Below are 57,671 nucleotides of genomic sequence, written 5' to 3'. Positions count from 1 at the left end.
AAATCTCGTCCCTGTGCGAACTCATATCAACTTCAGCCAGTATGGGCTCTAAGATCGACTCTACTTCTTTTTCTGTAAAACCAAAGAGATTGTTATAATTGGCAGAGAGGCTAATCGGAGTTGAAATGTTGTAGGCACTCGACATGTCGGTAAGAGTTACCGGGGTTACACCGGTGACAAAGGTTCTATCTATGGCCCCGATATTACCCGACTTGATAACCTTGAAAAACGATTTCAACAGACCATCACCCGTAACAAGCCTTGCATAATCTGTGGTTCTATTGGTGCTGATTAACTCATTGGTGAAATTATCATATTCATCAATCAGAATGTAAAGTTTGTGCTCGGATAATTTAATCACACTGATTAAGGAATTCATGGAATCAATAGCATTCTCCCTCTCAAATGCGACCGGAAAGTCTGCTATACAATCCTTATATTTTATGAGAAATTCTCGAATCACAGTGGTAATATACCTATGAAAGCTATTTTCAATTTCTTTTATATCATTCGAAACCTGAATGGTAGAAAAATCAAGATGCAGGATGAGATAAGAATTTTGCCTGCCGGTTGGATTTTTCCCTATGTAAAGATGGCTGAAAAGCTTTTCGAACCGATCTTTTCTTTTGATGTCGTAGTAATTGGCCAGAGTATCAAGCCAGAGAGTTTTTCCCATACGCCGCGGACGCACACAGAAAAGAGTGCTGGCAGTATTCTCGCATTTTTCAATAAAAGCCGTTCTATCCTGGTAGAAATAGCCACCACTAATGATTTTTTCAAAATTCATAATGCCGTAGGGAAGTTTTATCATACTAAAACAGAATTAGTCGAAAACTCCCTGACGGTCAAGTAGAAATCCTAATAGCTGATATTGTCGATAAAGCAGGCATCCGGTGGTGTGGTTACACTTCCATCCTTATAATATCTCCATTCTACTGTGTGAGAACCATTTGAAATGGGGAAATTATACATCTGGTCGACCGCTGCAACCGGCTCGCCGCTTTGAACAACACCATCTATTTTAAATTCACACTTATCGCAGCAATCTTCTCCGGCGACTTTTCTGTGAAAACTTATAGCACTATTGGTAACCGTAATCGTAGCGGTGATACTTGTTGTCTGACTGTCGGTAATAACACCCGAACGTAAACAGGGTGCCTCCACTCCATTACTTGAACAATCAGTAGAAGTAATAAACCAGCTTGCATTTCCGGCAAATGACCAGCCAGGAGGTATTTGGCTATCAGCAAAGGTGTATCTTACGGTAGTTGCGGAAATCATTGTGTAGGCAGTCTTATTCCCGTTGGCATCGAGAGCGATTACATTGAAGTAATAGGTGTTATTAATAGTGAGTCCTGTAACGGCTTTTGAGATAATGTTACTGGTATAAGTGCCTATGGCTGTTCCATTGGCTTCCATATTGGCAATGGTAGCTATATTATTACTGGAAGATTGATACAGAAGATATTGCATGGAGCTTTGGGGAGTTCCGTCTGTAGCTGCCGTCCAATTGACGGTTAACGATGTGTCAGCCAGGGAGCTGATACTTAAATTTCCGCTGTTTCCCGCCACGGGAGCGAAGTTAAGAAGAACAGAGGGACTTGAATAAACCATAGTTCCGGCGAGTGCATACTGATCCACTGGAGTGACAGCAAATCGAATGTATTTCAAATCATCAGCTATAGTAAGTGTATATGTGATTCCGGTTGCACCGCTGATAGCCGAGCAGTTTGTAGGTGGAGCACTTGTGTTATCTGTACAGCGATACCACTGATACGTATGGGTTCCGGCGGTATGACCGTCAGGATCAGAATAACTAAAAGTCCCGGTAAGAGAAGAAGCAAGAGTTATACTTCCACTGAATGTAACACTGGATGCAACAGGAGCCTGATTTGCTGCTACAGTAGTCGTAACGGTATAGTTCTGTGTGCTTCCATCGACTGCGGTGACGGTGTACGTTAAGGGGTTCGTAAAATCGTTTGCAGTTGTTCCGCTCACCTGCACAGTCGTTCCGATTTTAACGGAAGCTCCTGTAGTAGTAAATCCTGCCACCAAATTAGTTATGGCATTCCCAAAAGGAATATTCAGAGCAATGTTTGTTCCTGTAATGATAGCTGTTGCCTGCGGAATAGACGGGATAGAAAAAGATGTGATTTCTTTCGCATTCGGAAGAGTATCAACAATGGCGACTGAGATTCCGGTAACCATCTCCCCTACTGCATTTTTTGTAAAGACGAGAAAGTGCGTGGCTCCTGCGGGTATAGCTGTATTAGTAGCCACATTATAAACGAGGTTCGCCCCGGTCTTGTTCAGTTCTGCTATCGGAGTGGTGCTGAGTCTGGTCGTTGCCGAATTACCCCAGTAAAGTACATAGGAATCAATATTGGATTCGTCTGAGGCTTTTGTTATACTCACCTGTCCAGCTATTGCGTTCTGGGTGTTATCTGTATCTGTGAATGAAATAGAAGCCGCAGTCAGACTCGGTGCAGTCGGAGGTTTCACATAGTCATTAATAAGAACCGAAGGTCCTGTAGACATCTCACCGGCCGTATTTTTACTTACAACCATTAGGTATTGACTTCCTTCGGGAATAGGTAGATTACCGGAAATCGTTACCTTGATATCGGAACCTGTTTTTGCAATAAATGCTAAGAGCCTCGCTTTAACAGTAGCAGACTGTGCAAAGTAAAGACCGTAGTGTGTGATATTCGATTCAGCACTGGCTTTGCCTATGAGAATTTCTCCTCCGAGCTGCAAGGCGTCAGGGTCCGTGTCCGTGAAACTGATAGTAGACGGAGGGACAGTGGGTTTGGTAACCGATTCGAGGGCTTTCACGTCTTCAGGGCTTAGCTGAGTAACTCCGGTGACAACGGCTGAAAATTCACTGGATGTAACTTCCGGGATGGGCTTCGCATCTACAGATTCTATCGATATAGAGATATCACCCAAATCTTTCCCGTCTTTCGACACACCTATCTTCGATTTACCCAGACCGAGTATAATAGTATAATTCCCGTTTTCGTCCGTACTGAAAGAAGGACCCGAATCCTTGAATTCCAGTGCTTCGAGAAGGGTTTCATTACCTGATTTGTCTACACTAAAGAAGGTGAACTTTTTGGCTCCCGTATAAATGGGAGTATTTTCTTTAAAAACATAGCTCGGGTCAGTGCCCGTCTTGTAGAAAGTAGCGATTTTCGAAAGGCTTATGTTATCGGCATTCGCCCAGTAGAGGGTATAGGATTTGATATCCGTTTCATCGCTTACTTTTTTAAGAAAGAGAACGCCTTCGATTTCTCCCCTGTCTACATCCACGTCTCCGAAACTTAAGTAGCCGGAAGTAGAACGAACAGAAAGAGAGGTTGTTAGACCTGCGGATTTGATATTAAGATTTGCGTATTCTATAGGAGTTCCATCCGGGTAGCTCAGCTTCCCCTGCACCGAAAGCTTCGTCTGTTTGTAGGCATCTCCACTATTGACTGTGGAAGGGTCATAGTTTAACGCGAGAACCCTTGCGCCGTTTCCTTCGCTTTTATTGCTTGCAACAAAGTTACAGCTGATAAGACCTAATAAAAATAGTATTGGTAGTATAGTATATCTTGTTTTCATGACAGCACCCTCATTAAAATGTGACGTTTTATTTACAGGATAAAAAACATCTAAATTGACTTTTATTTACCCATTTACAGAATAAGTCCATGAGATACATCATTTATTCTTTTTTATTATTATTCATCTTTTCCTGTTCCCTGGTAAAGAAAGAGGATAAGGATAATAGCGGAACTCTGGCCCTGCTGGCTCTTTTGGCGTCTTCATCTCAGGCAGCAGGTAGCACTTTAACCACCCTGCCTGCTCAAAAATCAAGAGATACAGTTCTTTCTGAGTATAACAGTCGTTATGTGGCCTCTAAGGTTGAAAGTTTTACCTGGAATGGAAGCACTTCTTCCTGTACTGCAGGTACTGTTCCTTCGGATGTTCAAACAAAAGTACAAGTCCGAATAAATTATTTTAGAGGAGCAGTAGGCTTACCTGATATTAGTCTTGACTCAAGTCTGAGTGCAAAGGCTCAGGAAGCAGCTCTTATGATGGAAGCCAATAATTCATTAAACCATAACCCACCTACAAGCTGGACCTGCTATACGACTACAGGTAAAGATGCAGCAGGAGCGTCCAATTTGGCTTTAGGAGCAGCCAATAGCTCTGCTATAGACCTGTATATACAGGATCCCGGTAGTAGTAATTATGCAGCAGGTCACAGGCGCTGGGTTCTCTATTCGAAGGCTAAATTATTCGGGAGCGGGTCGACTTCAAAAGCGAATGCTTTATATGTAATCGGTAATTCTTTGACTTCTTATCCTGAGACTATGCCGGATTTTATCTCCTGGCCTCCTCAGGGATATGTAGTACAAAGCCTGGTTTATGACCGCTGGTCTTTTGCGATTCCTGAAGCAGACTTTAGCTCGGTATCTGTAAACATGAGTAGTTCAGATGGTACATCAATTAGCCTGACAAAAGAAACTTTAGCAAAAGGTTATGGAGATAATACCCTGGTCTGGGTTCCTTCCGGAATTAATAAAACTTCCAGTACTGATTTGACGTATAAGGTGACAATTTCCGGAGTTAAATTAAAAGATGGAACTTCAAAAGATTACTCTTACTCGGTAACCCTGATAAAACCCTGAATATGTTAGAAAAAAGTATTAGTATAAGTCTCTTTCTTTGCTTTTATGCAATATTGAATGTTGGCAAATCATTTTTTCTTATCCGTGCATTCCGCAGGGAAGGAGACTTTAAAGATGCTTTCTTTTCTTTTCTTCTAATTCTTGCTTTAGCTTTTGTTAATCTTGATATAGCTTCTAACAACAATATCGTCTCTTTAATTGCTTTGGTTATAGTTTTTCCAATTACCCTCTCCCTATATTATGAAAATCAAATTTTGCCTGAGCTCGATGAGAGATTGTTGCATCTAATTTCAATCATATACCTTTATAATCTCTTTGTCTTTACATCAGGCGGAAGTTTATATTTTCTCTTACTTCTATCGACTTTTCCTGTTTACTTAATCTTTGTGATTAATCTAATTGATTACTATCACTCAGATGCGATGAAATCCCTTCTGTATTTTTTCTTTCTCTTGATGTTGGTTCTCATAGAATTATTTCATTTAAAGGGTCTCTGGTTGGATTATAAAGACGATGGGAATATTGATACTAAACGGTATTTAAGTTTATTTTTTTTGACGGGTGGCTACTTCTATATTATAGTATACGGAACACATCTTTATCTGATCCTTAACGATGATAAGCAGAAACGTCGTCGAAGCATTATACTGTCTCGAAATCGTGAAACCCAATTAAAACTATTTGTAGAGAAAGTTCGTGACGAGCAGTCTTCCTGGAAAGTAACGATTTTGATTAGCCTTTTATCCTTCATTAGTCTTGGCTTGAATTATTTTTATCATATAATTTCTCATGACTTGATTACCGAATTATGGATGAGCTATGTATTTGTGATTCACATCAGACGACAGAAACTGATTGAATTAATTAAAACCCTATAAAATATCTGTTTGTAGGGAGTTGGAATCCTATGAGTATAAAACACAAATTAATATTCTTATTTCAGGGGCTTTATCTTCTTGAGCCTGTAATTTATATTACCTTTTTCTTAGATCTTGTAGGCTTTAATGTACTTCTTGATGTTCTGAAAACGGTATCTCTTCTTATTATTATAATAGTTGGGATTTCAACTTACCTGTTTAATATAGAAACGAAAAAACTAATAGAAAATCTGGATTCTTTAAAATCTGAAGAGGATATAGATAAACTAAGCTTTATCAGACTGTATGCAAGGCGTATTTCTCTGCTTTTAGCTTTAGGAAATTATCTCGGGCCTATTATTTTTAATTTATACCTGTATTTCTCTACAGATGCATATAATTCCATTACACAGTTTATTTATTTCTTACTCATAGGTTTTATAGAAGGGAGTCTTTTTGGACTTCTACTATATCTCTTAACTCGCAGAATTTTGCATAGTGAAACCAGAAAGAAAGGTTTATATCTTCTTAACTTTAATGATACCCTGATTCTTCCGGTGCTTGCGGCTACTACAACGATTATTACAGTACTTCTAACATTTTTTTATTCACACTTCAGCAAAATATATTTGGATTCAATTCGAAATAATGCCCGTCAACTTGCAATTTCAGCTTCGTATAAAACTCAGGCATTTTTCAAGGTTCCCCTTGATGAAGCCAGAGCCCTGGCAAAAATCTACAGAGCCAGCGTAGTAGATAAAAGTTTCTCTCTTAACCGTGAGGAATCCATACAACTTTTAAAAAGTTTTATGCAAAAAAGTACATCGGGAAACTTTTTAGGAGTCTGGGTTATATTTGAACCCGGACGCTTTGATGGAAAAGATGAGAAGTATAAAAATAAACCTTATCACGATGAAACCGGAAGACATATTGCCTATTGGGTTAAAAATGCAAAAGGAGAATTGATTTATGAACCTCCAAGAGATTATGAAGACGGAAAAGGAGAAGGATACTATACCCTTCCCAAAAAAACAAAAAAAGAAGAGATCATCGAACCCTATCGGTACAATGTTGGTGGTGTGAGTATAATTATGACTTCTCTTGTAGTACCCATTATGGGAAAGGAAAATGAGGTACTGGGAGTTGTCGGAATCGATGTAAGTATCCATGATTTTATAGAAGCTACGAAGAATGAAAGTGATAAAGAAAGTTACATTACTCTTCTATCCGAGAAAAGAACTATCATATCTACATTTAATAAAGATTTGGTGGGTAAAAATCTTGTAGAAATCTACAAAGATAAGCCCGAAATAGCTGCTCAAGTAAAGGCAGCAGGTGAATATTATTTTACGGCTCATTCTAAACTTTCCAATCAGAAGATCTATAATATTGGTGTTCCAATTTATTTTGGAAATACAGGCAGAGAATGGAAAAGTGCTATCAGCATTGCTTCAACCCGTATGCAAAAACCTATCGATACATTTACCTGGATTTTTATTTTGATAGGAGGAGTTGCTGTATTTCTTATTTTTCTACTTTCATTTTATATGATTAAACCCGTAACCCGTTCTATTAATAGTTTTATTGAATCTTCATCAGAACTTTTTAATGGAAATTTAAATGTACAGTGTGATGTATCAAAAGCCACTAACTTTGAACTCATAAGCCTGTTCACAAATTTCAATAAAATAGTGATGAAGCTAAAAGTCATAATGGGTACAGTAAAAGAATCCTCCCTGAATATCAGTCACAGAATGCAACTTTTTAATTCGGTGAGTACAGACCTGAACCGCTTTACCTCGGAGTTGGCCACATCTATGAATGAGGCAGGAAATTCGGTTCAGGAACTTCATCATCATAGTAATACAATCACAGGAAATGCGGGGGAGCAATCCAAATTATATCGTTTAACTTATAGTGTATTACAGGAATTAAAAGAACAGATACAATTGAGCGTAGAACAGGGAAAGGAAGCTTTACTTTTAAATCAAACCGCTTCGGAAATTGCCGGAAAAAGTAATCAACTCATGGATAATACAATTTCCGGTATGAACCGTATTGATGAAAGCACAAAGAAGATTTCGGAAATTGTAAAGATCATTACAGATATTTCCGATCAGGTAAATCTTCTTTCCCTGAATGCTTCTATTGAAGCCGCAAGAGCCGGTGAAAATGGAAGGGGCTTTGCTATCGTAGCCCAGGAAATCGGGAAGCTTGCTGAAAAAACCGCTTCCAATGCAAAAAATATTTCATCCCTTGTTTTAAATGGGCTGACAGAGGTAAGGAAAGGGAAAGAATATGTGGATAATACTTCTCTATCTTTACAGGAAATCACTGAGATTATTAACCGTTTTCGGGAATACGTAGAAATAGCTGATAAACATTTAGTGGAACAGGATGAGAAAAGTGATCAGTTAACGGAATATAGCAAACAGGTGAAAAATTTATCTGAATCTATTTTTGAACTTACAGGAAAACAGGAAAAATCCGGGAATGAACTTCTCAAGATCAATCAATCCATCTCTTCTCTAAGTTCTAATCTTTTAGGAAAATCGAAAGAAGTGTATGAATCAGCCAGGGAAATCGAACTCAGGATTGAAGATCTTCAGAGACAGATAGAATTTTTCAAGTTATAGAAGGCAAGCCATCGGATATTTGCTGCCCTTAGCTTCCCGGGAAAATTTATTAATCGGGTTTATAGTTTCGAATAAAATCCATTTGTTTTTTTGATTCTATAGCCCGACCGGAACGAACTTCTCTCACCCGTTTTACCGCTTCTTCCACAGAAAGAGAAAAAAACTTAATTAGGTAACAGGCCACGATAGTTCCTGTCCGTCCGAGGCCCCCCACGCAATGTACCAAAATTTTTTCTCCCTTTTTTAGCTTTTCCTGCATCCAGCCCAGAATTTCTTCTAATTCATGATAGGAAGGAACTCCCTGATCGATGACCGGTAAGAAAAGAGTATCCAGCCCGGCTTCTCTGTATTTCATTTCCAGATTGTAAACACCATAGAATTCCAATTCGGCGGGTGTTACCATGGTTAAAACCGCTTTAACTCCGTTTTCTTTGATAATCTGTATATCTTCCTCAAGGTCTCGATCCCGGTCTTTTCTACCCGGTAAAATTGTCATGCCTATCTGAGAGGAAGAAGAATTCGGAAGTTTTAAGAAATTTATCCTGAGTTTTGTAGAGGATTGTAAAAATTCTTTTATTTTGGCTGAAGCCTGAGCTCCTGTATATAGTGCCAACTGTTTCTGGAATTCATTAGATTCATCAAAAGACATAGTGTGCATGGCATAGCGCATAATGGCCACATAATACTGGTAAGGAGAGCGATCTGTCTGTATTAATTCCGGATAAAAAGAACGGAGGATACAAATAGTTTGAAAAGCTTTCTGGATCTGCGGAAAGGTAAAATCCTCTTTTCTTGCGAAATTTTCAAGGGGAACACCGAGGTCTTCGAGGTTAAGAAGAACATTCAATAATTTTACAGCTTCATGAAATTCTTTTTTGGAGTGAATCTCCATGAAAATAAACAAAAGATCGTTCTCAAATTTGATCAGGTCTTTTAGAATATGTCCCCTGTGGGTATGAAAAAAATCAATCAACCAGACGTTTTTCTGCCCATCAATTAAAATATTCGCCCCGTTCAAATCCCCGTGTATATAGGACACATAATGGGGAGCCGGTACTGTTTCTTTAAGGTTTTTCAGATCTCTTTCATAAAAATAGCAGACATTGGGAAGGTTATGCCCGTGCAGGCTTAGACTTTCTCCTTCTGCTTTATGACCCGTTAAATGCTCTACTCTTTGCCTGATGCTTACAGCGTATTTATCCGTAAAATCATAGTACTGCATCAAATTCAGGGTTTCATGGTTAGCCGCTGAATACATTTTACCCAGTTGCTGGGTGAAGACAATGCGGAGAATATTTTCGATTTCCTGCAAATCGTCACTGAGAGCGTATAATTTTTGAAAGGTTCGGACTTCATTGTTATCGAGCATAGCCGCATAACGGTATTTGATAGCACCTCTATCTTCGAGTTCAGCAAAGTCCACCACGCTCGGTGCATTATTCCCTAAGACTTCCTGGATCCTTTCGAAATTGATCCGTTCCTTAGCAATGAGTTCCCTTTTTCCTATTTTAACAACTGAGGGAGACTGGCTGTGTCCGTAAATATCCTTAGCCCTGGCTTTTAAGACTACGTTGCCGGAAAAACCTCCGTCGAGACAGTGAAAATTTACTTCAGTAGTATCTCGAAAAAGATACTGTAATAAGATTTTATCGGTATCGCTTACGGTATAATTCGGTGGAGAAAAATTGAGTCTCGCATCCCCTACTCTGGAATTTTTGCGAATAGAAATAGCCGGTTGTGTTCCGGTTAAAAAATTTGTAAAATCGGCAATAGAGGAGACAATTTGTACACCCAGAATTTCTGCCATCTGTTCCAGAGCAATAAAATGCATGTTCCTTGAAGAACTGGCTGTAAGTGCAGTGCAAACCATGATTTCAAAGTCAGGATAACGGGTTTTTATGTCATAGGCTAAGAAAGTAATCTTGGCTTCTGTCCAGACACCCATCAGGCCTATCTTTGTTTTTTTATTTTTATGAACTGAAAGCAATTCATCTAGATTCGTATCAATAAAATCATTCAGCCCGCTTGCATTCAGGATGGTATGAGAGCGATCATATTTAATAAATTCTTTGAAAACAAAATCCGCACCGACACTGTTTTTAATGCAATGCTTGCCAAACTGAGAAAGATGTTCTTTTTGTTTGGGGTCAGTGTCATCATGCCAGTCCCGGATATGGATAATTTTAAGTTCATTCTCTTCCGTATGATAGGCCCAATCAATCACACGATTTACCGGGCTATCTTCTACCCTTTCCCCCAGTAGCCTTCTCGCTTCTTCGTAGCCAACATGCAAAGCATTGGGCATGGGTTCGTATCTATCGATAGGTTTGACAAAATCATTCTGAAGACACTGGGTGATAAGGATAGATTTTTCCATGACCTACTCTACCGATATAAGCTTTATAGCCCGGCAATAGTTATAGGTATGTCTGAAACCACCATCCGGTTGAGGCATATTCGGATCTGAAGGCTTGGAAGTTTTCGAAGTTGTTTTCTCTATAATCACTTTAACTTTGAAATCCTTTTTCAGGTTCTTTTTCCCGACTATTTTTAAGAGGTTGTCGGCAGGGAATACGTAGTAAGTATAGTGCTGGGTCATACGGCCCTGATCCGGACTGTATACATACGTATTGTCTTGTTTTTCTAACTTGTTTTGATTAATTGAAATTTCCATAACACGGCTCTGGGTTTTACGCTGAACGGGTCCTTTCTTTCCACCTTTAGATTGAGCAAAAGCGGAAACAGTAAACAAGAAACTAAGAATGAGTATCAAGAGTTTTTTCATAAACTCTTGATAAAGACTTTTCTAAAATTGTCAAATCCTTTCATCAGCCCTTCAGTTTTTTGTCCAGTAATACGGAGAAAAAAGCATCAGAACGGTAAAAAGTTCCAGACGACCCATGAGCATTAAAATAGATAAAAGCCATTTTCCTACGGCCGGAATCCCGGCAAAATTATCCATAGGTCCTACTTTCCCGAGACCCGGACCAACGTTTCCGAGACAGGTAGCCACGGCTCCCATAGAAGTAATCAGATCCACCCCTACGAAAGATAAAATAATAGAAGAAACCGCGAAAATCATAATGTAGATCATGACAAAAGCAATCACATTAAATACTATATCCTGAGAAACAGCTTTCCGGTTAAGTCTTACGGGTATAATCGCCCTAGGATGAATTTGTCTGCGAAATTCTAAAAAGCTATTTTTTAGAAGGATAATATGCCGAACCACTTTTATCCCCCCGGCGGTAGAGCCAGCAGAAGCTCCAAAAAACATCAGGATGAAAATACAGGTCAGGGCAAAATGATTCCAGGCTGTATAATCAGCCGAAACGTAACCGGTGGTAGTAATAATCGATACTACCTGGAAAAGTGCATCTCGAAAAGATTTCTCAGCTCCCAGATCTTTTATAAAGTAAATCGTCCCTCCTATAGCCAGAGTAAAAATGAGGATGGAAGCAAGATAATAGCGGAGTTCTTCATCTTCGAGAACTTTTTTAAACCTGCCTTTAAGAGCGAAATAGGTAAGAGTAAAATTAGAACCGGCAAGTATCATAAAGAAAATAATTACATATTGGATAAAAGGAGAAAAGTTTACCGCACTGTCCTGCTTGGTTGAAAATCCTCCCGAAGACATAGTCGTAAAACTGTGATTAATAGCATCATAAAGACTCATTCCACCTATCATCAAAAGGATGGTTTCAAGACCGGTAAGCCCGATGTAAATCAGCCAGAGCCGCTTGGCGGTTTCCGCAATACGGGGTTGTAGTTTGTCGGGTGAAATTCCGGGAGCTTCCGCCACAAAAAGCTGCATTCCCCCGATGCCCAGTAAGGGTAAAATAGCTACAGCGAGAACAATGATTCCCATTCCACCGAGCCACTGAGTCATGCTTCTCCAGAGAAGAATATCTTTGGGTAAAGATTCAATATTATTTAAAACCGAAGCACCGGTTGTGGAATAGCCGGAAATGGTTTCGAAAAATGCATCCGTAAAAGCCGGTATGGCCCCACTAAATAGGTAAGGCAAAGAACCGGAAGCTGACATAATCAACCAGCCAAACGTAACAATGATATAACCATCCCGGGTGTGCATTTCTTTATCAGTTTGTTTTTTCTTTGCTATAAGCCAGGTGAATCCGCCTAAAAAAGCCGAAATACTGGAAGAATAAAACAGTGCAATTAAATCGGTTTCATTATGGAGGTAATAGGCAACAGGAATGCAGGTCCCCATAAAAAAACCGTTCATTAAAAGTAAAAAGCCCAGTATCTGGCCGATAGCACTGAAATTAAACCTCATTAAAAAATTCCTCTATCGTGCGAATACATTCCGGTTTTGAAATTACGACAACCCTATCTCCCGGCTGAAACCTAAAATTCCCCATTACCGTATATCCATTATTATTCCGAATGACTCCTCCCACAATAGCCGATTTGGGAAAGTTTAGATCTTTTAGAGGAGCACTGGTAATCTTAGAATTTTCTTTAATTTCAAATTCTAAGATTTCTACATCTACTCCGGGAATACTTTTAAAAGTAACAACCGTTCCCTGCCGAATATAACGAAAAATAAAATTGGCAGCGAGGAGTTTCTTGTTTATCATGGTGTCAACCCCGATCATCTGGGATAGGTGAATATAGTTCATGTTCTCTACGAGGCAGATTGTTTTTTTGGCTCCGTGCTGTTTGGCCATAAGACAGGAAATGATATTCATTTCCGAGTTCCCGGTTACTGCGATAAAAGCATCGGTGTCCCCTACTCCCTCGGATTTTAATTCGTCAAAATTTCTTCCGTCCGTGTTTAGCACGAGAACATCATCGAGTTGACCGGCTAACTCAATACATTTATCCCGATTTTCCTCTATGAGTTTTACATTATAAATGGAACTGAGTTTTCTGGCTGCATTTTGTCCGATCTTTCCTCCGCCGAGGATCATTACATTTTTTACTTCAATTCGTTTTTTCCCTGAAAGGTTTAAAACTCTCTCCAGTCCTTCCGGCTCTGCGATAAAATAAACATGATCTCCCAATTCGAAAACTGTACTTCCCCTCGGAATCAGGGTTTTCTGCTCTCTTAGAATGGAGACTGTCAAAAAGTCGTTATTTGGGTTCAGATGGGAAGTTTCCGCCTGACTCTTACCTATCAGAATACTTCTCTCATCAAGGGTGATTCCGATAAGGGAGAGTTTTCCATTATCAAAGTCAATACTATCCGTAAGAACAATCTCTTTTAAAAGTCGCTTTATTTCCCGACTGGCAAGAGTTTCCGGAGATATGATTTCATCGATTCCTAATTTTTTTATATCAAATTGCTGTCGGGTAGAAATGAACTCCACATTGTTTACCCTTGCTATCGTTTTTTTTGCTCCCAATTGCTTGGCAATAATGGCTGTTGCTATATTTGTTTCTTCGGATGAGGTAACCGCAATAAATAGATCGGAATCGGATACGTTGGAGTCCTGTAAAGCTTTGTAAGAAATCGAATATCCTTTTACGGTTACTACATCAAGTTGATTGGAGGCTGTCTTTAGTTTTTCTTGATCAATATCAATTAGAACAATATCATGTTTTTCATTGGCAAGCAACTTGGCAAGGTGAAATCCAACCTCACCGGCTCCCGCTATTATGACTCTCATGAAATCCCTAGTTTCAAATATATACTTATTTGTCATTCTATTAAATTCGTTTATTTAAACGCTTGGAAAATTTAAAGAGAGGAATTCCATGGGGGCATGAAGTTTATAAAAACTGTTCTTATTGTTTGTCTGGTAATCTTCTCAACTTTTACTGCTTTTTCTTATACTCTTCCGGGAGAAATGAGTATAAGTTTAAAGAAGGAAATAAATTGTTCTGCATCTGAAGTTTTTGTTCTGATAAATTCCTTTAAAAATTGGCCCATCTGGTCTCCCTGGCAGGAAAAAGAACCTCATATTCAACTTCGGATAAGCGGTAAAGAGTCCGGTAAGGGTGCTATTTTTGAATGGAAAGGAAGGGATGGAAAAGGGAGAATGGAAATACTGGAAGCTATAGCAGATAAGTCTATACAGTATACGATGGAACTACGATTTAGAACAAAATTTAAAGGAAATTTTATTTTTACACCAAAAGAAAAAGAAAAAACCGAAGTCGCCTGGCAGCTTAATACGGTAAGAAAAAGCCTGAACCCCTTACAAAGACTGGGTTTTAAAATATTCAAACCTATGATGGAAAAAGATATGGAAAGAGGGCTGGAAAAATTAAATGAAGCCTGTTTGCCGGGACCATCTAAAAAGTCGCGTCGATACATCATCGAATACTGAATTGTAGTTGACGCTCCCTGAGAAGGTCGCCTCTACGGTTGGTGAGTCTATCGAACCACGCCCATCGGCGACCGTATTGAAGGGCCGCAAGCACGACCACTTTACAGGCCCATGTATAAACTCAATGATGATGTCCACCGGGGCCGTGTACATGGCCGTGTGAAATCTCCTCGGAAGTAGCTTCTCTTACTCCTTTTACGGTCACATCAAAATTTAAGTTCATTCCTGCCAGGGGATGGTTTGCATCCACAAGAATTTCGGATTCTCCGGCTTCGAGTACTGTAAGGATCTGAAACCCCTGTTCGGTTTGTGCCTGAAATTGCATACCCGGACGAATATCCTGAATATCTCCAAATTGTACTCTGGGGATGGAATGTTTCATAGCTTCATTGTATTCACCGTAGCCTTCAGTTGGAGAAACTTTTACCTGTAAAGAGTCACCTTCGACTTTTCCTTCTAAGGCATTTTCCAGACCGGGAATGATGCTGGAAGTTCCCTGTATATAGGCCAGTGGTTCTCTTCCGCTGGAAGAGTCCAGAATTTCCCCTTCATCACTTTTCAGGGTATAATCAATTGTTACTACTTTGTTCTTAGAAATTTGCATTCGTTCTTTTATAAAACTCCTGTTTTCCAGTTTTTAAAGAGGAGAATATATGGTAAGAAGTTTTTTGATAAGTTGAATGGAAATTGAAATTAATTTTCAAACCGTATTGCAATACTTAAAAATTATGTCTCTAATTGTAGAGAATACCCCCAGGATCGCCTCCCCTACCCTATTCTCCTTCTTTAATATTTTCAAGAATGAGTTCCTTTAAGAACTCGATAAAAGGAGGGTAGATTCCGAAGGCGGGTATGCGATAATATTCTTTTACTCCATTTTTCAGAGCAAGTTCTTTTAACTCCTCTCCTATTTCTATAAGGGTTTCCAGGTGATCACTCACAAAACTTATAGGAACAACAGCTACCCGCTTATGTCCCTTACTTCCTAAATTCTTTAAAGTATCAATGGTAGAAGGTTCTGTCCATTTTGCAGGCCCTACCCTACTCTGAAAAGATAAAAAAACTTCTCCCAAAAAGCCTTCCTGTCTGAGCTGAAAAAGGATTCTATTTGCATGTTCCTCGATATCCCTCTTATATGTATCTCCTTTTTGAATCAGTCGCATGGGAATTCCATGGGCAGAGAAAAGCAGGGTAATAGTTTTCCAGTTTTCAACAGGAAGAGAAAGATCCCGGTCAGGTGAAAGAAACTCAGTCTGCAGTTTGCCCTCAAAATAATCTTTTATAATTTGCTTACAGGCTAAAACATACTTGTTCCGGTGAGAAAATGGATTAATCCAACCCTTTTTATTTAATGGAGATTTCCCGGTAATGGATTCAATGATTTTTGCAGTACTTAAAGTTGTGGAGCGTGAATAATGTGGAAAAAGAGGCAAGATCACATTACTCGAAGAAGGGCTGAGTTCATCACGAGAGAATTCTCTCAAATCCGGAAATCCACAGGTCATCGCTACCCTGCCTTCCCATTCTTCAAGAGTTGAGCTTTTCAAAGAATCAACCAGGGCTTTGGCTTGCTTTTCAGTTTCCTGTACCAGCGGAGACCCACCTCCGAAATGCAACATTTCATAAACTTTTCTAACTTTTGGAGCCCGTTTTTTAGCAATAAAACTTCCAAGTTTATAACGAAAATTTTCCGGCAGAGGTAAGTCAAAAACAAGAGGATCACGAAAAAGATCCAATAAAAACTTTTCGATTTCATCCGAAGTTCTCGGACCGCCAAGATTGATTAATAGAATTTTTCTTTGCATTTTTAATGACTCATCCTGTGTAAAAATTGAAATCCCAAACTTACTTCTTTAGTGCTTACATAACTTCGAAAGGAACCGAGGAAATTTGAACTTATATCATTCACATTTAAGCCTCCGCTGGTTTTAAAATTACCATCTGAAAATTGTCGATGACCTTTGAAGTTAAATTTCAGAATGGAATTTTCAAAAACAAAATATCCAATATTTACCTGGTATTGGAAGCCGGAACCAAAATTATTTCCAATAAAATTAAGAGCTCTTTGAATGTGAAAATCACGAAAACGGTTATAAGCTAAGAGCAATTCAAAGGAAGGTTCTACAAAAAATGATGAATAATTAAAACTATATCCAAAGCCAAAGGGCAATTCCAGGCTGGAATAAGAATAAGTAAGTCCATTTCCTATAGGACCATAAAAAATGGGACGAGAGTTAATAAATTGCATTACATCATAGAGATAATACTTTGCATAATTATATTTCAAACCCAGCATTAAAAACCACTGGTCCTCTCGCCCGGGTTTGGGATTTGCACTATTTTCATATACCTGTAAATGAAAATCATATGCGTATTCGCTCATAGAAGTACGGGTATGTCCATCCGCAAAGTTTACCGTACCGGTAAAAGTATGTGCGGTATCAAAAACTTTTCCTCTTGCTAAATCCATTTTTGAACCTCTTTCTGTAGTAATCGTTCCCATTACAAAATCTTCATCTCTGGAATTTCCAGGATTGATTCTCCAGGGAACCCCGGAAAGATTGGCAGAAAAGGCGAATTTATCCTGAAGGTAGAGAGCTTCAAGGCCTATAAAATTAAAATCCCGGTTGTAAGTAATTCTCGAACCTCCCTGTATCCCTGAGAGATTGGGAAACTTATTTCCGGTTTCGAAAATATTATCCCCTCGATTCATATAGATTCCGGGACCAATTAACCAGTCTCCAGCAAAAAGTTCTACCGTAAAAAATAAAAGCAATGAAAGGAAAAGTTTATTCATTGCAGACAATCATCGGAAGGTAAAGTGGAAAGTAAAGTTATAAAATCTTAAATCAGTATTTCACTCAATAGGGGTGAAACCATTTCACCCCTTAACTCGTAAGGCATATCCTTACCCATAAGTTTTTAACCTATCCGTCTCAATCCCCCTTTCCTAATTCGCTATGTTTCGGTACGAGCCATTGCTCTACACATCGACTTAGGCTCAGTGCATCGCTCAGGGTCCGATGGTGTTCGAAGCGACTTTTTAATTAGATTCGAAAATTAGTTTACAAAAAAGAATTATGTCTGATACTTCCCTCAGGTATGAAAAAAAAGAAAGCAAAATCATTTACCGTATTAGAAATAGCGAAAAAATGCGGACTGACTGAAACCGAAATTCAAAAAACAATTCAAGCCAGTAAGCTTCCCTGCCTGGATGATCAATCATATAGTGAGGAAATTGTAGAAAAATTCTTCTCGAATCCTGGTGAAAAAGCAATATTTCAGGCTAAAATTCTTGCCATCTCCAATCAAAAAGGTGGAGAAGGAAAAACTACAATTTCCATATTCCTGGCCGAAGCTCTTTCTTATTCCTCAAAAACTCTACTCATTGATTGGGATCCGCAGGCAAATGCAACACGTATGCTTTCTTCCGAACCTCAACACTCCATATTTGAATCTCTTAGTTATAGAGGAAATGTTCCGGTTCCGGTTCATACAATTATAAAAAAAATTCAAACAAATCTGGATTTACTTCCCTCTTCGATTTCCTTAGCCAATCTAACCACTCCTTTTGGAATTGAAGACTTTGAACTCCTAAAAGATGCCTTAAAACCACTAAAGACCGAGTATGAATACATCATCATCGATTGTCCTCCCTCCCTTGGCCTGGGTCTTGAAAATGCCCTGATTGCAGCGGATTATGTATTAATCCCGATTCAGGCCCGTGCTTTTAGTGTGCAGGGCTTGCAAGACCTGCATAAGACAATTGAAAAAATAAAAACCAGAGCTAATTCCAAACTAAGACTACTGGGGGCTGTTTTGAATCAATACGAAGAATCGAGGGCACTTTCAGGACTTTCCAATGGAATAAAAAAATATTTCCCGGTTTTTGAAACAATTATCCACAGAAGAGAAAGCATCCCGCAGGCACAGGCAAAACGAAAAATGCTTTCCGCTTGCGATCCCAACTCTAAGAATGCTTTCAAGAATCTGGCCAGAGAGGTGAAATTAAAAACCAATGTCTAAAAAAAATGACTTTGCAACCCTGGATCTTTTATCCACTTATGAATCAAAAAAAGAACAAGCAGACAGGATTTCTCTATCCCTAATTCATCCCAGTTCGGAGCAACCCAGGATTTTCGGTAAAGAAAAGGTGGAAGATCTAACAGATTCCATGAAACGCCTGGGTCTTATTGAACCAATAGTGCTTAGACGTTCAGGGGATGAATACTATATCATTGCAGGCGAAAGACGCTTCCGAGCAGCGAAGGAATTGGGCTGGATTGATATTCCGGCGGTGATTTTTGATGTGAATGAAGATAGTTCTTTTGAAATGGCCCTGGCAGAAAATGACAAACGTAAGAATTTAAATCCTTATGAAGTAGGAAAAGCCATTCGATACCTCAGAGAAGGAAAGGGAAAAACAGCAGAACAGGTTGCAGGAATGCTGGGTTATTCAGAGAGATATATTAAGCAACTCAGTTCGATTGCCAGGTTAGAAGAAATTACGGTTTTTGAGTTCTTAGAAAAAGGTTTTGAGCCTTCCATAAAAAATCTCGAAAAATTATTAAAAAAGCAAGAGGGCAGGGGGGATGAAATGGTTTCACCCCTACCAAAAAAACAAAGCATACGTATCAATCTGGATAAGCTTGAAGAATCCAGAAGAGTTTCCTTCCTGGAAGAACTGAATTTACTTAAAGAAAAATATGGAATACAATAGGAGAATTTATGAATCGAGACTTACGCTTTCAAAACTTAAATGATGCACTGGAAGAGCTTGACAGGTTAGAAAATGCAAGGGTAAACACAACAGGACTCTGGTCCTTTTATCAAATTTTAAATCATTGTGCGGAACTAATAGAATTTTCCATGACTGAATATCCGTATGCCGGTTTTTTTGCGTTTCTTGTCCGTAAGCTTTATGGCAAAATAGCTCTTCAAAAAATGATAAAAAACGGATACATGAAGTCCGGATACCCCAATCCCTTTGCCCCGAAGCGAAGAGAGGAAGGAGATGTAAAACAGGCAGCTCGGCGTTTGAGAAATGCAATTTTTTCCTTTAGGGACTTTTCCGGAACATTTGCCGTTCATCCTATTTTTGACAGAATGGAAAAAGAAACCTGGGAAAAACTTCATGCCATGCACATCGCAAACCATTTCGGTTTTGTACATGTGGTAGAAACCCTGGAGAAAGATGAAAGAAGTCAGAAGGTAGATAAAATCAAAGAAGAGCTCTTAAAAAATATGAGTCACAAACTTCTGGATGAAGAAGAAAAAAGTCTTCCGAAAGAAGAAAATCAGGCAGTACCTGCAATGGAGCCAAAACCTGAAGAGTTAGAAAACAAAGAAACCGAAGTATCTTCTACAGAAGAAAAACCAGAATCAATAACGGAAGAGACAATAGAAAACGAGGAAAAAGAAGAAGTTCAAATAGAAAAGGTTGAAATGGAACCGCAAGAAGATGAAAGTATTTCCAGACCTTCCCTTGAACCAGAAGCAAAGAGACCCGTCCAGAAAAAAAAGACACAAACAAAGAAAAAAGCAACAATTTCCAAGAAAAAAACAATAAAGAAGAAGGTTCCAACAAAAAAGAAGGTAGCATCAAAGAAAAAAGTAGTTTCCAAGAAAAAGGCAACTAAAAAGAAAACGACATAAAAGCCATATCCGTTCTTTCTTTCCGGAAAGAAAGCGAGTCGGCATTTTTGAAGGGATATGAGAATAGGGGATTTATTCTCAAAGAAAATAAAAAATGTTGCTATATCCAGTTACCTACAGTATTCAGTTTATTTAGTAGGTATCATGGAGATAGCTTTAAACTGTAGGCGACGATGGCATCAATCATTAATTTAAAAGCAGGGAAATCAATTTTCAAAGAGGGTGATTTGGGTCGCTCCATGTATATTATGCTGGAGGGTAGAGTTGAGATCTATGTAGTAATTAATGGGCAGGAAGTAAAACTCGCTGAAATGAATCAGGGAGATTTCTTTGGAGAAATGGCCCTTTTCCGGCAGAAACCACGAAGTGCCTGTGCCAGGGTTCTGGATGATGTTCGGCTTGCGGTTATCGAAAGTCGCCCCCAGCTGGAAAAGTTTCTTATGGATAACCCCATGTTTGCAGCAAAAATGGTAACGATTATGGCTGCAAGACTTGCTAATACAAACGATCTTCTGGTTCAGAAAATTAATGAGTTATCTGCCAAGAAAATGGAGTATCAATAGACATTTCGAATGTCACTTATCTGGATGTTCTTCGGAGGAACCCTTGCCTGGGTAATTGCACTGGGACAGTTGGTTCGTCCTCCGCTCCCCAAAAACTATTTTTTATCCCTACTCCTTTTCTGTGTTGGTTTCTGGCAAAATTATCTCGCTCTTCTTTACTCTAACCAGATTTTAAACTACCCCTTCCTTTATAATGCAATGGGACCCTTTGTCTTTTTTACAGGCCCTTTGTTTTATTTATATATCACTCTTGTAATCGATGAATCGAGAATCATTCGAAAACGCTGGATCTGGCATTTTATTCCGGGAATTCTGGCCGGACTTTATCTGGCACCTATCACCTACCACCTGAATACAGATAAGTTTCAAACTTTTTTAGAACTCAGAAAAGAAAGTAGAGTAGGACCAATTAAGCAACTATTGGTTCTTGCTGTGTTTCTGGATATGGTATATGTATTGTATTTAGGTAGAAAAATACGAGGTCTTTTCAGCCGGGAATACCTTGTGAATCCCAAGATGCGTCATATTTTATTTTTTGTATTACAAACCATACTGGTTATCATTCTCTTCTTTTTAGCAATTGTTTTGGAAAATGAAACCCTCGGAAGGCTAAGCGGAGGTCTGGTCACTTTTGCTATGATCTATATTTATATGCTATCCCAGAGATATCCCGATCTCATTCATTATTTGAGCAGTGAAAAAAAGAAATACGAAAGAAGCCAGCTTGCCGGAATTGACATTGAAAAAGTCAGGCTCAGGCTAAAACAGCTCATGGAAGAAGAAAAAGTTTTTTGTGATGAGGACCTCGACCTGAAAACTCTTGCCGAAAATCTCGAAATTACTCCTCATCAATTATCCGAGTTTCTAAACCAGAAGTTGGATACAAATTTTAAATCCTTTTTAAAAACTTACAGGATCGAAGAAGCTAAAAAACTTTTATTCGAAGAAAAAGAGCGAACTACTCTTTCCATTGGTTATGCTGTGGGTTTTAACTCTAACTCGGCGTTTCATTCTGCCTTTCGACAGGCAACCGGTATGACTCCCGCAAAATACAGAAAAGGAGGGAGTAGGGGAGGGGACTCGCTTTCTAAGTAAACAGGTTTTCCTTTTTAGGAAAAGTGATATTCATCTTACCAGTTCAAAAACTGAATCTTAACTCCTGCCGGCATCTATATAAAAGAATAATAAGGTTATAAATCACTTCATTTATCGTAATAAAAAAATATAGAGAACTATTATCTTTCTTACAGAAAATATTTGGCTTTAAAGTGTATAATATTGATTTATATATTTACCGTCATTTATTACTTGTGAAAAATTAGCATCTTTCTAAAATATGGTAAGGGGAAAATAATGAAATTTTATATCTATTCAATCTTACTTGTTTTATCCATAGGATGTAATCCATTTGTTTCTACAGATAATTCCAGAGATAATGCAACACGAGTATTAGCTTCTATTAGTGGAGGGACTATACCTGCGGTAAAATTCAGCATCAAAGGAAAGTTATTAGACCCTTCCGGTAGTCCGGTTCAATCAGCAAACTTAAATGTAAGTGCAGGTTCACTCAGTACCTCAACCTCTATTCATAAGCAAACTATAGGAGGAACACAAATTGTTTCTGAAAAGCTGCCGGAAAAAATTCAATTTGTAGACATCGATCCAGGTAAAGGAAAATTTGGAGGTCCGGTCACACTCAATAAAGCCGGTGATGAAACAAATATCGATTATTACAACCTCTACTGGGCCAATATCTATAAAGAAAAGGTTCATAAAATTGCAAGATTCAAGAAGACAGGTGGTAATTTCACCTTTGTTTTTCCCCTCGGAGTAGTGCCTCCCGAGGGAAGCTCCTATTTATTAGCACTTCCGGAAAGCATAGAAACCGGTGAAGCTAAAGACGGAACAGAAAGATTGGTTGCCGACACACAGGCTAAATTTGCAACAGATGATAACGGAGAATATACCATGAGTCTGGAAGCAGGTAGTTTTAGAGTTATCATCACCAGCAAAGATGGAACGGAGTTAGGAGAAATTGCTTTAAGTATTGAACCAGATGCAGAAACAGCCCCCACACCCAGGCCCACTTCCGGGAATTATACACTGACCGTAACTTCTTTCGGTCCCGAAAATACTACCATTAGCAGCAAACCTCTCCTACCTCCGACAGAAAAAGCCTCATCTATCAGTTTTACCGATACCGATACAACAGAGGGCAAAATAGGGGGAATAATTAATATAGGAAAAGCTTCTGATGAATCAAATATCCTCTCTTACGTTTTGTATTACGGCAAAGATGCTAACACAAAATTAGGCACTGCTATAATCAGTTTCGATGCCGCCGGGAAAGACCTGAGTTATACAATACCCGCAGGAACTTCCATTCCAACAGGGGCCACACATATTCTCGTTTTTACTAAGAATGTGGCCGGAGAAATGGATACGGCATTGAATACTGCGCTTAATGATACTCTACCCAACACAAAAGAAATCACAACTTTTTCCATTCCTTCCCTTTCTGCAAACGGAGTGATATCCGGGACAAACATCACAGTAAATGTAGTATATGGAGCTTCAAAGACTTCTCTAGTGCCGAACTTTACCCACACCGGAAACAGTATCACGGTCGGAGGAGTAGGGCAGGTGAGCGGCACCACGGCAAATGATTTCACCAACCCGGTAAGCTATGTTGTCACAGCAAAAGATGGAAGTAGCACAAGCTATACTGTAACGGTTGCATATAATGCAAATAATGCACCGGTAGCTTCATCTATTTCTGTGAGTGGAACCTATCTCGAAGGCAATACCCTTACCGGTACTTACAGCTTCTCTGACTCAGATTCACACTCACAGACTGTGTGAAAAGTCTCGTTATTGAATATTTTTTGTTTGTCAGGAATGTAATGTATATAGAAAATTTCCTTATAACGATAAAGAGTTATAGGTGCAGCTATGAATTATATACAAGGAACTTCTCGAGAACAGATAGTATTATACAGTGAATGTTTGGATAACGTCATAAAAGAAGATAGTCCGGTAAGGGTTATTGATGCCTATGTTGATAATCTCGATCTTAAAAAATTGGGTTTTAAAATTCCAAAGTTAGAAACAGGTAAACCACCATATAATCCACATGATTTACTAAAAATATATTTATACGGATATATAGAACGAATCCGAAGTAGCAGAAAATTAGAGAAGGAATGTAATAGAAACCAGGAACTTAGGTGGTTAACAAAGAATCTCGCCCCGGATTTTAAGACAATAGCTGATTTTCGAAAAAATAATAAAGATGGAATAAAAAATATCTTCAAAGAGTTTTTATTCTTTTGCAAGAAAATGAATCTACTAACTCTTTCAATAGTTGGAATTGATGGAACGAAGCTAAGAGCACAGAACGGACAAAATAATGTATTTAAAAGAGAGCGTATTGAAAATATCGAGCAAAATATAAAATCCAAAATACAGGAATATTTGGAGGAATTAGAATTGAATGATATTTCCGAAGCAAATGAACTAAATCTTAAAGATGGAGATGAAGCCAGGGATGTATTAAATAAACTAAAAAGACTAACGAAATACAATGATAAAGTGAAAGGGATTCGGGAATTATTTGAAAACGACCCGGAACTACAGGTCTATTTTGCTAACGACACAGATTCAAGATTTCAAAGTGACAAAGGAAAAATTCGTCCTGGATATAATGCCCAAACTGCAGTGGATAATACAAATAAGTTGATTATTGCAAATGATGTATCGCAAAAGTCAAATGACCTGGAACAAATGACTCCTATGATTGAAAAAGTCCAGTCGATAAAAGAAGAACTTAAAATAGAAAATGAGACAAATGCAGTAATGGATTCCGGATATTTTAGTGAAAAAGAAATAATGAATAATAAAGATAAATCGGGGATAAATATTATAGTACCAGATACCAAATCTGCACTGGATAGTAATAATAAGCGTGAATGTAAAAGTAATCCTGATAAACTTCCTGCAAAAGGATATGAAATCCAGGATTTTGTTTATGATAAAGAGCGGGATATATACGTATGTCCGGCAGGAAAAGAATTAAATAGACAAAATGAAAATCCAAGACAGACGTCATACGGGATTTATGTAAATGAGTATAAATGTAAGGAATGTAAAGATTGTTTTCATAGAGCAAAATGTACCAATAGTAAAACTGGACGAACTATTCGGGTCTCGATAAACCGAGAGACAATGGATGATTTTAAAAAAGAGATGGGGAACGAGGAAAATAAAAAGCTAATTCGTAAACGTAAGGAGATTGTGGAACACCCATTTGGCACTATAAAGAGAAATTTGGGGTTCACTTACTTTATACAAAAAGGAATTAGAAGCGTTCAGGCCGAATTTAGTTTCATATGTTTTGCTTATAATTTTAAAAGAGTCATAAATATTCTGGGAATAAGGGCTTTTATAGATGCTGTAAATGCAAAATAGTAGGAATAATAGATTTTTATTTGATGGATAGCAATGAATTTTCTCTCTTTTATGACTTATAGTAAATTTATTTACTAAAAACCAATTTGGAATGATTGGTTTTTAGTTTTTTTAGTAAGAACCGAGTTCGTCAATATCTACAGGTTTTTTTTTGCTCACTTTTCACACAGTCTGTCAGAAGGAAGCAGCGTAAAGCAATGGCAACGCTGTATTTCCAGCAATACTACAACCTGTGTGGATATTGCAGGAGCTACTGCAAGCACCTATTCTATCGCTGCTGCTGACTACAATCAGTATCTGCGTTATTCGGTAACTCCACTGGATCAATACGGTCTTTCCGGAACAAGAGTTTACACCACCCCAACTTTTGTTGATGCAAATCCCAGGGTGGGTAATTCCGGCTTGATTACAAGTTCAGCCATGGTCGATACATCTACCGTAGTTTTAAATTGGACAAAGGGTACTGACCTTGTTACAGCCCAGACTGCTCTTACCTATAAAGTGTATCGTTCCTCTACAAACGATATCAGTACGGTTGCAGAAATGGATGCGAAAACTCCCAAAGCCACATTAACGAATGCGAACACCTATACGGATACAGGAGCCACAGCAGGAACAAATTTTTATTATAATCTGATGATAGTTGATGGACATGGAAATAAAATTGCCTACGGAGGTTTTCACAGGGTTGGAGTCTGGGTTGGAGACAGGTCACTGTTACCTGCGGGATGGACAGGGGACTGGGTAGTTTCTATTTTGCCTCATGGAAACTGTCCAATAGCTATCGAAGATGGTTCAGAGTGTATTCGTTCTACTACTACAAGTAATTCCTCATTGAGTTATACAGTAAACCTGAGCTACCCCGGTCAACTCTTCTTCGTCGGAGTAGGAATTGGGGGAACCGGTACCTGTATTTTTACACTGAGTAACTCTTCCGGTACAACCAATTATGACTTCTCTTTAGATAATATGGTTCATACATTGAACTTAAGTTCAGGTGCAAATACTTTTACCTGGAAATATACAGGTGCCGGAGGAGATAGGTGCCTTATCGACAGAATTCGTTACTAAAATACGTAAGGGAAACTATTTTTACAAAATAGATTTCCCTTTTTTTGTTTCCAGATATTTTTCTATCATCTCGAGATCATCGAGGCTCATATTGTAAAACTGGCAGCCAATGCGGTAATACTTTTCCAGAGAGCGAATATTTCGAATAGTAGCCCGGAAAGTTTGCTTACTTCCATCCGGAAAAAACATATCGAAAATAATAATATCTCCCAGATAAAATATTTTAGAAAAATGCACACTCTGAGAATGCAAGAAGCTTAAATCTGCCTGACTAATATCTATGATTTTACACTGTTCCTTGGACTCTTCATAGTTTTTGTATTTCTCAAATTCTTTTTGCACACTTAAAGCAACGAGATTCACCAGGTTATAGGAATTCGTATCCAATCTCGATTTATGTAAGGCCTGAACATAACCGAGAGTAGCATGTTGCCTGTAACGAATCGGAATACAAATTTCTGCTCTATAGTTTTTCGGCACCGGGTCACCGCTTAGCATTCTGAAATATTCAGTGATCGGCATAAACTCAGGAGGTATTGTAGAAGGATTAGTAAAGTCCGGTACAAAAATCGGAATATTATATGTATGCAATAAGCGCATCCTATTATCAAATCTCTCGTGAACGTGTATCTTAAACGAATCAAAAAAAACTTTTAAACGAATCGCATTTTCACTGACCACTTTCTTAATTTTATCATCATTTAAAAATTTTGCAATATCGTTTTGATTAATAATATTGCTGATAGTAAGATCCGTTACATGTAGTCTTTCCGTGAACCTCTTCTCATCATTAATAAGTAATTTTATGGGTTGGTAGACTTCAAAACCTTCCGCATCGACTTTAAGAAGTTTAACTTTACAGATAAAAATTTTCCTCTGGTTTCGAACAACTAAAGACCTGTAAATAGTTTGAATCTGGTGTTTTTCCGGTTTTACAAGAAGAGTTCCTGTACCAAGTTCCAGCAATTTCACCGGAATCGAATCCGATTCAGAAACCAGGTTAACGGGCAATTTCATATAAACAGAGTTAATTATTTTAAAAATACTTTTTATTTCCGATACTTCCATGCAAATCTCCGGCACAAAAACAGGATCGACCTATCCAATTACAATAAGATTCATTCCATAAAAATCAAGCTATATAAAAACAGAAAAAACCATAATAAAAGCCGGGAAGGGTAGGGTGGTTCTCCCGACTATCTCTCAGTATGGAAAAATTCTTTACTACCCAAAGGATTTTTTGTATATATCAATCATGCAAGAAAAAACCCAGGAAAAATCATCCACTTCAGTGGTAACCCGTTTTGGAGAGCTGTTTTTACCTATTATTATGCTAACTTACTCCATCGGAATGGGAATATTAGTTTTTTGGCCCTCTAATGAACCCGAACAAAGCAATGTTCAAAGTATATCGGATGAAAACTATAAACCTGCTCCGGGTTCAAACACTCCCTACACCCCCTCTAAAACTCCCAGAATACCGGGGAAAGGTGAATTTATAAATATTGGAGCTGTACCCGACTCCATAGGGAATATCTACTTTGTTGGACTTTTCAAAAACACCGGGGAAATAGCTATCCGAAAACCCAGAGTTGACCTATCCCTTTTAGATGAAGCCGGTAATGAAGTAGCCACCGCTTTCGGCTATGGTAGCTTTGATTATCTGAATCCCGGAGAAGAATGTCCTCTGCAAGTATTGGTTAGTAAAGCTCCTGCCTATAAAAAAATAAAAATTAAGACGAAACCCGAACCCAGGTACAACTTTGATACAAAAGTGCGTCCCAAAATTACCATTAAAGCCGGAAAAGTAACGAAGCGGCAGTATAGTGGCTATGAATTAAGTGGCCAGCTCACCAATGAAGACACTGAATCGGCAGTTTTCGTAAGCACCATAGCACTTTTACTCACAAAAGATGGTAAAACAGCCGGAATGGGCTATACTTATATCAAAGAAAAAGAACTGGGTGCCGGGCAAACGGCAAATTTCACAATTAATTTCTACTCTATGAACGGAACACCAGAGAAATATAAACTATATGTGAATGCTCAAAAAAAGTGATTACTCTTTTTCTTTATAAGTTTCGTAGTAATGATTTACTTTTTTTACGTAATTCCGGGTTTCGGAGTAGGGGGGGATCCCTTTATACTTTCTTACGGCTCCGGGACCTGCATTATACGCAGCCAGTGCTTTATCCTTATCTTTAAAGGTTTCCAGCATATCCTTCAGATAAGAAGTACCACCCTTAATATTCTGAACCGGATCGTAAGCGTTTTTAACACCTAAAATTTTTGCAGTAGAAGGCATAAGTTGCATGAGTCCCTGCGCCCCTACATGAGAAGTAGCTTTCGGCTTAAAATTAGATTCAACTTTTATAACCGCTTTTACAAGTGCCGGATCTAAACCCTGCTTTTTCGCCTCACGGTTTATCACATCTTCCAACTTGGGCTTATGTACCTTCTCCTGAGTTTCAGGTTTAATCATTTTTAACGGTAAAGGAGCTTTTTCAAGTACTTCAATCCTGTCTATAGATACCGGTTTTTTTACCTGACTTGAGTCACCTGGATCGTGTTTTTGAATCTCATTATCCAGCATTTTAGCGAAATCGGGTTTCTGCATTTCGGGAGCAGAACGTTTTTCAAGTGAAGAAATCTTCTGAGAAATCTCAGAAATCCTCTGCATGGTTTGTTCTAAAGATTCAAGACGGATCATACTACTGAATATATCGGATCCTTTCTAAATTAATCAAGCAAAAAGTGCTTTGACAAAGTTCTAAAAGAATTTTTCTATTGAAAAAAGAAAGATTATGAAAATTTGTGTCAGTCGAGATCCCGCTTCCTTCCTGTTTTTGGCAGCTAAAGAAAAGCTATTTTTTGAAAATCAAAACCTAAAAGTAGAGATACTGGAAAAGGATGCAGAAACCTCTTTTGTATTTCTAAAAAACCAGAGAGTGGATTGTGCAATTCTTCCTTTTAGCACTTTTTTAGAAGAATATTCTAAAAGTTTAAGTTTTGATATCTTACCCGGATTTCATGTCTGTAGCAGTCCTTTACACATCTTTCATCTCAACAAAGAAAATTTAATAAACCTTCATTCAGAAAATTCTTATATAGCAATTCCCTCAGAAAACTCTTTAGAAGAGCTTTATGCCCGTTCTATTTTAGAACTACTCTTTTCAAAAAATGAAGAATTTCCAGCAATTCGAGTAGCTCAGTTTGAGCCCGAGGAAGAACTACAACAAAAAGGTTGCATTGGTTATGCACTCAATCCTATTCAACATCCAATTTCAGGGAAATGGAAAATATTAGAACAGGAAATTTCCGGTCAAATATCAAAAAAAATGCCTGCGCTATCCAAATTTTATCCTTTATATTGTACTGCTTTTTCTGCTAATTTTCTTTCTCAAAATGCTGAAGAACTCAATCCTTTTATTTCTGCATTAAAAGATTGTTTAAAATTTTTAAGTAGTCTGGAGGAGGGAGCGATATTCTCTTTTATACAATCTTTAAAACAGAAGGATCACTTTGCTCATTTTAATTTTAGAGAATTAAAACATTGGTTCTCTGATAAAAATAAAGTATTTAAAAATCTACTCAATTTTCAAGCAGACAGAAGTCATTATAAGAACCTGACTCAGCTTCAAACTTCAAAAAATAATCTTAGTTCACATAAGAAAAATATAGAAAAACTATATGTAATTTTTAATGGTAATTACAGAGAACCCAACCTTATAAAAAAACAATTGGTCTCTTCAGGTAATAGAAATAAACTATCCAATAAAAAGAACCTACCCGAAAAACACGAATATATTCATGCACTTCTTGATCTTATAGAAGAAAAACCAATCGAATCATCGAAGGTAAATGCAGATTTTAAGCAATTATTAAAAGAACTCAGCCTTGATAAAAAAAATCAGATTCAAAAAGCAGAAAAATTATCCGCCAAGCTAACTGAACTAAAGAATAAGCTTTTTGAAAGAGACAAAAAACGTGTCAAAAAAAATACAGCTTTTCTCACTTTATTATCTTTATCATCTGAACCTCTACTTTTAATAGATGTAGAATATGATAAATTTATAATCTATAATTATAATTCCAAATTTGCAGAAGCTATAGGTTACTCGGAAACAGAATTATTAGGAAAACCTTTTCTGTATATTTTACGTAAACCTTTGCGTTTAAAAGAATTAAAAGATAGCATTCTCGATAGGGAAGGATTGTTCTTAGAAGAGGTTTCATTAAAACACCGTTCCTTTCCTTCTATAGAAGTAGATCTAAGCCTCAGACTTGTTAGTTTTGAGGGGAAAGACTTTCTCTTAGCAAAAGTCCATTTAAACTCAAAAGAAAAGGATCTACTAAAATTTAAACAACAGTTAGTTTCCAATATAAGTCACGACCTTCGTTCGCCTTTAACTAATATAAAAGGTTTTATGGAACTGCTCACAAGAGATGAAAAGTTAAATATCAGTAAAGAGCATATAGAAACATTTTCCGTGATTTTCAAAAATATACAAAAATTAGAAAAAAACATAAACCGACTCATGGAAACAACCACAAAGCAGGAAAAAGTAGATGAAATGTTTGATCCGGCACTTGTGATAGAAGAAGTTATTAAAGAAAATCGAAAAAATGCAGAGAATAAAAATTTAGATATTGATAGTAACTTAAGTTCCGGTCTGAGTATTCAGCTCAATAAGATGGACTTTTATAGAGCGATAAACAACCTTGTGGTAAACGCGATCAAGTATACAAAAGAGGGAAAAATCTCTGTCAGCATGGAAGAAGAAGTAAATCGTCTCTGCCTGATAAAAATTACCGACACGGGTATCGGGATAGATCCGCAGTATGCTGAATCTATTTTTGACAGGTTTTTCCGTGTACCGGATCATGTGCAAGAAGCCAGCGGAAAAGGTCTGGGTTTAAGTATTGCTCAACAAATTATATTCAATTCAGGAGGCCAAATACTCTTAGATTCAGAATATAAAAAAGGAACTCGTTTTCTTATTTATTTTCCACTTGTGCGGTCTTAGAACGTTTTTTACTGTTCTTCTTCTTTGCAGTTTTCTTTTTTGCAATCTTCTTCTTAAACGGTTTCTTTTTAGAAACAAGAAATTCTTTTGGCTTAGGGAATTTCATTTTACTTAAAAAATATGCTATTTCAAGCAATTTTTGTGGTCCGAATAGTTCTATCATATTCAGACAGGACTCAAAACCAATGTAGTCTAAAGTTAAAAGGACATTATCTATTCCCAAAGATTTTATAAAATAAGGAATCTCTGTAATTCCACGTTTGCGTATCCACTTTTTACACTGATTTAAACTTAAAAAACTTAAAAGCCTTAGAAGGATTTCTATAGGGATTTCCTCTGCCAGCTCTAATATTTTTTTTACACCCAAAACAGATGTAAGACCCACAACCTTTTCGGTTCCTACCTGATGCAAAACTTCAAGGGTTTTTTCTCTACCAAAAGCAGTGTTTAATAATCGAATATCGGCAGGGTGAACCGATGTGGAAAGAAGGCTAATGTCAGAAAGGGAAAGATGATTAATAAAATAAACAATATCTTCATCCGAATTTTCTTTCAAAATTTCGATAAAATATTTCTCCGGTATGGTAGAAATAATGGAAATCAACTTTTCATCGCTTATTTCCTTTGCAAGATAAATAAGTCGGTCTCTTTCAATTTTAGAAGAGAGATGCAGGACTTTTTCATAACCAAGTTGCTTTAATAGTTGTAAAGACTTACGAGGCCCTAGCTTATCAAGATACTCATAAACACTCTGTATATTTATAAAAACCTGTTTCAAAACAATCGACCTACTTCCAATATTTTCTTCAGAAAAGAACTTGATTCTTTTTCTTAGTACACGGTATCCTTTTTAGACAAAATTTAAAAGATGGATATTACCAGATGATTCAAAAGCCCGGAAAAATTCCAGTAAAATATCATGTGTTTCTATTCGTATTTCTTACCACTTTAATGTTAGTTAGTAATTTAAGGCCCTATAATTATAATTTCTCCTTTTTAATCGGGATCCAAAAGGAGTTTTACGAGCTGAATAAACCCTACTTTCCGAATAAATTTGTGATATTAGAAAAAAGTGGCTACGATGGACAATTCTTTTATCTCACAGCCAGATATCTCTACTCTGATCTATCAGCGCCGGTAATGGATACTTTTCGTCTCAGGTTTAATAGGCTGGGTCTACCTTTACTTACTGGCCTATTATCTTTTCCTACACATTTCAAACTATATCCGGAAATAACTTTTAGTTTATTATGTTTCTTTCATCTTCTATCATTTTACATATTATATAACTATTTACAAGAAAAACAAAAGCTTTACTCTTTATTCTATCTTTTTTCTCCCTTCACTATCAACTCAGATCTGCTTTTAGTTTCCGATTCCTTTTTTGCATCCATATTCATTCTGTGCTTCGTGCCAATTTTAAAAATGTATCAAGAGAAAAAAGACAATAGTTTCAGTATATTTCTGATTATAATCCTTCTCAGTTACTTTTCCTTAATAAGGGAAACAGCACTTTTTGTATCAGTACCTTTCAGCATATATCTGATTTATACAAAAAGAAGAAAATTATTTTTTTATTCTTTGATTCCAATATTAGTATATATTAGCTTTTTTGCATATACTTATTTCATTTTATCACAACACCCGGAGACCAACCCTCCACCATCTGTTTTTAAACTTTTAGACTTTCCATTTTTAGGTTTATTAAAAAGCTTATCTATGGATTTGTCTTCAAACCCAAAAATAATCGTAAAACAACTATCCAAACTCCCTATACCAATATATTTCATTCTCTTAATATTTAATATTTATAACATAACAAGTATTCAAAGATTTATACTATTTCTCCCTTTGTTAGCTATAATTGGTTTAGCTGCTATATCAGAAAAAGATTATTGGGATTCATTCGATAATATATCCAGAATGTTTACTCTTACAGGTCCAATTATTATATTATTCAAAAATAAAATGGAGAACTATAAGGATTTTTACGTCTTACATGCAGGTGCTTTAATCTACCTTCTGGTGCTAATTCGTTTTATAGCCATTAAACAGGGGATGACTTTTTTTCTTTCGAACATACATCTTCACTGATTACTATGCTTTGCAACCAAAATACATTCACAGGAAGTAAAAACAGAATTTTCTCCAAGGGGTTTACAACTTAAAACTTGAAGCTTATCGAGTTGCTCCTTTTTTGAAGGAAGTTCTTCTTTTGTAATAATTTTTCCTTCAAGAGAAGAGTGCATTTCCATAAAAAACTTTTCACGATTTTCTTTCATTGCATGTAAACCACAGGTATATTCCTGATAAGAAGGTGATTTTAATTCTATTGCTCTCTTACTCGGCTCAGACTTAACGGTTTTATAATACCAGATCTTTCCTGAGCCGGGAGAAATATTACCACTTGCTTTAACACTCTCCGGTTCTTTTCCCCAACCCTGAGTGATAGATTTTACAGCTTCATTTTTTTCTTCAAGAGGAGGAATATTTTTTTGCTCATCATCAGGTGCTTTCAGTATTTCCTTTTTGTCAGTCAACACCTCCTTTGATTCAACAGGACTCACAACGGGACGAGAAACCGTTTTGCAGGAGAAAACAGAGATCAAGAAAAGGCAAAAAAATTTAAACATAAATCACTCATCCCTGATAGAGTAAGTAGGGTAGGGCTTACACCCCGCTTAGAACTATCAGGATCTTCCCCCTGTCTTTTTTACATTCCGTTAAAGCTTTTCCAATGACCATTCCGGGTTTAAGTTTATTTACATCTGCCTTTATGGCATGTCCCCCGGTCAGTCCTGAAACAAGAAGGTCTCCCGGCTGAATTGCACCATAAGTTGCATCCACATTTACGGTTACTACACCGTAAAGTGCAATCAGGATAAAACTATCATCTTCTTTTTTACCAAATTCCAAAGAACCTTTTTCAACGGATACACCAATGATACCGGTTGAATAAGCATGTTTCGACCGAACAACTCTACCTTCTTTTTCTGAGATAACTAGTAAATCTCCGTAAGTAATCACATCGTTCTGTTGAACTTTGAAGTATCGGGCAATACAATCATTTTCTGAAGATTGAATCACTCGAAAAGACCCGTAATGCTCAGACTCGCCCCTGGCGAGAATAGCTTTTCCGGAACCTTCCAGCTCTCTTTCTTTCGAACCTTCTCCATCCGCAAGAATAGCAAAATTTCTTGCAGATGCAAATACACCACCAAATCCCTTTCGAGAATAGGCTTCGATACCACCGGTGATTTTTTCACTCAATCCGGAAGAATATGCCATAAGCCCGGTCTCTTCTCCATAGGCCATAACACCCGCATCTATCCCCAAACCTACAAGACCGGCTCCATCTTTAGCTTCATTTTTTGCATAAATAACTCCATAATTCTTGGGAGGAGCAATTACTGCTTTAAAAGGAGAAGAGGATTTGTCTGTTATCCGAATTAAGCCAATATGAGAACTAAATTCATGCTGGAGAGGTGCATACTCATGGGTATGGGGAAGTGCTTTTCTTGCATCAGAAAGTCTTGGATCATTTGCCTGAACAGCTTTCAAAGGAACATTCAGGCCAGACCTGGCAAACGATAAAATACCGGGTTCCTCTTCGGAAGCATATTTTAGTCTTTTATCATTTCCCTGTATAACCTTACCGGGCTTATCTTCACCGGATTGGGCTAACTCTACAATACCCGGTGTTTCGGTACCTGCCATCTTCAAGCGTTTATCATTCCCCTGCACAGCACTCAAAGCTGACTCTTCTCCATTTTTAGCAAACCTTAATATGCCTTCTGTTTCCGTGGTGGCTTTTTTTAAACGGGGATCATTTCCTTGCACAACCTTTTCCGGAAGTTCCTCACCAGCCTCTGCAAGAATTGCGAGGCCAAAGGATTTCGTAGTGGCTTTTCTCAAACGACTATCATTTCCCTGAACTACCACACCCGGTCGAGTTTCTCCATCTTCTGCAAGTTCAACTATACCAGGATAAGTCATAGTAGCATTCTTAAGCCTATCATCATTGCTCTGTACTACAAGAGTTTCTCTTGCTTCACCATTTCTGGCCAGACGGCAGAGACCGTATGTTGTTTCTGTAGCGTTCCTTAATCGCTTATCATTTCCCTGTACAACCACACCCGCCCTGTCTTCGCCATCTACAGCTAATTCTACAATTCCTTTGAACTCACTGGACGCATCCCTGAGACGTCTATCATTTCCCTGAACTGCTACTCCTGCACGGTTTTCTCCATCAACCGCCAGACGTACAAGTCCGGATCGAATAATACTGGAGTAGGGGGGAGTTTCAGCTATATTTTTCTTACGGGAAAGATCAAGCACATCCGGAGAAGCATAGAGTTCAATTTCTACAATTTGAGAATAAAATTTCTTATCCGGATTTGGAGTCTCATTTACACAAACTATTTTTAAAAACCTCATATTCGTTGGTAAAAACCGCCACTTATACCAGGTGTTGCGTTCGGAAAGAAAATTAAGCTCCTCGAATAATTGGAACCAGGATAAATCATCTTCACTGTAGTAAAAAAACAACTTATTAGGAAAATGCACATCCGCATGGTCTCTCGTCAGAAGACGTAATTCTTCTACTCGATTTACCGAACCAAGATCAAATTGTAAAGACTCTTCCTCCGGATTCTCTTTTTCTTTAGAAGACCAGCCGTAATCCGGTCTGGAATCGATTAAATTTTCTTTTACCCAGTATCTATCGTTCTCCGAACTGGCATCAATTTTTATAATTCCTGAAATACCTATATGCAAATTAGAGAAGCTTACTTTGTAAGAATCATCTCGCATTAATTGCTTTATTTTAATCAACAATTTGACTTTTTTTGCCCTTATGAGTGCAAAATTAGAAATAAACTCGTTACTATTTCTCGAAGAATAGGAGTGTTCCTGAATAATAGATTCCCAGCAATTACCATCCTGTGATATTTCAAACCTAAAGACATCAGGCATATATATCACTTCCCCCGGTTTGGCCTGGAAGGAAATCGTATTAAAGTACACCTCATTTTCAAAATGAAAGATGATAGAAGTGTTCCCGGGTTCTTTCTGAATTTCTTCGTATGAGATAAGTTCACCCTTGTGAAGTTCTACTTTTCCCGAACAATCAAGGCTTGCAAGCCTGTGCCACTCAGGATGACTGATTCGAATAGTTGGTTTTTGTTCTAACATACTTATTTTATCCGATTTTTCGGTATTCTCCTAATTCTACAAACTTGTGCTGTAGAGCAAAAACTTTTTCATAGATTTAATGAAAAAGTTCAGAGGCGGAAAAACTAAATCCTGGCTCCTTCATCTCTTTTTTGATTATATATAATCATCTTATTGGGCAATTTCTCTTTAAAATACTTATTAATGATCTGCTTCTGTATCTCGCTCAGATCTCCGTGAAGCATTACAATATCTCCATCTTCTTCAAAAGAGAGGTTATATAAAGAAATCATAGACCTTTCCGCAATCTTCGATTTTGCCCAGCTTAAAAATTCGTCCCAAAAGGTACCAAAGTTTTCGGAATCACGAATTCTGCTATCTTGAAAATCTCTGCTATATTGAACTTCGTGTTTAAATTTTTTTCTGCTCTCTCTCGCACCGGTATTATTTATATTCTTGTTTTCTATAGTTATATTTATATGGTTTGGGGGTATTGCCATATCCCTGTATGTAGGAGTTTCCTGTCCTCCAGGGAGGTGATTTCCGGCATCCCTGGGGCGTGCGTTTTTATACCCCAGGGGGGTAATTTTAGAGCCCTCATAATTAAAACAAAAGAAATACTTAGTGTTGGTTCTGCCCGTACCCGGAGAGATTTGTAACAAGCCAAACTTGACGAGTTCTTTCTTTGCTTCGTTAATAGACTTTTTGGTCTTAAAACCGGTTAATTTTAGTAATGTATCTGTTCCTGGCCAGACGTGTTTGAATGTATAGTCACTAAATTTAAGCAGTACGGGATAAAGTGTTCGTGCCGCCGGGGATAGCTTCGCCCAGATTCCCGAATCTATAATATCTACCATCAGCCTTATGTAGGGCTGGTTTTCATTCATCTAAAACTCCGAAAAATTTATACATTATCTAATAAAATTTTAATCAAAAAAAGTCGAAGTTTGTTGACGTAATTAGACAATAATAGTATTATGTCTCATCCAACAACATTCCTTCGGAAAGATCCGGCCCCCCGGTTACCCCTGGGGGATTTTTTTATATTTATACCGAAAAATTCTTGTACTAAACAAAAGTTTAATTATGTCACATTATACTCTGGAAATTTTTTTGTCAATAAGTTCTGAAAAACGTGTACTGTATTTTTGTTAATCTATACGTATGATAAGTTATTTTTTTTGATTGGGAAACTCTTTTTCTAAAATTCTTTGTAGAGCTTCATAGATATTCAATAATTTTTCAGGGTCTTTTACCTTAAGGTTGAGTCCATCTCCTGTTCTTTTTAAAACATAAGACTTCTCTTCTTTTTCATGTACTGAATTTTCTGTCGAAAGGGGTTTTTTCTTGTTAAATTCCTTAGCCTGTTTTACTGTATTCAGGCTTCCTTTTTTTATCATTTCGAGAAAGGTATGTAAATTATTGTTTTTAGCAGCTTTCACTGCTTGAATTAGCAAATTTTTAGTTTCTATGCCGGCTTCTTTACAGGAATTTAACTCTTCTTTGTTGAGACCGGAAATGCTCAGGAGTTCACTCATGTAGCTTCGGCTCTTTCCAAAAAGGTTTCCGAGGCTTTCATCAGTATATTTATGATGACTTTTTAGGATATGTAGGGCTTCAATTTCCTCGTAGGGTGATAAGTTTTCACGCTGTAAGTTTTCTATGACTGCAAGCCTGTAGACTTCTTTTGCATTTCTGTTTAGAATTTTACACTCAATGTCTCTCCAGCCCAGGGATTTAGCAGCATGATACCGTCTTTCTCCGGCTATGATTATGTAATTGCCCCCCTCACGGGTTACTACAATCGGTTGTAATAAGCCTTCTGCTTCAAGACTTTTAGCCAGCTCTTCAACACCTTTTAATCTTTCCAGTCGGGGCTGGATTTCAGCCGGTTTGATTTCCGATATATTTATTTTCCGGATTGTACCTTCTAATGTTTCGGTCTGGAAGATATCTGCCAGACCTCCAAGTCTTTTACTTTTTGAGCTCATTTAAAAATTCCTCCGTAAATGCCTCGTATTCCTTTGCCTGGCGACTTTTACTGTTGTAATTAAACACAGATTGTCTTGCCAGGTGGCTTTCTCCTATAGAAACTCCTTCTGAGATGGTAGAATTAAAAACCCGGAAGTATTTATTCAGAATTGGAGAAATAGTTTTTGTCAGGACCGTGTGGGCTTTTAGCTGGGTGATTAAGGCACCTAAAATTTCGAGTTTTGGGTTTATTCTCTTCTTTATGCTCCCTATAGTTTGTTGAAGTCCGACGATTCCATCTACAGAAAATTTTTCTGCCTGTAGAGGAATTATCACATAGTTAGAAGCTACCAGCGCATTAATTGTAAAAATGGATAAACTCGGGGGACAATCTATAATACAAAAATCAAATGAATTTAGGCCTTCAAGGGAGTCCTTTAAAATATAGGGAGCTTCTACTGAATTCGCGCTAATCGTTTCCATTTCTGCTAATTGAAGGATTGCAGGAGCTATAGAAAGGTTTTTGTGATAAGAAGGGAGGAGGATTTCTTTTATTTTTAACCTGTGTTTGAATACATCATAAACCGAATGGTTTATCTCCTGTCCGTTAAGATAAATGCTACTTGCGTTTGACTGAGGATCTATATCCAGAAGTATAGTTTTTTTTCCTCTTCTGGCAAGTCCATCAGCGAGGTTAATGGAAGTAGTGGTTTTTCCTTCTCCGCCTTTTTGGTTGGTAATCGATACTATAATCATAGAAAATCCCGTATTGAGAGAGGTGTTTTTTTGTTTAGTTCACTCCTGAATTATACGTTACATATATAGGAAGAGTGTCCTCAAGCTTTCAATTATTGGACAATTAAGATGATAGATAGTTTCCGTAAAGCTGTTTTTTTATTGATCCTTAGAACTTTATAGCTCGATGTCGGATGTCCGACATACGAGAAATTATTTGACATCTATCGAAAGCCTGAGATTTTAAAAAAATGGGGTCGGGCTTGTATAACCTGTTATTCAGTGAAAATATAGAACAGTTGAATATTGAAGAGGAAATTCGTGAGGCCTTTCCTTTAATTGCTCGATTAAGTGGTTCTAATTGTGGAGTGCTGATCCTTAAATCAAAAACTTCTGATTCTTTTATGGAGTATGCATCTTTTGGATACGGAGAGGAAGGATTTTTTTATAATTTTATGGCCAGGGGGAAAGGGGTTTTTGAAAAAGTTTCAGAAACAAATTTGCCTTCTGTTTTCCTTGCCAGAGACTATGAAATGTATCGGGATTATACTGATTATGCAGTAGTCAGTCGTATTGCTTCCGGGAAAGAAATCCTTGGTTTTTTATTAGTAGAATTTACAGGGGAATATAATGAGCTATTTCCGGTCTTTTTTGGTCTGGTTGCCAATCGAATTGCCAGCCTCTGGAAAACCGGTTTCGGAAATAAACCGGAAACCTATTATTTTGAAAATCAAGGAAATACTATATTTGAGATCCTTCTTGAGAGTTCTTTAGAATTTCAAAAGCAGTATGAGAAAAAAAAAGATAGGAATCTTCTTCTTATTAATGGGCATAGTGGAACCGGAAAAAAGAGTTTTGCGAGATTTTTGCATCGCAATAAAGGTTCGCAGGGAGACATTATTTTTTTAAATACAATTCCTGAACAACTGGTAAAGTTAGAGAAGTCTTTGCTCGATTGGTGTTCTATGGTGGGGCAGGGGCTTTTAGTTTTTGAAAATGTTGGCAATTTTCAGCTCGGACAACAAAGACTTTTTTTTGAGTTTTTACAGGAGAAAGAACTTGATTGTAGTTTATATTTTTTAAATACTCTATCTGAACCTGTCGAAGTGTATGGTCCTTTTTGGAGAATTTTAGGAGAAAATACTTTGACTATACCGGGCTTAAGTTCTGTGGATAAGGATCTTTTAAGGCGTATTATTTTACAAATGTTTAATGAAATTTGTGTTTCTAGGGGAAGGGGAAATTTGAATATATCAAATTCTGCTCTGGATTTTCTTTGTGAACATTATTATTCTGAGAACTTGAAAGAGTTGCGAAATATTCTGGAATATTCTATATTGAAAGTAAAAGGGGATAGTCTTCTGAAGGACGACCTGATCCCGGGACAGGACAAGGGTTCTATGCCGATTGGAACCCAGGATGCTGAAGATTTGAATTTAAGGCGTTGTGTGGATGCTCTGGAAAGGCAGAAAATATTACTGGCAAATAAACTTTTTGCTGGAAACCAGGTTCGAATGGCCAAAGCTCTTGGAATTTCCAGAGGTTCTTTGCAATATAAAATGAAACAGATGGAGTTATGAGAATGGAAGAAGAGGAACAGTTATACGAGGAAAGAAAAACTCCGAAAGGCTATCTTGTAAAAGTTCGTTTAAATAAGTTAACCTATGTGGTATTTACTCCAAGGGGACCGGAAGTACCTAAGGGAGCAAAAAATAACTCCATTATTGTTCCGGTACCCAGGGTTGTTTTTCTGGGAGATGATTTTAGCCTTTCTCATTTTCGTCTGGGAGAACTTAGTTTTGTGAATGTGAAAAATAGTAAGCTTGTAATTCCTTATCAACATGGCGGTACGAGGGATATTAAATATATTTATCTTAATTCCGGAAGTGAAAGTGATGTTTTACCTGTTATTATTTATCATTTTAACACAGTGAAAGAAATTATCAAATCCAGCGAAGAAGGAAACCTGTTTCATCATATAGTTTCAGATGAGGGCCTGCATCGAAATGATATGGTAACCTTGAAAATTCGCTATCCTTCTATCAATATTTTGATCCTGAAGAAAAAAATTGTCACCGTGCAGGAAACAAAACCTAAGCTACAGGCCATCGAGGATAAAGATGATTCGGCTGTAGTAGATGCGGATAAAGCCAGGGCAGCCGAAATGGCTACTGTTAATTCTAATCTAAACTTGCATTCTGAAAACCCGGTTTTTTTGGCGAGAATTCATCTTCGTGATATGGAGCTGGATAAGGTAAAACAATTGCTCTTTGATTTTGATTTAAAATCAGAAGACATTGCATTTATTCGCACCTTTTTATCTGTAATGTTAAAAAATGTGAATAATAAAGAAGAATTGGAAAGCAACAAGGATAGGGTAAGAACACTTGATGAAATTTTTCGCTTGGCTATATTAATTATTGATAGGAATGAAGACCAGTTTGAAAACGAACTTGAGAACGGTTTTTCAAGAGAAGTGGCGTACATGGTATATACCCTGTTGGAAAAATACCAGGAACAGGCTGTAAATATCGAAGAAGAAATTATGCTCTGGGAATGGAAATACCGGGCAAGGCGTTTAATGTAGGGAGGAGGGGATTTGGAAAAAGTAGTATTTCCTAAATTTATTGAAGTAATGAAACGTTTGAGCGTGGAAGTGAATGATCATGAGATCTGCAAACGCCTCGAAGCTTTAATGCATATTGGAAAAGAGGATTTGAATCTGGATTCTGTGAAAAATCTTTTAAAAAACCCATTAGAGTTTGATCCAAGAGAGATTCCGGAACCTTATACGATGTATGTAAAACATTTTATTTATATGGTGAAGCGTAACGAAAAAGGTGAGGGAAAAAAATATATCTATGATCCTACTTTACTGGGAGATAAGGGAAGTTCCCGTGGGTGAATGAAGCAAGCGAGCCACCGGTGGCTCGCCCGAGATTGAATAAAAATTCCCTGCTTTTTTAAAGGGATGTTGTTTATTTAAAACGATAGTCCTGGCTTAATTTTTTGTTTTCAGGATGAACTATGATGTTTAAAGCGTCTGATTTCCAGGAATCGAGTTTATTAAGGCAATGAACAAAGACTTCTTTGCATGCAAAACAATCATCAAGAGCTTCATGATAAGAATCTGAAAGATTGCTGCGGGAAAGTCGATGCGAAATTTGAAAGTGCTCCCTGAGAGCACTTAAGCGGTGTCTTTCCAGGTTTGGAAAGACTTTTCGAGAGAGGTGCAGACTACAAAAAACCGGACTTAAAGGAATATTCAGGTTTTTACGTTTACTTTCATAATCCAGAAAGGACATATCAAAGTCTGAGTTATGAAATACAAATTTTGAACCTGAACAAAATTCCCAGAGTGTTTTCAATGCTAAGTCTAAAGGAACTCCTTTTTCTTTTAGCATTTCTGCTGTTATTCCATTGATTTTTTGGGCCTCTAAATTTAAGTTTTTTTCCGGAAGGGTAAGTGTATTATAACTGCCTAGTTCGGAGTTTTTATTAAATTTTAAAGCGGCTATTTCAAGAATTTCGGATTCTCCCGGGTTCAGACCTGTAGTTTCCAGATCGATTGCACAAAATGTGCAATTTTCCAGTGCTTCTTGAAAAAATAGATGAGTCATTTCAACAAGCCTGTAGATAGATAAAATTCATTCAAACACATTAATCGGAATCAAGAAAAAAGGATTTTTTGTTATTTCCTCCTGTGCTAAGCACAGGAAAAAACAGTTAAAAAAGTTAGAAAATAGACCCTATAAATAACTATTTTTCGGCGAATACCCTGTTATGTGACGTAAAAATTTAGCATTTCCTTATGTTGCAGGGCAGGGGAGGTGTTTTTTTACTTCCTGATTTCTCTTTTTTAATTTTTAAATCGTCGCCTCCCACCTGTTAGTTTCAAGAAATTCTATATGTCGGGTAGAATTCATACCCGTACGTTATGCGATATATTGAATAAATTACCTTTTCTGCTGTTTACTCACCCGAAAAAGAGTTTTGCAGGCGTGCATTACGGATAAAAGGGGTTTTTTCTGACAATCTGTCATGCACATCAATCTTAGATTCTCATGACATTATGTCACTTTATGAATTTCTCGATTTCTGAAAATTGCTTGATAAATGCGGGTGTATCTTATACGCTTTAAGAATTATGGCTGAAGTATTAAAGGTAAAGGTCAGGTGTCATGCCTGTTCAAACCAGATAGAGGGAACCGCACGTTATGGAAAGGGTCATTATGTTCCTTCAGGAGTCGATTTTGAATTTGTTGCTATTGGAAAAGTCGAAACTTCCAAAGGTAGGACCGTAAAAGCAGAAATATACTGCACCTGTCCGCACTGCGGGGTAAGGTGTAAATTCAATGTTTAAGTCTTTTTATTCTGATTAAAATTAAGCATACCTATAAAAGATCTGTAATGATAAGGCAGCGATCATCCTGGTTGACGCTTTGATCCTGAAAGATGAGGAGTTTCTTCTTGATAGATTCAAGTGTATCGTTTCCGGATAATTGCCAGGATTCTTTTGAGTAGCGGATTAAGCCCCTTTCTCCTAACATTTTATACTCAGAATTAAAGGTTTCGGTGATTCCATCTGTAAAAAGAACGAGTCTTTGTTTGGGTTCATAATGAATCTCAACTTCCTCATAAGGAGTTTTTTCAAAAACACCGAGCACCCTACCCGTTTGCTTTAAGAATTTCATTTTTAGAGGCTTCCCTTTTTCTATTCCATGGATAAAACCTTTCGGATGGCCGGCATTGCTGTAGCGAATTTTTCTTTTTTTCAGGTTTATATAGATATAAATGGAGGTAATAAAAGAATCTCCGGTTTTTCCGTAGAGATCCTCATTCATACTTTTTAGAAGTTTTCCGGGTCTTTCGTAATATCTTTTAAATTTTTCAAAACTTAACCTGAGGGTATTTAAATAGATAGCGGCAGAAATTCCATGGCCGGCAATATCAGCTAGAAAAATCCCGTATTCATTCTCTTTTAACTTTAACAATCTGTAAAAGTCCCCTCCTATATCAATCAGGGGGGAAAACCAGAGATGAAACTCTATCTGTTCTGTGTTGGAGGGTATTTCTTTTTGAATTTGCTTATTGATGTGTTTTTCGGCTGTTTTTAACTCAGCTCCGAGGGACTCATGGAATCTTAATAAATCAGAACTAATGAGAACCTGGGTAGATTCGGATTCTTTCATTTTCAGGGCGTATTCGGAATGTAAAACCCTGATGAAGTTCTCCGAATACTTATTTACAAGTCGGTTCATATATAAAAATTTTAGTCTATCTACGGAAGAGAATTTTTTTGCCAGGGCTATTGTAATTTCATTCGTTAACTCGGTTTCGGCAAAATATATTTCTTCAAAATCCAATTCAAAATCTTTGGAATTGAGAAAAGCTCGAATAAAACTATGTATATTCGAATACTCGGAAGGGGCATTACTGGCAAAGGAATACATCCGATTTTTATACAAAACCATGTAGTTGAGTATTTTTTTCGTTCTGAGATTGCCACGATTGTAAAGCTTTGTAAGCCATCTGCGACTAATAGATGTATGGATTCGGTTGGAATTATTTCTTAAATAGCTTTGAAAGCTCATTTCCTGCAGGAGTTGGGTGATTTCCGGTTCTATTTCCTGCAAAGAGGGGAATCCTTCACAGACAATGGTTTCATCGCTGAGCACTTTCTGTAATAGATTGGTTATATCAGATTCCAGGAACTGAAAGAGCTCATAGCGTATAAAATATTTATCCATCCTGTTTCGATGGTTTATGGCAGTGCTTTCCTGAGAACGGGTAAAGCCCTCCAATCTTCCAATAAAAGACTCCATTTCAAATTGTAAATCGGCTTCATAGGATTCCGGGATTTTTCCCATGAGTTCACTTACTTTCTGAAGGAACTTATCAATCTCACTTTTTTCTATGTGTTTCCCCTTTTTCTATTGACTTTATATGTCCTGATTAATATTAATCAGCTTACACTTCGTGGTTTCGAATGAATTTTACCACTCCACTTTTTGTATTTTTTTTCTTTCTGGTTTTTACAATAAGATGGCTTTTGCCCTTTGGCAATTCCTTTTTTAAAAAGTATAGTTTTCTTCTTATTCTTATCTTTTTGATAATATCCAGCTATATTTTTTATATGAGTTGGAATCCTCGCTTTGCATTTTTAATTCTTTTTACCAGTTTTTCTGATTTTTATCTGGCTCGTAAAATTTATAGCTCGGTTGGGAAACGAGCAAGCTTTTTCCTGGGAATGTCTATACTGATTGATCTGGGTATACTTTCTTATTTCAAGTATTGTAATTTTTTTCTTTCGAGCCTAAAAAGCTTGTTGTATAGCCTTGGATTAAGTGCCGAAATTCCGTTACTGGAAATAACCCTGCCGGCCGGAATTTCTTTCTATACATTTCAATCTTTGAGTTATACGATTGATGTTTATAGGGGACTGATTCGACCTGAAAAAAATATATTGCGTTATGTGCTGTTTTTGTCCTTCTTTCCCCAACTTGTGGCCGGACCTATTGTTACTGCCAAGGAATTTTTACCTCAAATAAAAAAACTTGGCTTTCAGAAATTTAGGTCTATACCCCTAAAAGAAGCAATTTTCTATATATTTTCCGGTTTTATTAAAAAATCAATTATTGCTGACCAAATTTCTTTTATACCGGAACTGGTTTATAAGCAGCCCGGTGTTTTTGGGTTTAAATCTCTGTTAATCTGCCTGCTTGCTTATTCAATCCAGATATACGGTGATTTTAGTGGTTATACGGATATTGCCCGTGGGCTGGCACTTCTTTTAGGATTTAAGCTACCTGAGAATTTTAACATGCCTTATTTCTCCTCAAGTTTTAGGGAGTTCTGGAATCGCTGGCATATCTCTCTTTCGTCCTGGTTAAAGACTTATCTGTATGTTTCACTGGGGGGAAATCGGGTCGGTGCATTATTTACCTACCGAAACCTGTTTATTACGATGCTACTCGGGGGTATCTGGCATGGAGCAAATTGGACTTTTGTAGTCTGGGGAGCTTTTCACGGTCTCTTTCTGGCTATAGAACGTTTTATAATTTTTAATACAGAAAAAAGGAAGAATGTGGAGATGGTTGAAATTCGGGAACTGTCACTATGGCAGGAAGTTAAACGAAATATTACTTTGAAAATTATAAGTGTTCTTAAAGTGCTTTTTACTTTTTTCCTGGTTAGTGTTCTCTGGGTATTCTTTAGAGCTGAAAACTTTACTATTGCAGCCGAGTTTTTAGGCGGTATTTTTAGCTTCCGGAGAGGATTAGAATTGAGTTATTCTATGGAAAAGAAGTTTTACCTTATTTTCAGTTTTGTCTTCATTTCTCATATTATAGGTACTTTTTATAAAGAAGTTCTGGAGCGTATTCTTATTGAACCGCTCAAATTTCGGCACCTATTTTTTCTGGCAATTCTAACAATAGTTGTTGTACTTCTCAGCGATAGGGCGAAACCCTTTATTTATTTTGTGTTTTGAAAAATTTACTTAAAATTATATTCTTTTTTTTTGTAATATATGCTATTGATAATATAATTTTTGATTATGTTATCTGGCGCTTACCGAATGAATCTCCCTGGAATACCAATCACTTTTTTAATTTTATTTATGAATATAAACGCATAAAGAGAGTTAGAGAACAAAAACCTCTTATTCTTTTGGTAGGAAGTAGTATTGCTCATTTTTCTCTGGATAGAAAATTGCTGGAGGACTATATCTTTCGTAAAACCGGAAGGCAATATCGTATTGAATTTCTTTCCTATGCCGGTATGGTACCCATTGATAGTTACTTACTATTTTCGGAAATAAATGCCTTAAATCCGGAACTTATCCTGTATCCAATAAACTTTATTGATTATAAGTTACATAGAGCTTATCTTGTTGCACCCGGCTTGAATAATGAAACAGCTCCTTTTCCTTTGATGATACAGGATGCTCTTCGTTATGTGGAAGCTCCGCAGTCTAAATTTGCATTTCCCCTTAAAACTCTAACAGAATTTTATTCTATATTGGGAATGGAGGAAAATGCCCAATATCTGGCTTCAGGCTTATTTTCTTTTTATCGCTATCGTGAAATTTTCGCGAAAAATTTAATTCATCTTTATAATCATAGGTTTGGTAAAAATACAAGCTATCATGGGTATATGGGGGTTCAAATACCGGAACGGGTAGATTCTTTAGGATGGACAGGAAAAGTCTTTTCATTCTTACCAAAATCTTATATGTTTCGTGATGGCTTTTATATACAGGTAGTCCCGGAAATTCTTAAAAATGGAGCCTTGGAAATTTCCTTTGAAGGAAAAGAAGGTAATGTCTATAAGCTAAGGTTCACAAAGTCCGGATGGAAAAGGGTAGTTCTCCCGACCTCTTTAAAAAACCATACTTCTTATATTCGAGCAGAACTTTCCTCTACCTGGGTTCCGTATAAAGCCAGTGGCTCTCTTTTTGATTATAGCTATGATGAAATGGGGGTTCGGCTTCAGCAAACATTTGGAACTGAAATTGCGAGACGGGGGCTTCAGTATAAAAGAGAAGAGAGAAAAGAAGATCTAAGATATAAGAATATGACAGAAAATGAATATAAGAAATATTTTACATTTCGTTTGTTGAAAGATCCGGAAAGGAGACCCGGCATTGCATACCTGTACGATATTTATACTGCCAAAAAACGGTTAAATAAGGAGAAATTTAAACCCACCATTCATTTTCATTACTTGAAAGAATTTATAAAAAAAGCAAAAGGGAATAATCGTAATATGCTTCTTATTAATAATCCGGAAAACCCCGTGAGCCTGGAATGGTATGAATCATCAGATTGGTATAAAGGACATCTACAGTTTTTAGAAAGCTTAGAGGGGGATTCTGTGAGGTTCGTAGATTTTCACAGAAAACTTCCCATGCAAGCTTTTAGCGATTTTCATCATATAACCTATCCTGCACTGATAGAAATGAATCCTTTCTATGGAGATGAAATTATTCGATCTTTGAATCTTAAACCTCTGTCAGATTGACAGAAAAAAAATCAAAAATTGCAAAAATCTATTTGAAAAAAATATACTCTTCTATATGAGTTTATGAAGAGAAAATACCATGGATCAGGAAAAGATTGAAAATATAGGTCATCTGGAAAGGCTTTTGAAAACCTACGAAAAAGCTTCAATAAAAGAAATGGATGAGCTGGTAAGTGGGGAGAAAATCATACATGCTTTTGAGAAGATTGATCTTGTAACCCGTGAGGAACTTCTTGCATTACTGATTCAACTTCAGGAACTGAGAGAAAAGGAGAATCGAGTTAAAAACCAAATTCTTTCTATTCTGGATAAATATTCTACAGAACACGAGGATTTATCTATTCAGATAGAGAGCCTGATTCAAAAAAATAGAGAAGATTATTTCTCTGAAATGTTTAAACTATTATGCTCTTTGGAATTAAGTGCGGAAAAAGCAAAAGCATACTGGGAAGAAGTGATTCAGCATTCAAAAGAACTCAGTTCAAAACTGGGAAGAGAAGTTGAAATTCGGGTTGCTCTTATGGATCATATCATCCATAAGAGTAAACTAATTAAGAATCCAAAGATTATTGAATTAAATTTATATGAAGATATTATAAAGAATAACATAACAGATGAATTAACAGGAGTTTTTAACAGGCGTTATTTTAATATTATGATTTCAAGAGAAATTAAGCGTTCTCAAAGGTATTCACGACCTTTTAGTCTGTTAATGCTGGATGTAGATGATTTTAAAAAATTCAATGATATGTATGGACATGAAACCGGAGATATCGTATTAAAATTGGTAGGAGACGCTTTGAAAAGTTGCTTTCGAAGTGAAGATGTGGTGAGTCGTGTCGGTGGGGAAGAGTTTACTGTAATTTTACCTGAGGTTGATGGAGAGTCAGCTTTAATTCCAGCAAAGCGTTTTTTAAAATATTTAACAGATCATGCAAGTAACCAAATCGGAAAAAAAGTTACTGCCAGCGGAGGTATCGCTACCTATCCAATAGATGGAATGAGTTCTGATGCCATTTATTCGGCGGCAGATAAAGCCATGTATCGATCCAAACTGAATGGAAAAAATCAAATTACCCTGTCCACTGTTTGAAGAAAGCTTCCTGTAATCGTTTACTTCCTAAAGAAAGCTCCTGAAGTAAGCAAAGATTTTTTGTCTTTTTATATTGAGTTTTGATTTTAACTTCTCTTATTTTATCGTTGCGGCTGAGTAGTAGGTAAAGTTCCTTTTGTTCTTCAGCTTCCAGAATGGGTTTTATTTTATCAAGATCTGAAGCGGAACGTAGCCTGTATCCATTAATGGCTAAAAGTTCATCTCCTGCATATAGATCAGCTTTATCAAGTTTCTTTAAAAAGGTTTTTTGAATGAGGAGTTTTTCTTTTTCATCCTGCAAAGTAAAAGAGAGATCCAGTTTCTTGTCTTCTTCTTTTATTCCTACTCCAATATATTCCAGATAATTATAGACAGGGATAGGTATCTTTTTTGTAATATAATTTTCAAATTCTCTTTGTAAATTGATTCCGGTGACAGAACGGGCGGTTTTAAAAAATTCATCTCGCGTAAAACCTCTATTATATTTTAAATAATACTCTTTATAAATAGCTTTCATGACTGTACTTAAATCAATTTGAGAGCGACTTTCTTTACGAATTCGTATATCCATGCAGAGTGAAAGTATAGCTCCTTTCACGTAATAAGAAATCCCTGTATTATGAGAGTTTGCCTGTTGCTTATAAAACTTATTCCAGGCAGTGAAGGAAGATTCGCTAAGACTCATCCAATCTTCCCCCGAATTTTCCAGCCTCTCGATATCGGAGTATATTTCTTTCAGGTAATCTTCCGGGCTTAAAAAACCACATTTCATTATAATAAAGTTATCAAAGAAACTGGTAATTCCTTCTGCTATCCAGAGATTTTCAGTTAGATTTGGAGATTGATAATCAAAAGGACCGAGCTCAATCGGACGGATCCGTTTTATATTCCAGAGGTGAAAATATTCATGAGCAAGTAGGCCGAGTAGTCGATTGTAATCCTCTTTTTTGAAAAGTTTATAAGGACTATAAGCATTAACACTACTATTAGAATGTTCTAAACCTCCATAAGCATCCGGACGTAGGTGTAATATAAATAAATACTCTTTATTGGGATTTTCTCCCATTAACTCTGTTTCATATTCACAAATTATTTTAAGATCCTGTAATACTTCCTTTTTCTTAGAATCCGGAATTTCACCTTCAATGAGTAGCTGATGTTTGCAGGCACCGGCTATAAAAGAAGATGGTTTTTTATGACTGAGTTGAAAGGGAGAATCATACAATTCATCAAAAGTATTGGCGATAAAACTGAAATTTTTCTCTTTTTTTAATCCGCTATAGACAGCCGGAAAAATTTTCTCCGTATGGAACTCGATTTTAACTTTCCTGTTTAATTCATTATGCGGATAAAAGAAAAAACCACAGGGATTGATAAAGCCATACTCCGAACTGAGATAATTAGTACGGACAGAAAACTCAAAAGCATAAACAGTATATTCAATTTGAAAAGGTTTATGATTGGAATATACGCGAAAGCTATCGAGGGAAAGGTGCTCGAGGGGAATTTCATCATTATCTATAATGGCTTTCAGTCTGTGGATATGGCTGCTATAATCTCGGAGGGTATAAGAACCGGGTGTCCAGTTGGGAAGTTGGAATATAAAAAAATCTCTTTCTTCTGTAACTTTTAAGGTAATTTCAAAAAGGTGAGAGGCCGGATTTGGACATTTTACAATGTAGTGTAAGAGGGGATTGGATTTGCTTTTTCTGGTTTTCCCGTGCATGATTCAATTTCTGAAGATGCACGGGAAAAATCAAGAATTAACCTATGGATCTGACTTTAGCAGCTGAGGGTCCCTTTTTCCCCTGAACGATTTCGAATTCTACTCTTTCTCCATCTCTTAGCTCTTTGAAGCCATCCCTTTCAATTTCAGAGTAATGTACAAAAATATCATTTCCGCTATCCATGGAAATGAAGCCATAACCTTTCGTTTTATTAAACCATTTAACAGTTCCCTGTTCCAACTTTAAACTCCTATTGAAAATGAGGAAATATTAAATTTAATCAAGCTTGAGGGCTTTGGGACGAAACTACTGAAAAAGGATGGATTTCGCTATTTCTTTGTTCTCCCGGGATTAAACTGAACATTCCCGTAATTTGTCAAAAGATTACCGGGTAGGTAAAATTTGTAAATTAAAAAATATAGAATAATTTATTTACAAAACCAAGAAAATTTACCTGCCCCTTCTATGCGAATTTTTATTATTTTGCCTGAGCTTCTTTCCAGAAGTCCGGCTGAGCTGATTCTACTTCGGGATAGGAGAACAGGCTGTTTGCGAATAATAGAGCATTTTGCTTTTTGGGAGTATTCAGGATATAAATATTACCAAATGCAAGTTTATTCTCCAGGATAAAGCCTTTTTTCGCAGCCCATTGATAGCCATCTACACCCTGTTTTAAGAAAACGATTACTTTCCCGGTAGGAACCAGTTTCATTCCATCCCCGGAATTTTGACTGGAGAAAACGGGAAGGTAAGCATCTGAGTTTTCCCTGCTCAGGTTTACTTCCTCTTTATTTAACTTTTTTATTTTTATCCTTCCGGTAGTTGAATGACTTGAACGCAGGTTAGCTGAGTTCATTCCTGAATCTACTTCCGCTATATAATCAGGAAGGTGCCAGATAATTCTGAGAGTCTTTCCATCATGATAGGTATAAGCTTCTAAATTCGATGTATCTTTTCGAATATAGCTTTTTTCTTCTGCATAGATGGTCTGAAAAAAAAGTGTGAATAGTATAATAATTCGTAGCATTGTTTGCATCCTCTTATCTTCCGTAAAATTTTAGGCTCCAGGAAGTGAAAGTTCCCGTATCTCCTGAAGCCAGGTCTTTAATTGTGAGAGTCCAATTTCCGGTTGGAGTTTCACCTAAATGGACAATAGAGCCAAATCTCCAGGTATTTGATGGAAACGTAGAGCAGTCTACCTGATTCAGGCTTGAATCAAGACAGACGTGTTTTTCTGCAAGAATGGAAATCTGTCCGGAAGGTGACGTTAAGCGAATTTCTAAATCACCTACATAGACATGATTTGAACTCAGATTTATCTCCACAAATTCTATCTTACCCATTCCAACACCGGCACCGGTACTGACAGTAATCGTATTAGATATTCCACTTGTATTATTATCCGGAATGGCGGAACCGGGACTTGCAGTGAATAGGTTGGAAATCAGAAGACCTGCTGAACCGCCGACACTGGTCCAGGTTTTAGACATCGTCACAGCGGCTGCGGCATCAACCAAACCAAAACCATATTTGTGATTGAATTTATAATTTCCTGAAATTATTTTTGTAGCACCTGTATTCCAGCCGCTATCCGAGGTATCGATTTGCTTTGCTGTTTCAGCCAGTATAAGTTTTACATCTCTCCAGCTTAAATTTGGGTTTTCTTTTAACATAAGAGCAACTACCCCGGCTACAACGGGAGCGGCTGCGGAGGTTCCATTGAATGTATTGGTATAGTTTAGATTCGAGTAATTTAAGGAAGTGGATGTAGTCGAGGTATTATAACCATTTGTTGAAGAGTTATCCAGGGTTGTAATGGCTACTTTGGAACTTCCCTGGGAAGGAGCTACTACTAAAAGATTGGCTCCGTTTTCGGAGTAGGATGCTTTTTTCCCATCATCTCCTACAGCACCCACCGGTAGAACCCCGTAGTAATTTCCCTGTCCGTCATAATTTCCATTATCAACCGTGCTTCCTCCATTACCGATAGCCCAGACATAAATAGCACCTTTACCATTTCTTTGATTACTCAAGCCTGATTGAATGGCTGTTTTCCATACAGAGTCTGCGAAGCTATCATTGAAAAGGCCTCTATCATCCGGTGCTCCCCAGCTATTATTTGAAATATCAAAGCTTCCTCTTGTCATAGCATCCCCCACATTCGTAGAGGTAGGATTTTGGAGAAGATTGTAAGCAAAAATAGAAGAACGGGGAGAAACTCCTCGTGTTCCGATTCCGTTTAAATCTCTGGCTGCTATGATGCCGCCTATAGCTGTTCCATGGTTAGCATCGGAAGCACTCGGGTCGGTGCCGGAAGTAAGATAATTGTAACTGTCACCGGAGACCACGTTATCTTTTAAATCTTCGTGATGAATGTCCATACCGCTGTCTACAACTACAAGCCTTACGCCTTCCCCCTTGTTTCCATTACTCCAGACAGGACTTATATTGGCATCTATTCCCGAAGTTCCATTTAATTGACCGTAATTAAGTATATGCCATTGGTATTGGAATAGGGGATCAAATGCGGTGGTTGATGTTTCTGAACCTTTGGGAGTAAATGTGTAGATAGTTCCTTTTGCCGGAAAGTCAGCGTGTCTGTAGTTGACTACCCCTGTATTTGTAGAGCCGGTTTTTCCTTCTATAAAATCTCCTGCTTTGCCGGTGATTCCTAAAGTTCCTGTGCCACCGGAGATGCCGGCTGAACTTGTGGGAGTCGGAGAGCTAGTTCCATAGATAAACTCTATTTTTCCTGTTTTTTCGTAGAGCCGTATTTGGAAGTTATACCTTGAAGTTCCGCTTGTCGTATAGTAATATCTCACTTCTTTCCATTGTAGAACAAAGACCCTATCATCTCCGGAACCTATAGTCGTATACTGAATCGAGCCCGATGAATCATCTTTTAGATCATAAAGCCAGGCCGCAAGGATATTTACTTTGCTGCTATAGATGGAATTTAAACTGGTGGGAGAGTTATAGGAAGAAGAGGTATTTAGTGCTACATTTCCATCCGGATGAATTTTGATTTTTATAATATCGCTATCATCATAACGAAAGGTAAAGGGAAGATCTATAATCTCTGTACTTAAATCTGAATCTATGAGAATTTCAGTACCGGAAATTTCCGTATATGTTGTAGTTCCGATAGACCAGGAATATTCGCTTACTTTTCCCGTAATCAAAGAATTTACACTGCTACCAGTCCCCGTTCCTGTAGATGTTCCTGTTCCTGTAGATGTTCCTGTTCCGGTAGATGTTCCTGTTCCGGTACCTGTATTTCCAACAGTTGAAGAATTGGAAACTGCAAGGCCTAAAAGCAGGCCTGAGTCATCTTTTTTCTTTTCAGCACAGGAGAGGAAGAATCCTATTATAACCATTACAACTAAACTTTTCACATAATTACCCTTCTATTAAATTTCGCTGGAAATACAAAAAATTGCCGAATTAGCCATTGCGAAAGCAGTGGCTAATTGTCTATTGGTAAATCAGTCTTGTTCGTAAGCTCCCATAGACCAACCCGCAGCACCCGTATTTGTAGGAGAACCTCCGGTAGTGGTAGTTCTGGTTGTTCCGGAAAAGTCTGTTGTAAAAGTGGAAGATAAATCCAATCCACCCTGACGAACATTTACCCCTGTTCCTGACTGTAGCTTTAAGTTGTTATCGCTTATTGTACTTATATCATTATCAGAACCATCCAGATCAACAAAAGTTGGATCTAAATTAACATTGCCTTTGTAGTTTGTTGAATCTACAGCTTCCATGGTTGTGATATCGGTTTTGTTGGTGCTTGCCTCATCATAAAGAAAAGCGGTAGAGCATCCATAGAAGTTATTGTTTTTAATAACACTCGGATCAGCTGTAGTGGCAAGTTCTCCAATACAATATTTGTTGGTGCCGGTAGAAACATACAGGATATTGTTCTGTATATCTGGAGTAGAAGAGCCAGAGGCAACAATAGCAGTTGCATAGGTTTGAGCTGTTCTTGTTCCAGCAATAATCGTATTATTGTAAATTTTGGCAGTTACAACACTGGCAGAAGCGGGATTCACTCCCTGGGCATCGTTTCCATTTCCTCCGTAAATCAAATTATTCGCAATGAGAGTGCTTCCGGTAGAAGTAGTAGCAATCCCTTTCGATAGGTTGGTAGAAGAGTTTCCATTTCCATGAATGGTATTACCCGTAATAGTTGTAGTAGAATTGGAGTTAGTCATAGCAAGAGATAAGGCTTGAGTATCATACCCCTGTCCACCTGCACTGATGGTACTCCCTGTTACACTTAAGGTGTTAGATGTATAAGTTGATGACCAGAAAATACCCGAAGACACTCCTCCATTACTCGTCCCGGCATTTCCTGCCTGGATAGTACTTCCTGAAATACTTAAGGAGAGAGAGACATTTAAATACAAATAAATTCCATAAGAATCAGATGTGGTTCCTGTAGTATTTCCTCCTTTAATGGTTGTATTCGAAAAAGTCATATTCCAATAATCATACTTAGTATAAAATCCATAAGATGTACTGCTTGCAGGACCTGCATCTATAGATCCACCGGTGATAATAAATTTTGGAGTAGCTGTTGAGGATCCGGACGTAGTAATCTTAATACCATAGGCGCTGGTAGGAGTTGAAGTTCCGGAGTTGGCAATGGTATTATTTGTCAGGGTAATGGTACCGGATGGAGAAGATCCCTCAAAATCTATCCCGTATGCAGAATCACCACTCCCTCCGTTGATGGAATTTCCATCAATAGTAAGATTTGTATTTGAACTAAATCCCTCAACATAAATACCATGAGAACTGGAATTTGAGGCATTTTGTCTACCGGTTATTGTATTATTGCTAATTGTAGGGCTACATCCCGAGCAGTTGATTTTTATACCGACTTGTCCTTTTATTTTATTATTACTTATAGTAGGAGAGCCAGAGGAAACAGATATACCAGAAACGAAATAAAACGTATCTGAAGAATTAATATTAAATCCATCGATAGTCGAGGTAGAAGCACTATTATTAATATAAATAGCAGAAGATGAGCCTGTATATTCAATAGTTGTTACATTTGCAGTAGTGTCTCTGGAGCTAAAATCAGAAGAATAACCACCATACAGAGAAGCTGTTCCCGGACTTATAATTGAAGTAGTATTATAGGTTCCTCCTGCAACATTGACCCTTGTTACGCCGGACTTTGCTAAAGCAGCAGAAATAGTTAAGAGAGGAGCGGCTGCCGTACCGGCTGCTGAATCACTGCCTGAAGTGCTTACGTAATAGGTAGTAGTTGTCGTAGTTCCAGTTCCCGTAGATGTTCCAGTACCGGTTGCTGTACCTGTTCCGGTGCCCGTTCCAGTCCCGGTTCCTGAACCAACTCCCGTGCTTCCCGTTCTGGGGGTGGGTGCTAAGGCAAGACCTAAAAGCAGGCCTGAGTCATCCTCTTTCTTTTTTGCACAGGAAAAGAGGAAGCTGAGAATTACTATACCGATAAGTATCATGTTTTTTTGACGTATTTGCATTTTCCAAATCCTTAGTGATATGATTGATTTTATAAACTATATGGTAAGACACTATAAAAATATGTCAAATTAAAAATCATAAAAATGAACAAAAGAATTATTTTTTTATGGAAAGTATATGGCTCAGTGGGTGACTCGTTTGTGATTATTGAAAAACTTCCGATTTTCTGGATAGGATGTTGGATATAAGTATTTTGCCTGAAAACTATCTGTATAGAATCATGATAGGGTGATGGAGCTAAACCCAGATATTGGGAGTCACTTCGCTTATCATCTATCATAGAGAATAGATATACATGACAAGTTTCTTTTTTCCAGTCTTCCGGCAAAATACATTCGGCCTTTCCGGAAGCCGTTTGGGCTTCTGCATAAATTACTTTATGTTGAGCCTGGTTAAATATACAGATAATTGTTTTTTGCCCTGTAGCTACATCTTCCTCCACTTCCCAGGAAAGATGAATGGTTCTTCCTTTGCTATTAACCCGAACAAGAGAAAGTTTTTCCAGACTTCCCTCGCTTAAGCGAAGAGAACTACAATCAAGATATTCAAGAGTTTCTTCCTGTTTTAATGTCTGCAAATTCAGGCTAATAAACCTGCCTTTTCTTTTACTTCCATCTTTATAAGAAAAACCTAAATGAATGATATCTTTAAAAGCTTTTACTGTTTTTTGAAAACGACCGAACTTTGTTTCATTCCTTGTTTGGGCTGAAGTAGTAGGGGCTTTTCTTCGCATAATCTTTCGTCTAACATAAGTTTTACCGTTTCGCCGGTAAAACGTTACCATATCGATACTACCCCTTAAAGATGAAAAAATTGTATTTTCAAATAAAGCCATGTTTTCTCCTTTCTTAAACCGGAGGGTTAATCCTCCGGCTTGGAAAAGCAAAACTGATTCAAACCAAAAGAGCAAGCGATAAATCTATAACAGGAAACCAAAATATAAGAAAAATCGCAAAAAGTAGGGAAAATATCCACTTTTCTCTTCCCCAAGCCGGGCTTCGGGACTTCGATACGCTTCGCTTGCGGCTCCTGAGCGAATGAAATGAGTCGAAGGACAGTAAGCGGGTGAGGAAAAGTCGAAGATAAAAGCTTATAAAGTCGAAGATAGGAGCTTTTTATGAATTTAGACCGGTACTTCAGGGTCGGGGATAGGCCGGGTTGTTGGGCATATATTTTCTCTTGACAGGTGT

Annotated in this window: 48 protein-coding genes (1 of these 48 running past the window's edge); 22 read left to right on the top strand and 26 right to left on the bottom strand. The window is 37.4% G+C overall.

From position 1 onward, the window contains the following. Both H7A25_20510 and H7A25_20505 read right to left on the bottom strand, forming a co-directional pair. Positions 1-787: the 5' end (the start) of an AAA family ATPase gene (locus H7A25_20510; protein ID MCP5502290.1), read on the bottom strand. It extends 986 nt beyond the left edge of the window; 787 of the gene's 1,773 nt are visible here — the first part of the coding sequence; it begins with the start codon at positions 785-787; its stop codon lies off the left edge, out of view. Between the two features lie 71 nt (positions 788-858). Next, entirely contained in the window at positions 859-3,606 is a 2,748-nt protein-coding gene (locus H7A25_20505; GenBank protein ID MCP5502289.1) for a hypothetical protein, read from the bottom strand. Positions 3,607-3,695: 89 nt separating this feature from the next. Here H7A25_20505 and H7A25_20500 point away from each other — a divergent pair, with 89 nt between their 5' ends. Genes H7A25_20500 through H7A25_20490 form a run of 3 tightly spaced genes read left to right on the top strand, consistent with a single transcriptional unit; the run spans position 3,696 to position 8,172 of the window. Then, positions 3,696-4,679, top strand: a complete 984-nt coding sequence (locus H7A25_20500) for a CAP domain-containing protein (GenBank protein MCP5502288.1) — start codon at positions 3,696-3,698, stop codon at positions 4,677-4,679. A 2-nt stretch (positions 4,680-4,681) separates the two neighbouring features. Continuing rightward, a complete protein-coding gene (locus H7A25_20495; GenBank protein MCP5502287.1) occupies positions 4,682-5,557 on the top strand; it encodes a hypothetical protein in 876 nt (291 codons plus the stop codon). 29 nt (positions 5,558-5,586) lie between these two features. Beyond that, positions 5,587-8,172: a methyl-accepting chemotaxis protein gene (locus H7A25_20490; protein ID MCP5502286.1), complete on the top strand. Its 2,586-nt coding sequence runs from the start codon at positions 5,587-5,589 to the stop codon at positions 8,170-8,172. A gap of 49 nt (positions 8,173-8,221) precedes the next feature. Here the strand turns inward: H7A25_20490 and H7A25_20485 are convergent, their stop codons facing one another. Genes H7A25_20485 through trkA form a run of 4 tightly spaced genes read right to left on the bottom strand, consistent with a single transcriptional unit; the run spans position 8,222 to position 13,805 of the window. Beyond that, the gene (locus H7A25_20485; protein ID MCP5502285.1) at positions 8,222-10,549 is read right to left on the bottom strand and encodes an isochorismatase family protein; all 2,328 of its coding nucleotides are present in this window, start codon (positions 10,547-10,549) and stop codon (positions 8,222-8,224) included. 3 nt (positions 10,550-10,552) lie between these two features. Further along, positions 10,553-10,957 (bottom strand): hypothetical protein, encoded by a 405-nt coding sequence (locus H7A25_20480; protein MCP5502284.1) that lies wholly within the window; start codon positions 10,955-10,957, stop codon positions 10,553-10,555. Positions 10,958-11,008: 51 nt separating this feature from the next. After that, positions 11,009-12,469, bottom strand: a complete 1,461-nt coding sequence (locus H7A25_20475; protein ID MCP5502283.1) for a TrkH family potassium uptake protein — start codon at positions 12,467-12,469, stop codon at positions 11,009-11,011. Further along, positions 12,459-13,805, bottom strand: coding sequence for a Trk system potassium transporter TrkA (trkA, locus tag H7A25_20470; GenBank protein MCP5502282.1), 1,347 nt, complete (start codon positions 13,803-13,805; stop codon positions 12,459-12,461). The genes H7A25_20475 and trkA overlap by 11 nt, the downstream gene beginning before the upstream one ends. A 96-nt stretch (positions 13,806-13,901) precedes the next feature. On the opposite strand from trkA, the gene H7A25_20465 reads away from it, so the two are divergent. Beyond that, the gene (locus tag H7A25_20465) at positions 13,902-14,468 is read left to right on the top strand and encodes an SRPBCC family protein (GenBank protein ID MCP5502281.1); all 567 of its coding nucleotides are present in this window, start codon (positions 13,902-13,904) and stop codon (positions 14,466-14,468) included. A 121-nt stretch (positions 14,469-14,589) separates the two neighbouring features. Here H7A25_20465 and H7A25_20460 read toward each other — a convergent pair whose 3' ends face one another. The 3 genes from H7A25_20460 to H7A25_20450 form a co-directional block, all read right to left on the bottom strand. After that, entirely contained in the window at positions 14,590-15,072 is a 483-nt protein-coding gene (locus tag H7A25_20460) for a peptidylprolyl isomerase (GenBank protein ID MCP5502280.1), read from the bottom strand. A gap of 169 nt (positions 15,073-15,241) precedes the next feature. Continuing rightward, complete coding sequence (gene hemH, locus H7A25_20455; protein ID MCP5502279.1) at positions 15,242-16,273, bottom strand: ferrochelatase; 1,032 nt, start codon at positions 16,271-16,273, stop codon at positions 15,242-15,244. 2 nt (positions 16,274-16,275) lie between these two features. Beyond that, positions 16,276-17,265, bottom strand: a complete 990-nt coding sequence (locus H7A25_20450) for a putative porin (protein ID MCP5502278.1) — start codon at positions 17,263-17,265, stop codon at positions 16,276-16,278. A 305-nt stretch (positions 17,266-17,570) separates the two neighbouring features. Between H7A25_20450 and H7A25_20445 the strand changes: the two genes are divergently transcribed. From H7A25_20445 to H7A25_20410, 8 genes are all read left to right on the top strand, one after another. Further along, positions 17,571-18,494 carry a ParA family protein gene (locus H7A25_20445; protein ID MCP5502277.1) on the top strand — a complete coding sequence of 308 codons (924 nt, stop codon included), beginning with the start codon at positions 17,571-17,573 and terminating at the stop codon, positions 18,492-18,494. Next, positions 18,487-19,188 carry a ParB/RepB/Spo0J family partition protein gene (locus H7A25_20440; protein ID MCP5502276.1) on the top strand — a complete coding sequence of 234 codons (702 nt, stop codon included), beginning with the start codon at positions 18,487-18,489 and terminating at the stop codon, positions 19,186-19,188. Before H7A25_20445 ends, H7A25_20440 begins: the two co-directional genes overlap by 8 nt. Before the next feature lie 8 nt (positions 19,189-19,196). Further along, positions 19,197-20,123 (top strand): DUF1569 domain-containing protein, encoded by a 927-nt coding sequence (locus H7A25_20435; GenBank protein ID MCP5502275.1) that lies wholly within the window; start codon positions 19,197-19,199, stop codon positions 20,121-20,123. Positions 20,124-20,296: 173 nt separating this feature from the next. Further along, positions 20,297-20,686, top strand: coding sequence for a cyclic nucleotide-binding domain-containing protein (locus tag H7A25_20430; protein MCP5502274.1), 390 nt, complete (start codon positions 20,297-20,299; stop codon positions 20,684-20,686). A gap of 9 nt (positions 20,687-20,695) precedes the next feature. After that, positions 20,696-21,781: an AraC family transcriptional regulator gene (locus H7A25_20425; GenBank protein ID MCP5502273.1), complete on the top strand. Its 1,086-nt coding sequence runs from the start codon at positions 20,696-20,698 to the stop codon at positions 21,779-21,781. Between the two features lie 258 nt (positions 21,782-22,039). Then, positions 22,040-23,548, top strand: coding sequence for a hypothetical protein (locus tag H7A25_20420; protein ID MCP5502272.1), 1,509 nt, complete (start codon positions 22,040-22,042; stop codon positions 23,546-23,548). A gap of 90 nt (positions 23,549-23,638) precedes the next feature. After that, complete coding sequence (locus H7A25_20415) at positions 23,639-25,153, top strand: IS1182 family transposase (GenBank protein ID MCP5502271.1); 1,515 nt, start codon at positions 23,639-23,641, stop codon at positions 25,151-25,153. A 234-nt stretch (positions 25,154-25,387) separates the two neighbouring features. Further along, complete coding sequence (locus H7A25_20410; protein MCP5502270.1) at positions 25,388-26,224, top strand: hypothetical protein; 837 nt, start codon at positions 25,388-25,390, stop codon at positions 26,222-26,224. 21 nt (positions 26,225-26,245) lie between these two features. On the opposite strand, the gene H7A25_20405 is transcribed toward H7A25_20410, so the two are convergent. Next, a complete protein-coding gene (locus tag H7A25_20405; protein MCP5502269.1) occupies positions 26,246-27,292 on the bottom strand; it encodes a PilZ domain-containing protein in 1,047 nt (348 codons plus the stop codon). Between the two features lie 187 nt (positions 27,293-27,479). Here H7A25_20405 and H7A25_20400 point away from each other — a divergent pair, with 187 nt between their 5' ends. Next, entirely contained in the window at positions 27,480-28,283 is an 804-nt protein-coding gene (locus H7A25_20400) for a hypothetical protein (protein ID MCP5502268.1), read from the top strand. Here H7A25_20400 and H7A25_20395 read toward each other — a convergent pair whose 3' ends face one another. Then, the gene (locus tag H7A25_20395; protein ID MCP5502267.1) at positions 28,284-28,934 is read right to left on the bottom strand and encodes a lytic transglycosylase domain-containing protein; all 651 of its coding nucleotides are present in this window, start codon (positions 28,932-28,934) and stop codon (positions 28,284-28,286) included. A 94-nt stretch (positions 28,935-29,028) separates the two neighbouring features. On the opposite strand from H7A25_20395, the gene H7A25_20390 reads away from it, so the two are divergent. Next, complete coding sequence (locus H7A25_20390; GenBank protein MCP5502266.1) at positions 29,029-31,251, top strand: HAMP domain-containing histidine kinase; 2,223 nt, start codon at positions 29,029-29,031, stop codon at positions 31,249-31,251. On the opposite strand, the gene H7A25_20385 is transcribed toward H7A25_20390, so the two are convergent. Together H7A25_20385 and H7A25_20380 are read right to left on the bottom strand one after the other, a co-directional pair. Further along, positions 31,223-32,029 (bottom strand): hypothetical protein, encoded by an 807-nt coding sequence (locus tag H7A25_20385; GenBank protein MCP5502265.1) that lies wholly within the window; start codon positions 32,027-32,029, stop codon positions 31,223-31,225. The two genes, H7A25_20390 and H7A25_20385, sit on opposite strands and share 29 nt — an antisense overlap. An 844-nt stretch (positions 32,030-32,873) precedes the next feature. Continuing rightward, positions 32,874-33,041 carry a hypothetical protein gene (locus H7A25_20380; GenBank protein ID MCP5502264.1) on the bottom strand — a complete coding sequence of 56 codons (168 nt, stop codon included), beginning with the start codon at positions 33,039-33,041 and terminating at the stop codon, positions 32,874-32,876. 61 nt (positions 33,042-33,102) lie between these two features. Between H7A25_20380 and H7A25_20375 the strand changes: the two genes are divergently transcribed. After that, the gene (locus tag H7A25_20375) at positions 33,103-33,345 is read left to right on the top strand and encodes a hypothetical protein (protein MCP5502263.1); all 243 of its coding nucleotides are present in this window, start codon (positions 33,103-33,105) and stop codon (positions 33,343-33,345) included. Here H7A25_20375 and H7A25_20370 read toward each other — a convergent pair. The 5 genes from H7A25_20370 to H7A25_20350 all read right to left on the bottom strand — a co-directional run bounded on the left by H7A25_20370 (position 33,339) and on the right by H7A25_20350 (position 39,150). Further along, positions 33,339-33,791: a hypothetical protein gene (locus H7A25_20370; protein MCP5502262.1), complete on the bottom strand. Its 453-nt coding sequence runs from the start codon at positions 33,789-33,791 to the stop codon at positions 33,339-33,341. The genes H7A25_20375 and H7A25_20370 overlap by 7 nt on opposite strands. 130 nt (positions 33,792-33,921) lie before the next feature. Then, positions 33,922-36,444, bottom strand: coding sequence for a discoidin domain-containing protein (locus H7A25_20365; GenBank protein ID MCP5502261.1), 2,523 nt, complete (start codon positions 36,442-36,444; stop codon positions 33,922-33,924). Between the two features lie 104 nt (positions 36,445-36,548). After that, entirely contained in the window at positions 36,549-37,310 is a 762-nt protein-coding gene (locus H7A25_20360) for a helix-turn-helix domain-containing protein (protein ID MCP5502260.1), read from the bottom strand. A gap of 285 nt (positions 37,311-37,595) precedes the next feature. Continuing rightward, positions 37,596-38,414 (bottom strand): ParB/RepB/Spo0J family partition protein, encoded by an 819-nt coding sequence (locus H7A25_20355; protein ID MCP5502259.1) that lies wholly within the window; start codon positions 38,412-38,414, stop codon positions 37,596-37,598. Next, positions 38,398-39,150 carry a ParA family protein gene (locus H7A25_20350; GenBank protein MCP5502258.1) on the bottom strand — a complete coding sequence of 251 codons (753 nt, stop codon included), beginning with the start codon at positions 39,148-39,150 and terminating at the stop codon, positions 38,398-38,400. The genes H7A25_20355 and H7A25_20350 overlap by 17 nt, the downstream gene beginning before the upstream one ends. A gap of 242 nt (positions 39,151-39,392) precedes the next feature. Between H7A25_20350 and H7A25_20345 the strand changes: the two genes are divergently transcribed. Genes H7A25_20345 through H7A25_20335 form a run of 3 tightly spaced genes read left to right on the top strand, consistent with a single transcriptional unit; the run spans position 39,393 to position 42,034 of the window. Beyond that, complete coding sequence (locus H7A25_20345) at positions 39,393-40,709, top strand: hypothetical protein (protein ID MCP5502257.1); 1,317 nt, start codon at positions 39,393-39,395, stop codon at positions 40,707-40,709. Beyond that, entirely contained in the window at positions 40,706-41,716 is a 1,011-nt protein-coding gene (locus tag H7A25_20340; GenBank protein MCP5502256.1) for a hypothetical protein, read from the top strand. Before H7A25_20345 ends, H7A25_20340 begins: the two co-directional genes overlap by 4 nt. Before the next feature lie 12 nt (positions 41,717-41,728). Further along, positions 41,729-42,034: a hypothetical protein gene (locus tag H7A25_20335; protein ID MCP5502255.1), complete on the top strand. Its 306-nt coding sequence runs from the start codon at positions 41,729-41,731 to the stop codon at positions 42,032-42,034. A gap of 73 nt (positions 42,035-42,107) precedes the next feature. Here the strand turns inward: H7A25_20335 and H7A25_20330 are convergent, their stop codons facing one another. Continuing rightward, complete coding sequence (locus tag H7A25_20330; protein ID MCP5502254.1) at positions 42,108-42,749, bottom strand: 3'-5' exonuclease; 642 nt, start codon at positions 42,747-42,749, stop codon at positions 42,108-42,110. Positions 42,750-43,276: 527 nt separating this feature from the next. Here H7A25_20330 and H7A25_20325 point away from each other — a divergent pair. Beyond that, on the top strand, positions 43,277-43,492 hold the full coding sequence (locus H7A25_20325; protein ID MCP5502253.1) for a hypothetical protein: 216 nt from the start codon (positions 43,277-43,279) through the stop codon (positions 43,490-43,492). A gap of 31 nt (positions 43,493-43,523) precedes the next feature. Here H7A25_20325 and H7A25_20320 read toward each other — a convergent pair whose 3' ends face one another. After that, positions 43,524-44,999 carry a serine/threonine-protein phosphatase gene (locus H7A25_20320; GenBank protein MCP5502252.1) on the bottom strand — a complete coding sequence of 492 codons (1,476 nt, stop codon included), beginning with the start codon at positions 44,997-44,999 and terminating at the stop codon, positions 43,524-43,526. Positions 45,000-45,265: 266 nt separating this feature from the next. Here H7A25_20320 and H7A25_20315 point away from each other — a divergent pair, with 266 nt between their 5' ends. The 3 genes from H7A25_20315 (at position 45,266) to H7A25_20305 (ending at position 49,246) form a co-directional block, all read left to right on the top strand. Further along, positions 45,266-46,621 carry an MBOAT family protein gene (locus tag H7A25_20315; GenBank protein MCP5502251.1) on the top strand — a complete coding sequence of 452 codons (1,356 nt, stop codon included), beginning with the start codon at positions 45,266-45,268 and terminating at the stop codon, positions 46,619-46,621. Then, complete coding sequence (locus tag H7A25_20310) at positions 46,618-48,153, top strand: hypothetical protein (GenBank protein ID MCP5502250.1); 1,536 nt, start codon at positions 46,618-46,620, stop codon at positions 48,151-48,153. The genes H7A25_20315 and H7A25_20310 overlap by 4 nt, the downstream gene beginning before the upstream one ends. Positions 48,154-48,232: 79 nt before the next feature. Then, a complete protein-coding gene (locus H7A25_20305) occupies positions 48,233-49,246 on the top strand; it encodes a GGDEF domain-containing protein (protein ID MCP5502249.1) in 1,014 nt (337 codons plus the stop codon). Here H7A25_20305 and H7A25_20300 read toward each other — a convergent pair. The 6 genes from H7A25_20300 to H7A25_20275 all read right to left on the bottom strand — a co-directional run bounded on the left by H7A25_20300 (position 49,227) and on the right by H7A25_20275 (position 57,316). Continuing rightward, the gene (locus H7A25_20300) at positions 49,227-50,972 is read right to left on the bottom strand and encodes a M61 family metallopeptidase (protein ID MCP5502248.1); all 1,746 of its coding nucleotides are present in this window, start codon (positions 50,970-50,972) and stop codon (positions 49,227-49,229) included. The genes H7A25_20305 and H7A25_20300 overlap by 20 nt on opposite strands. A gap of 37 nt (positions 50,973-51,009) precedes the next feature. Next, positions 51,010-51,213 carry a cold-shock protein gene (locus H7A25_20295; GenBank protein MCP5502247.1) on the bottom strand — a complete coding sequence of 68 codons (204 nt, stop codon included), beginning with the start codon at positions 51,211-51,213 and terminating at the stop codon, positions 51,010-51,012. Between the two features lie 238 nt (positions 51,214-51,451). After that, the gene (locus H7A25_20290) at positions 51,452-52,000 is read right to left on the bottom strand and encodes a hypothetical protein (GenBank protein ID MCP5502246.1); all 549 of its coding nucleotides are present in this window, start codon (positions 51,998-52,000) and stop codon (positions 51,452-51,454) included. A gap of 13 nt (positions 52,001-52,013) precedes the next feature. Further along, complete coding sequence (locus H7A25_20285; GenBank protein MCP5502245.1) at positions 52,014-54,368, bottom strand: S8 family serine peptidase; 2,355 nt, start codon at positions 54,366-54,368, stop codon at positions 52,014-52,016. 90 nt (positions 54,369-54,458) lie between these two features. Further along, complete coding sequence (locus H7A25_20280) at positions 54,459-56,480, bottom strand: hypothetical protein (protein ID MCP5502244.1); 2,022 nt, start codon at positions 56,478-56,480, stop codon at positions 54,459-54,461. Positions 56,481-56,509: 29 nt separating this feature from the next. After that, a complete protein-coding gene (locus H7A25_20275) occupies positions 56,510-57,316 on the bottom strand; it encodes a hypothetical protein (protein ID MCP5502243.1) in 807 nt (268 codons plus the stop codon). Positions 57,317-57,671: the final 355 nt, after the last annotated feature.

It is taken from the genome of Leptospiraceae bacterium (genome assembly GCA_024233835.1).
Classification (GTDB): domain Bacteria; phylum Spirochaetota; class Leptospiria; order Leptospirales; family Leptospiraceae; genus JACKPC01.
The sequence above is the reverse complement of the archived record's forward strand: the minus strand, read 5'-3'. Positions and strand labels throughout refer to the sequence as shown.

What these genes read in the sequence shown, in the direction of transcription:
- H7A25_20420 (MCP5502272.1), top strand. Translation starts at nt 22,040, where the DNA reads ATGAAATTTTATATCTATTCAATCTTACTTGTTTTATCCATAGGATGT.
- H7A25_20425 (MCP5502273.1), top strand. Translation starts at nt 20,696, where the DNA reads ATGTCACTTATCTGGATGTTCTTCGGAGGAACCCTTGCCTGGGTAATT.
- H7A25_20505 (MCP5502289.1), bottom strand. Translation starts at nt 3,606, where the DNA reads ATGAAAACAAGATATACTATACTACCAATACTATTTTTATTAGGTCTT.
- H7A25_20415 (MCP5502271.1), top strand. Translation starts at nt 23,639, where the DNA reads ATGAATTATATACAAGGAACTTCTCGAGAACAGATAGTATTATACAGT.
- H7A25_20380 (MCP5502264.1), bottom strand. Translation starts at nt 33,041, where the DNA reads ATGAAATATATTGGTATAGGGAGTTTGGATAGTTGTTTTACGATTATT.
- H7A25_20355 (MCP5502259.1), bottom strand. Translation starts at nt 38,414, where the DNA reads ATGAGCTCAAAAAGTAAAAGACTTGGAGGTCTGGCAGATATCTTCCAG.
- H7A25_20480 (MCP5502284.1), bottom strand. Translation starts at nt 10,957, where the DNA reads ATGAAAAAACTCTTGATACTCATTCTTAGTTTCTTGTTTACTGTTTCC.
- trkA (MCP5502282.1), bottom strand. Translation starts at nt 13,805, where the DNA reads ATGAGAGTCATAATAGCGGGAGCCGGTGAGGTTGGATTTCACCTTGCC.
- H7A25_20300 (MCP5502248.1), bottom strand. Translation starts at nt 50,972, where the DNA reads ATGCACGGGAAAACCAGAAAAAGCAAATCCAATCCCCTCTTACACTAC.
- H7A25_20320 (MCP5502252.1), bottom strand. Translation starts at nt 44,999, where the DNA reads ATGGGAAAAATCCCGGAATCCTATGAAGCCGATTTACAATTTGAAATG.
- H7A25_20315 (MCP5502251.1), top strand. Translation starts at nt 45,266, where the DNA reads ATGAGTTGGAATCCTCGCTTTGCATTTTTAATTCTTTTTACCAGTTTT.
- H7A25_20440 (MCP5502276.1), top strand. Translation starts at nt 18,487, where the DNA reads ATGTCTAAAAAAAATGACTTTGCAACCCTGGATCTTTTATCCACTTAT.
- H7A25_20430 (MCP5502274.1), top strand. Translation starts at nt 20,297, where the DNA reads ATGGCATCAATCATTAATTTAAAAGCAGGGAAATCAATTTTCAAAGAG.
- H7A25_20405 (MCP5502269.1), bottom strand. Translation starts at nt 27,292, where the DNA reads ATGGAAGTATCGGAAATAAAAAGTATTTTTAAAATAATTAACTCTGTT.
- H7A25_20485 (MCP5502285.1), bottom strand. Translation starts at nt 10,549, where the DNA reads ATGGAAAAATCTATCCTTATCACCCAGTGTCTTCAGAATGATTTTGTC.
- H7A25_20460 (MCP5502280.1), bottom strand. Translation starts at nt 15,072, where the DNA reads ATGCAAATTTCTAAGAACAAAGTAGTAACAATTGATTATACCCTGAAA.
- H7A25_20280 (MCP5502244.1), bottom strand. Translation starts at nt 56,480, where the DNA reads ATGCAAATACGTCAAAAAAACATGATACTTATCGGTATAGTAATTCTC.
- H7A25_20435 (MCP5502275.1), top strand. Translation starts at nt 19,197, where the DNA reads ATGAATCGAGACTTACGCTTTCAAAACTTAAATGATGCACTGGAAGAG.
- H7A25_20500 (MCP5502288.1), top strand. Translation starts at nt 3,696, where the DNA reads ATGAGATACATCATTTATTCTTTTTTATTATTATTCATCTTTTCCTGT.
- H7A25_20305 (MCP5502249.1), top strand. Translation starts at nt 48,233, where the DNA reads ATGGATCAGGAAAAGATTGAAAATATAGGTCATCTGGAAAGGCTTTTG.
- H7A25_20390 (MCP5502266.1), top strand. Translation starts at nt 29,029, where the DNA reads ATGAAAATTTGTGTCAGTCGAGATCCCGCTTCCTTCCTGTTTTTGGCA.
- H7A25_20350 (MCP5502258.1), bottom strand. Translation starts at nt 39,150, where the DNA reads ATGATTATAGTATCGATTACCAACCAAAAAGGCGGAGAAGGAAAAACC.
- H7A25_20495 (MCP5502287.1), top strand. Translation starts at nt 4,682, where the DNA reads ATGTTAGAAAAAAGTATTAGTATAAGTCTCTTTCTTTGCTTTTATGCA.
- H7A25_20475 (MCP5502283.1), bottom strand. Translation starts at nt 12,469, where the DNA reads ATGAGGTTTAATTTCAGTGCTATCGGCCAGATACTGGGCTTTTTACTT.
- H7A25_20330 (MCP5502254.1), bottom strand. Translation starts at nt 42,749, where the DNA reads ATGACTCATCTATTTTTTCAAGAAGCACTGGAAAATTGCACATTTTGT.
- H7A25_20445 (MCP5502277.1), top strand. Translation starts at nt 17,571, where the DNA reads ATGAAAAAAAAGAAAGCAAAATCATTTACCGTATTAGAAATAGCGAAA.
- H7A25_20340 (MCP5502256.1), top strand. Translation starts at nt 40,706, where the DNA reads ATGAGAATGGAAGAAGAGGAACAGTTATACGAGGAAAGAAAAACTCCG.
- H7A25_20465 (MCP5502281.1), top strand. Translation starts at nt 13,902, where the DNA reads ATGAAGTTTATAAAAACTGTTCTTATTGTTTGTCTGGTAATCTTCTCA.
- H7A25_20450 (MCP5502278.1), bottom strand. Translation starts at nt 17,265, where the DNA reads ATGAATAAACTTTTCCTTTCATTGCTTTTATTTTTTACGGTAGAACTT.
- H7A25_20360 (MCP5502260.1), bottom strand. Translation starts at nt 37,310, where the DNA reads ATGAATGAAAACCAGCCCTACATAAGGCTGATGGTAGATATTATAGAT.
- H7A25_20395 (MCP5502267.1), bottom strand. Translation starts at nt 28,934, where the DNA reads ATGATCCGTCTTGAATCTTTAGAACAAACCATGCAGAGGATTTCTGAG.
- hemH (MCP5502279.1), bottom strand. Translation starts at nt 16,273, where the DNA reads ATGCAAAGAAAAATTCTATTAATCAATCTTGGCGGTCCGAGAACTTCG.
- H7A25_20400 (MCP5502268.1), top strand. Translation starts at nt 27,480, where the DNA reads ATGCAAGAAAAAACCCAGGAAAAATCATCCACTTCAGTGGTAACCCGT.
- H7A25_20365 (MCP5502261.1), bottom strand. Translation starts at nt 36,444, where the DNA reads ATGTTAGAACAAAAACCAACTATTCGAATCAGTCATCCTGAGTGGCAC.
- H7A25_20325 (MCP5502253.1), top strand. Translation starts at nt 43,277, where the DNA reads ATGGCTGAAGTATTAAAGGTAAAGGTCAGGTGTCATGCCTGTTCAAAC.
- H7A25_20290 (MCP5502246.1), bottom strand. Translation starts at nt 52,000, where the DNA reads ATGCTACGAATTATTATACTATTCACACTTTTTTTTCAGACCATCTAT.
- H7A25_20490 (MCP5502286.1), top strand. Translation starts at nt 5,587, where the DNA reads ATGAGTATAAAACACAAATTAATATTCTTATTTCAGGGGCTTTATCTT.
- H7A25_20275 (MCP5502243.1), bottom strand. Translation starts at nt 57,316, where the DNA reads ATGGCTTTATTTGAAAATACAATTTTTTCATCTTTAAGGGGTAGTATC.